The sequence below is a fragment of the Leisingera sp. ANG-M7 genome (genome assembly GCF_000813965.1).
Classification (GTDB): domain Bacteria; phylum Pseudomonadota; class Alphaproteobacteria; order Rhodobacterales; family Rhodobacteraceae; genus Leisingera.
Map to the genome: position 1 here is coordinate 112798 of NZ_JWLI01000012.1, position 55689 is coordinate 168486.

57 protein-coding genes and 2 riboswitches (2 of these 59 cut by a window edge) are annotated in these 55689 nt (G+C 64.2%); of the genes, 28 read left to right on the forward strand and 29 right to left on the reverse strand.

Translation table 11 applies throughout. The features are described 5' to 3' along the window. Positions 1-1074 carry the 3' portion of a tRNA (N(6)-L-threonylcarbamoyladenosine(37)-C(2))-methylthiotransferase MtaB gene (mtaB, locus tag RA26_RS15130; protein WP_039184882.1) on the forward strand. Its footprint begins 189 nt before the window's first position, so the window shows 1074 of its 1263 coding nt (coding positions 190-1263); its start codon lies off the left edge, out of view; its stop codon occupies positions 1072-1074. A gap of 193 nt (positions 1075-1267) precedes the next feature. After that, on the forward strand, positions 1268-1705 hold the full coding sequence (locus RA26_RS15135; protein ID WP_039184884.1) for a glyoxalase superfamily protein: 438 nt from the start codon (positions 1268-1270) through the stop codon (positions 1703-1705). 152 nt (positions 1706-1857) lie between these two features. Here RA26_RS15135 and RA26_RS15140 read toward each other — a convergent pair whose 3' ends face one another. From RA26_RS15140 to RA26_RS15155, 4 genes are all read right to left on the reverse strand, one after another. Further along, entirely contained in the window at positions 1858-2646 is a 789-nt protein-coding gene (locus tag RA26_RS15140) for a cytochrome c1 (protein ID WP_039184888.1), read from the reverse strand. Positions 2647-2665: 19 nt separating this feature from the next. Continuing rightward, positions 2666-4000, reverse strand: a complete 1335-nt coding sequence (gene petB / locus RA26_RS15145; protein WP_039184890.1) for a cytochrome b — start codon at positions 3998-4000, stop codon at positions 2666-2668. Between the two features lie 12 nt (positions 4001-4012). Then, the gene (gene petA / locus RA26_RS15150) at positions 4013-4573 is read right to left on the reverse strand and encodes a ubiquinol-cytochrome c reductase iron-sulfur subunit (RefSeq protein WP_039147478.1); all 561 of its coding nucleotides are present in this window, start codon (positions 4571-4573) and stop codon (positions 4013-4015) included. Between the two features lie 211 nt (positions 4574-4784). Next, entirely contained in the window at positions 4785-5387 is a 603-nt protein-coding gene (locus RA26_RS15155; RefSeq protein WP_039184893.1) for a glutathione S-transferase, read from the reverse strand. A gap of 112 nt (positions 5388-5499) precedes the next feature. Here RA26_RS15155 and RA26_RS15160 point away from each other — a divergent pair, with 112 nt between their 5' ends. After that, complete coding sequence (locus RA26_RS15160) at positions 5500-5796, forward strand: antibiotic biosynthesis monooxygenase family protein (RefSeq protein WP_039184895.1); 297 nt, start codon at positions 5500-5502, stop codon at positions 5794-5796. On the opposite strand, the gene RA26_RS15165 is transcribed toward RA26_RS15160, so the two are convergent. After that, positions 5775-6398, reverse strand: a complete 624-nt coding sequence (locus tag RA26_RS15165; RefSeq protein ID WP_039184897.1) for an FMN-binding negative transcriptional regulator — start codon at positions 6396-6398, stop codon at positions 5775-5777. The genes RA26_RS15160 and RA26_RS15165 overlap by 22 nt on opposite strands. Before the next feature lie 158 nt (positions 6399-6556). After that, positions 6557-6706, forward strand: a riboswitch (FMN riboswitch). 78 nt (positions 6707-6784) lie between these two features. Here RA26_RS15165 and RA26_RS15170 point away from each other — a divergent pair. Next, positions 6785-7222 (forward strand): 6,7-dimethyl-8-ribityllumazine synthase, encoded by a 438-nt coding sequence (locus RA26_RS15170; RefSeq protein ID WP_019297562.1) that lies wholly within the window; start codon positions 6785-6787, stop codon positions 7220-7222. Positions 7223-7385: 163 nt separating this feature from the next. On the opposite strand, the gene RA26_RS15175 is transcribed toward RA26_RS15170, so the two are convergent. From RA26_RS15175 to thiB, 3 genes are read right to left on the reverse strand one after another with little or no spacing between them, the layout of a single operon-like run. After that, positions 7386-8084 (reverse strand): thiamine ABC transporter ATP-binding protein, encoded by a 699-nt coding sequence (locus RA26_RS15175; protein ID WP_039184900.1) that lies wholly within the window; start codon positions 8082-8084, stop codon positions 7386-7388. Then, positions 8071-9627 carry a thiamine/thiamine pyrophosphate ABC transporter permease ThiP gene (locus RA26_RS15180; protein WP_039184903.1) on the reverse strand — a complete coding sequence of 519 codons (1557 nt, stop codon included), beginning with the start codon at positions 9625-9627 and terminating at the stop codon, positions 8071-8073. Before RA26_RS15180 ends, RA26_RS15175 begins: the two co-directional genes overlap by 14 nt. Continuing rightward, a complete protein-coding gene (gene thiB / locus RA26_RS15185) occupies positions 9603-10580 on the reverse strand; it encodes a thiamine ABC transporter substrate binding subunit (RefSeq protein WP_039184906.1) in 978 nt (325 codons plus the stop codon). The genes RA26_RS15180 and thiB overlap by 25 nt, the downstream gene beginning before the upstream one ends. Positions 10581-10612: 32 nt before the next feature. Next, a riboswitch (TPP riboswitch) is annotated at positions 10613-10704 on the reverse strand. A gap of 232 nt (positions 10705-10936) precedes the next feature. On the opposite strand from thiB, the gene aroC reads away from it, so the two are divergent. Together aroC and RA26_RS15195 are read left to right on the forward strand one after the other, a co-directional pair. Further along, on the forward strand, positions 10937-12037 hold the full coding sequence (aroC, locus tag RA26_RS15190) for a chorismate synthase (RefSeq protein ID WP_039184908.1): 1101 nt from the start codon (positions 10937-10939) through the stop codon (positions 12035-12037). A gap of 86 nt (positions 12038-12123) precedes the next feature. Continuing rightward, a complete protein-coding gene (locus RA26_RS15195) occupies positions 12124-13278 on the forward strand; it encodes an AAA family ATPase (protein ID WP_039185046.1) in 1155 nt (384 codons plus the stop codon). A gap of 3 nt (positions 13279-13281) precedes the next feature. Here RA26_RS15195 and RA26_RS15200 read toward each other — a convergent pair whose 3' ends face one another. Next, positions 13282-13698 (reverse strand): MerR family transcriptional regulator, encoded by a 417-nt coding sequence (locus RA26_RS15200; RefSeq protein ID WP_039184910.1) that lies wholly within the window; start codon positions 13696-13698, stop codon positions 13282-13284. Between the two features lie 73 nt (positions 13699-13771). Between RA26_RS15200 and RA26_RS15205 the strand changes: the two genes are divergently transcribed. Then, a complete protein-coding gene (locus RA26_RS15205) occupies positions 13772-14410 on the forward strand; it encodes a cation transporter (protein WP_039184913.1) in 639 nt (212 codons plus the stop codon). Between the two features lie 63 nt (positions 14411-14473). Here RA26_RS15205 and RA26_RS15210 read toward each other — a convergent pair whose 3' ends face one another. After that, positions 14474-15976 carry a malonate--CoA ligase gene (locus RA26_RS15210; protein ID WP_082015842.1) on the reverse strand — a complete coding sequence of 501 codons (1503 nt, stop codon included), beginning with the start codon at positions 15974-15976 and terminating at the stop codon, positions 14474-14476. 94 nt (positions 15977-16070) lie between these two features. Between RA26_RS15210 and RA26_RS15215 the strand changes: the two genes are divergently transcribed. Continuing rightward, positions 16071-17006: a DMT family transporter gene (locus tag RA26_RS15215; protein ID WP_039184919.1), complete on the forward strand. Its 936-nt coding sequence runs from the start codon at positions 16071-16073 to the stop codon at positions 17004-17006. 105 nt (positions 17007-17111) lie between these two features. Here the strand turns inward: RA26_RS15215 and RA26_RS15220 are convergent, their stop codons facing one another. After that, positions 17112-17816 carry an SDR family oxidoreductase gene (locus RA26_RS15220; protein ID WP_039184921.1) on the reverse strand — a complete coding sequence of 235 codons (705 nt, stop codon included), beginning with the start codon at positions 17814-17816 and terminating at the stop codon, positions 17112-17114. A gap of 96 nt (positions 17817-17912) precedes the next feature. On the opposite strand from RA26_RS15220, the gene RA26_RS15225 reads away from it, so the two are divergent. Beyond that, positions 17913-18749, forward strand: coding sequence for a LysR substrate-binding domain-containing protein (locus RA26_RS15225; protein ID WP_039184924.1), 837 nt, complete (start codon positions 17913-17915; stop codon positions 18747-18749). A gap of 3 nt (positions 18750-18752) precedes the next feature. Here RA26_RS15225 and RA26_RS15230 read toward each other — a convergent pair whose 3' ends face one another. Together RA26_RS15230 and RA26_RS15235 are read right to left on the reverse strand one after the other, a co-directional pair. Further along, positions 18753-19124 (reverse strand): SPW repeat domain-containing protein, encoded by a 372-nt coding sequence (locus RA26_RS15230; protein ID WP_039184927.1) that lies wholly within the window; start codon positions 19122-19124, stop codon positions 18753-18755. A 113-nt stretch (positions 19125-19237) separates the two neighbouring features. Further along, complete coding sequence (locus RA26_RS15235) at positions 19238-20218, reverse strand: AraC family transcriptional regulator (protein ID WP_039184930.1); 981 nt, start codon at positions 20216-20218, stop codon at positions 19238-19240. A gap of 137 nt (positions 20219-20355) precedes the next feature. Here RA26_RS15235 and RA26_RS15240 point away from each other — a divergent pair, with 137 nt between their 5' ends. Together RA26_RS15240 and RA26_RS15245 are read left to right on the forward strand one after the other, a co-directional pair. Next, positions 20356-20880, forward strand: a complete 525-nt coding sequence (locus tag RA26_RS15240; protein WP_039184933.1) for a DUF4142 domain-containing protein — start codon at positions 20356-20358, stop codon at positions 20878-20880. Continuing rightward, positions 20871-21200, forward strand: a complete 330-nt coding sequence (locus RA26_RS15245; RefSeq protein ID WP_039184936.1) for a cupredoxin domain-containing protein — start codon at positions 20871-20873, stop codon at positions 21198-21200. Before RA26_RS15240 ends, RA26_RS15245 begins: the two co-directional genes overlap by 10 nt. 70 nt (positions 21201-21270) lie before the next feature. Here RA26_RS15245 and RA26_RS15250 read toward each other — a convergent pair whose 3' ends face one another. Beyond that, positions 21271-22137: a branched-chain amino acid aminotransferase gene (locus RA26_RS15250; protein WP_039184938.1), complete on the reverse strand. Its 867-nt coding sequence runs from the start codon at positions 22135-22137 to the stop codon at positions 21271-21273. Between the two features lie 162 nt (positions 22138-22299). Here RA26_RS15250 and RA26_RS15255 point away from each other — a divergent pair, with 162 nt between their 5' ends. The 7 genes from RA26_RS15255 to RA26_RS15285 all read left to right on the forward strand — a co-directional run bounded on the left by RA26_RS15255 (position 22300) and on the right by RA26_RS15285 (position 28135). Continuing rightward, complete coding sequence (locus RA26_RS15255) at positions 22300-22803, forward strand: MarR family winged helix-turn-helix transcriptional regulator (RefSeq protein ID WP_039184941.1); 504 nt, start codon at positions 22300-22302, stop codon at positions 22801-22803. Between the two features lie 6 nt (positions 22804-22809). Continuing rightward, the gene (locus RA26_RS15260) at positions 22810-23511 is read left to right on the forward strand and encodes a response regulator (protein ID WP_039184943.1); all 702 of its coding nucleotides are present in this window, start codon (positions 22810-22812) and stop codon (positions 23509-23511) included. Positions 23512-23782: 271 nt separating this feature from the next. Beyond that, positions 23783-24709, forward strand: a complete 927-nt coding sequence (locus RA26_RS15265) for a histone deacetylase family protein (RefSeq protein ID WP_039184946.1) — start codon at positions 23783-23785, stop codon at positions 24707-24709. After that, positions 24706-24948 carry an exodeoxyribonuclease VII small subunit gene (locus RA26_RS15270; protein ID WP_019297546.1) on the forward strand — a complete coding sequence of 81 codons (243 nt, stop codon included), beginning with the start codon at positions 24706-24708 and terminating at the stop codon, positions 24946-24948. The genes RA26_RS15265 and RA26_RS15270 overlap by 4 nt, the downstream gene beginning before the upstream one ends. A 3-nt stretch (positions 24949-24951) precedes the next feature. Next, complete coding sequence (locus tag RA26_RS15275) at positions 24952-25836, forward strand: polyprenyl synthetase family protein (RefSeq protein WP_039184947.1); 885 nt, start codon at positions 24952-24954, stop codon at positions 25834-25836. A 42-nt stretch (positions 25837-25878) separates the two neighbouring features. After that, positions 25879-27807, forward strand: coding sequence for a 1-deoxy-D-xylulose-5-phosphate synthase (gene dxs, locus RA26_RS15280; RefSeq protein ID WP_039184950.1), 1929 nt, complete (start codon positions 25879-25881; stop codon positions 27805-27807). Then, positions 27800-28135, forward strand: coding sequence for a 1-deoxy-D-xylulose-5-phosphate synthase (locus tag RA26_RS15285; protein ID WP_241482655.1), 336 nt, complete (start codon positions 27800-27802; stop codon positions 28133-28135). Before dxs ends, RA26_RS15285 begins: the two co-directional genes overlap by 8 nt. A 69-nt stretch (positions 28136-28204) precedes the next feature. Here RA26_RS15285 and RA26_RS15290 read toward each other — a convergent pair whose 3' ends face one another. Continuing rightward, positions 28205-29074 (reverse strand): SDR family oxidoreductase, encoded by an 870-nt coding sequence (locus RA26_RS15290; RefSeq protein WP_039184961.1) that lies wholly within the window; start codon positions 29072-29074, stop codon positions 28205-28207. A 73-nt stretch (positions 29075-29147) separates the two neighbouring features. On the opposite strand from RA26_RS15290, the gene RA26_RS15295 reads away from it, so the two are divergent. Further along, on the forward strand, positions 29148-29783 hold the full coding sequence (locus tag RA26_RS15295; RefSeq protein WP_039184962.1) for a class I SAM-dependent DNA methyltransferase: 636 nt from the start codon (positions 29148-29150) through the stop codon (positions 29781-29783). 226 nt (positions 29784-30009) lie between these two features. Here RA26_RS15295 and RA26_RS15300 read toward each other — a convergent pair whose 3' ends face one another. From RA26_RS15300 to RA26_RS15315, 4 genes are read right to left on the reverse strand one after another with little or no spacing between them, the layout of a single operon-like run. Further along, positions 30010-30795, reverse strand: coding sequence for a carnitinyl-CoA dehydratase (locus tag RA26_RS15300; protein WP_039184964.1), 786 nt, complete (start codon positions 30793-30795; stop codon positions 30010-30012). A 50-nt stretch (positions 30796-30845) separates the two neighbouring features. Further along, entirely contained in the window at positions 30846-32873 is a 2028-nt protein-coding gene (locus RA26_RS15305; RefSeq protein ID WP_039184967.1) for an acetate--CoA ligase family protein, read from the reverse strand. Positions 32874-32879: 6 nt separating this feature from the next. Next, a complete protein-coding gene (locus RA26_RS15310; protein WP_039184968.1) occupies positions 32880-33182 on the reverse strand; it encodes a SelT/SelW/SelH family protein in 303 nt (100 codons plus the stop codon). 3 nt (positions 33183-33185) lie between these two features. After that, a complete protein-coding gene (locus tag RA26_RS15315) occupies positions 33186-34349 on the reverse strand; it encodes an acyl-CoA dehydrogenase family protein (RefSeq protein ID WP_039184970.1) in 1164 nt (387 codons plus the stop codon). A gap of 80 nt (positions 34350-34429) precedes the next feature. Between RA26_RS15315 and RA26_RS15320 the strand changes: the two genes are divergently transcribed. Then, positions 34430-35371 carry a GlxA family transcriptional regulator gene (locus RA26_RS15320; protein WP_039184972.1) on the forward strand — a complete coding sequence of 314 codons (942 nt, stop codon included), beginning with the start codon at positions 34430-34432 and terminating at the stop codon, positions 35369-35371. Here the strand turns inward: RA26_RS15320 and RA26_RS15325 are convergent. Together RA26_RS15325 and RA26_RS15330 are read right to left on the reverse strand one after the other, a co-directional pair. Next, a complete protein-coding gene (locus tag RA26_RS15325) occupies positions 35368-36558 on the reverse strand; it encodes a hypothetical protein (RefSeq protein WP_039184974.1) in 1191 nt (396 codons plus the stop codon). The genes RA26_RS15320 and RA26_RS15325 overlap by 4 nt on opposite strands. 84 nt (positions 36559-36642) lie before the next feature. Beyond that, a complete protein-coding gene (locus RA26_RS15330) occupies positions 36643-37065 on the reverse strand; it encodes a glyoxalase (RefSeq protein WP_039184976.1) in 423 nt (140 codons plus the stop codon). A gap of 165 nt (positions 37066-37230) precedes the next feature. On the opposite strand from RA26_RS15330, the gene ade reads away from it, so the two are divergent. From ade to msrA, 8 genes are all read left to right on the forward strand, one after another. After that, a complete protein-coding gene (gene ade / locus RA26_RS15335; RefSeq protein ID WP_039184978.1) occupies positions 37231-39033 on the forward strand; it encodes an adenine deaminase in 1803 nt (600 codons plus the stop codon). Then, positions 39030-40496 carry an AMP nucleosidase gene (locus RA26_RS15340; protein ID WP_039184980.1) on the forward strand — a complete coding sequence of 489 codons (1467 nt, stop codon included), beginning with the start codon at positions 39030-39032 and terminating at the stop codon, positions 40494-40496. Before ade ends, RA26_RS15340 begins: the two co-directional genes overlap by 4 nt. A 139-nt stretch (positions 40497-40635) precedes the next feature. Then, the gene (locus RA26_RS15345; protein WP_019297532.1) at positions 40636-40923 is read left to right on the forward strand and encodes an HU family DNA-binding protein; all 288 of its coding nucleotides are present in this window, start codon (positions 40636-40638) and stop codon (positions 40921-40923) included. Between the two features lie 164 nt (positions 40924-41087). Further along, positions 41088-41711, forward strand: coding sequence for a LysE family translocator (locus RA26_RS15350; protein WP_039184982.1), 624 nt, complete (start codon positions 41088-41090; stop codon positions 41709-41711). A gap of 61 nt (positions 41712-41772) precedes the next feature. Beyond that, positions 41773-42678: a DMT family transporter gene (locus tag RA26_RS15355; protein WP_039184984.1), complete on the forward strand. Its 906-nt coding sequence runs from the start codon at positions 41773-41775 to the stop codon at positions 42676-42678. Positions 42679-42790: 112 nt separating this feature from the next. Beyond that, positions 42791-43354: a DUF4202 domain-containing protein gene (locus RA26_RS15360; RefSeq protein WP_039184986.1), complete on the forward strand. Its 564-nt coding sequence runs from the start codon at positions 42791-42793 to the stop codon at positions 43352-43354. Positions 43355-43457: 103 nt separating this feature from the next. Continuing rightward, complete coding sequence (gene msrB / locus RA26_RS15365; protein ID WP_039185047.1) at positions 43458-43907, forward strand: peptide-methionine (R)-S-oxide reductase MsrB; 450 nt, start codon at positions 43458-43460, stop codon at positions 43905-43907. Beyond that, entirely contained in the window at positions 43904-44419 is a 516-nt protein-coding gene (msrA, locus tag RA26_RS15370) for a peptide-methionine (S)-S-oxide reductase MsrA (protein WP_039184988.1), read from the forward strand. Before msrB ends, msrA begins: the two co-directional genes overlap by 4 nt. Before the next feature lie 149 nt (positions 44420-44568). Here msrA and RA26_RS15375 read toward each other — a convergent pair whose 3' ends face one another. The 8 genes from RA26_RS15375 to RA26_RS15410 form a co-directional block, all read right to left on the reverse strand. After that, entirely contained in the window at positions 44569-46575 is a 2007-nt protein-coding gene (locus RA26_RS15375; protein ID WP_039184990.1) for a hydantoinase/oxoprolinase N-terminal domain-containing protein, read from the reverse strand. 72 nt (positions 46576-46647) lie between these two features. Further along, positions 46648-47691, reverse strand: coding sequence for a tRNA epoxyqueuosine(34) reductase QueG (gene queG / locus RA26_RS15380; RefSeq protein ID WP_039184993.1), 1044 nt, complete (start codon positions 47689-47691; stop codon positions 46648-46650). Positions 47692-47760: 69 nt separating this feature from the next. Next, positions 47761-48426, reverse strand: a complete 666-nt coding sequence (gene fzlA / locus RA26_RS15385; RefSeq protein ID WP_039184994.1) for an FtsZ-binding protein FzlA — start codon at positions 48424-48426, stop codon at positions 47761-47763. A gap of 66 nt (positions 48427-48492) precedes the next feature. Continuing rightward, on the reverse strand, positions 48493-49230 hold the full coding sequence (gene mtgA / locus RA26_RS15390) for a monofunctional biosynthetic peptidoglycan transglycosylase (RefSeq protein WP_039184996.1): 738 nt from the start codon (positions 49228-49230) through the stop codon (positions 48493-48495). Positions 49231-49329: 99 nt separating this feature from the next. After that, positions 49330-53862, reverse strand: a complete 4533-nt coding sequence (gltB, locus tag RA26_RS15395; RefSeq protein ID WP_039184998.1) for a glutamate synthase large subunit — start codon at positions 53860-53862, stop codon at positions 49330-49332. A gap of 12 nt (positions 53863-53874) precedes the next feature. Beyond that, positions 53875-54678: a hypothetical protein gene (locus RA26_RS15400; protein WP_241482656.1), complete on the reverse strand. Its 804-nt coding sequence runs from the start codon at positions 54676-54678 to the stop codon at positions 53875-53877. A gap of 36 nt (positions 54679-54714) precedes the next feature. Then, the gene (locus RA26_RS15405; protein ID WP_052272444.1) at positions 54715-55149 is read right to left on the reverse strand and encodes a GFA family protein; all 435 of its coding nucleotides are present in this window, start codon (positions 55147-55149) and stop codon (positions 54715-54717) included. Between the two features lie 109 nt (positions 55150-55258). Next, a protein-coding gene (locus RA26_RS15410) for an NAD(P)-dependent oxidoreductase (RefSeq protein WP_039185003.1) crosses the window boundary here: on the reverse strand, positions 55259-55689 show its final stretch. The gene runs 1009 nt beyond the window's last position; only the last 431 of its 1440 coding nucleotides appear in the window; the start codon falls outside the window, past its right edge; its stop codon occupies positions 55259-55261.

Consider the following 55689-nt stretch of genomic DNA (forward strand, 5'->3'; position numbering starts at 1 on the left):
CCGATTATCGTGACCGGCTGCGCGGCTCAGACAGAACCGGAAACCTTTGCCGCTATGGAAGAGGTCACCCGCGTCATCGGCAATACAGAGAAGATGCAGCCCGAGACCTGGCAGCAGATCGCCAGGGGCCCGGATTTTATCGGCACCACCGAGAAGGTCCAAGTCGACGACATCATGTCGGTGACAGAAACCGCAGGCCACCTGATCGACGGCTTCGGCACCCGCAGCCGCGCCTATGTGCAGGTCCAGAACGGCTGCGACCACCGCTGCACCTTCTGCATCATCCCTTACGGTCGCGGCAACTCCCGCTCGGTCCCCGCGGGCGTGGTGATCGACCAGATCAAGCGGCTGGTGGACAGGGGCTATAACGAGGTGGTTCTGACCGGTGTGGACCTGACCTCCTGGGGCGCCGATCTGCCCGCACAGCCCCGCCTGGGTGATCTGGTGATGCGGATCCTGAAGCTGGTCCCGGACCTGCCGCGGCTGCGCATCTCCTCGATCGATTCGATCGAGGCGGACGAGAACCTGATGCAGGCGATTGCCACCGAACCGCGCCTGATGCCGCATCTGCACCTGTCGCTGCAGCATGGCGACGACCTGATCCTGAAACGTATGGCCCGCCGCCACCTGCGCGACGACGCCATCGCGTTTTGCGAGGAGGCCCGCCGCCTGCGCCCGGAAATGACCTTTGGCGCTGACATCATTGCAGGCTTCCCGACCGAGTCTGATGCGCATTTCGAGAACTCGCTGAAACTGGTCACTGACTGCGACCTGACCTGGCTGCACGTCTTCCCCTACTCCAAGCGTGAGGGCACCCCGGCGGCGAAGATCCCGAACCAGGTAAACGGCAATGTGATCAGGGAGCGCGCGGCCCGCCTGCGCGCGGCCGGCGATGCGCAGGTCGAACGCCACCTGGCGGCGCAGGTTGGCAAGACCCACCGCATCCTGATGGAAAACCCGCATATGGGCCGCACCGAGCAGTTCACGGAAGTGGCGTTCGCAGCCCCCCAGGAAGAAGGCCGGATCGTCACCGCCGCCATTACAGGTGTGGCAGGCAGCCAGCTGGTGGCCTGACCCAGAGGGGAATTGCTTTCCCCGCTCCTACCCGCTAAATCTCACAACACAGGTCCCGGATACCTGCCGCTCGCGGCCGCTGGCCATGGTGAAATCCGGACAAGGTTTATCCTGACGCCTGGGTGCACGCCCGGACAGCAATGCGAGCCCTGTCTGCAATGGCACATGCACCCTTTTTGCGAAAGGTACATCCATGCAGACCAACTCTGCCCTTCCTTCTGTTGCGCAGCTCAAGGCCGAGGCCCGGCTCTTGCGCAAGCATTCCCAGGCCCAGGGCCAGCCCATCCCCCACAGCACTGCCCTGGAGCGGATTGCGCAGTACTACGGTTTCCGCGACTGGAACACGCTCCACGCCCGTGCTTCCAACGCGCCGGAACTGCAGGTGGGCATGCGGGTCGAGGGGCGCTATCTGGGCCAGCCCTTCACCGGGTATGTCCATGGGCTGGCCGCCTGCGGTGGCAATGGCCACCGGCGGATCACCCTGCAATTCGACGCGCCCGTGGACGTGGTCCAGTTCGACAGCTTCTCTTCCTGGCGCCAGCGGGTGTCCGCGGTGATCAATGCCGACGACCGCTCGCCGCAGAAGACCTCCAACGGCCTTCCGCATCTGACCGTAAGCCCGCTGGCCTAGGCGTCCGGCTTCTTTCTGGTCAGAAATACCCCGGGGTGAATGCGCGCCTGCGCGCAGAGGGGCAGCGCCCCGCCCAATCAGCAAGGAAAAACCCCCGCAAGCATCACTTGCGGGGGTTTGATGTTTTCAGCGCTTTAGTCAGCCGCCAAGGATCAGTGCTTGCCCTTGTGCGGCGCCCACAGGCGCTTGTTGGTCAGATACAGCATCACCGACAGCAGGGTCAGGAACAGCACGCCGACAAAACCGGCCTGCTTGCGCGCCATCATCTTGGGCTCTGCGGTCCACATCAGGAAGGCCGCGACATCCTGCGACATGGCGTCCACGTCGTTGGCGTGGCCGTCGGCAAATTCCACCTGCTCATCGGACAGCGGCGGCGCCATCGAGATCCAGCCGCCCGGGAAGGCGGTGTTCTCATAGAAGGTGGTACCTGCCTCTTCCTTGGACTCACCGGTGTAGCCGGCCAGCAGCGAGGCGATGTACTCGGCACCGCCCATGCCCTTGAACAGCTGGTTGATGCCCAGGCCATAGGGGCCGTGGAAGCCCGCGCGCGCCTTGGCCATCATGCTGAGGTCCGGGGCGCCGGCGTTGTTGTTTTCCGGGAAGTGGTCGACCGGCTTGGCCGGGCGGTCCTCATCCAGTTCCGGATCGTAGACGCTGAAGTTGTCAGCTGCGTAGGCACGCACCTGATCCTCCGGCAGCTGCGGGCCGCCCTCGTCTGCCAGGGTGCGCAGCGGCACCAGCTTCAGCCCGTGGCAGGCTGCGCAGACTTCGGTGTAGATCTGCAGGCCGCGCTGCAGCTGGTTGCGGTCGTAGGTGCCGAACGGGCCTTCAAACGAGAAGGCGTAGTCGGTGATGTGCTGCTCGCCGCCGCCTGCTGCGTAAGACGCAGCAGGGATCATGGCCAGAGCGAAGGCGGCACCGGTTGCCAGTTTCTTGAACATTGTCAGGTGTTCCTTCTTCTTACTCGGCAGGAGTGGCATCAGCGGAAGACTTCTTGCCGTAGTGGGCGTCGAAATCCTCTTCGATGGTTGCAGGCTGAGCCAGCGGCTTCTCGATCACGCCCAGCAGCGGCAGGATCACGAAGAAGTAGCCGAACCAGTAGGCCGATGCGATCAGCGAGAACGATGCATAGGGCTCTTCCGCCGGCATCGCACCCAGCCACATCAGGGCAAAGAAGTCGACGACCAGCAGCGCGAACCACCATTTGAACATCGGGCGGTAACGGCCCGAACGCACGTTGGAGGTGTCCAGCCAGGGCGCCAGCGCCATGGCCAGGATCGCGCCGAACATGGCGATCACGCCGAAGAACTTCGCATCCACGATGCCGCCGGTCACGAAGGAGGCGAACTGCACCACCCAGACCTCGGAGGTGAAGGCACGCAGGATCGCGTAGAACGGCAGGAAGTACCATTCCGGAACGATGTGCGCCGGGGTCACCAGCGGGTTGGCTTCGATGTAGTTGTCCGGGTGGCCCAGGTAGTTCGGCATGAAGCCGACGATGGCCCAGAAGATCACCAGCACAACGGCCAGGCCCAGGAAGTCTTTGATCACGAAGTACGGCCAGAACGGCAGGGTGTCTTTCTCGGCTTCCGCTTTCGAGCCCTTACGGACATCAACACCGGTCGGGTTGTTGTTGCCGGTGGTGTGGAAGGCCCAGATGTGCACGATAACCAGCGCTGCGATCACGAAGGGCAGCAGGTAGTGCAGCGAGAAGAAGCGGTTCAGGGTGGCGTTGTCCACCGCCGGTCCGCCCAGCAGCCAGGTCTGGATCGCTTCGCCGATGAACGGGATCGCGCCGAACAGGCCGGTGATAACGGTTGCACCCCAGAAGGACATCTGGCCCCAGGGCAGCACGTAGCCCATGAAGGCGGTGCCCATCATCATCAGGTAGATCAGCATGCCGACGATCCAGGTGACTTCGCGGGGCGCCTTGTAGGAGCCATAGTACAGGCCGCGGAAGATGTGGATGTAGACGGCAACAAAGAACAGCGAGGCGCCGTTCATGTGCAGGTAACGCAGCATATGGCCGCCGTTCACGTCGCGCATGATATGCTCGACAGATGCGAACGCCAGGTCAACGTGCGGGGTGTAGTGCATCACCAGGACGATGCCGGTGACGATTTGCAGCGCCAGGCAGAACGCCAGGACGATGCCCCAGATCCACCACCAGTTCAGGTTCTTGGGGGTGGGGATCATGATGGTGTCATAGATCAGGCCGACGATGGGCAGGCGGCTGTGCAGCCACTTTTCTGCGCCTGTCTTCGGCTCGTAATGGTCGTGCGGAATACCGGACATGAGCGCGTTTCCTTATCCCAGCTTGATGGTGTTGGCGTCGGTGAACTCAGCCACCGGCACGTGCAGGTTCTCAGGCGCCGGGCCTTTGCGGATGCGGCCTGCGGTGTCGTAGTGCGACCCGTGGCAGGGGCAGAACCAGCCGTTGAATTCGCCGGCACCGTCGCCCAGCGGCACACAGCCGAGGTGGGTGCAAACACCCATCATCACCAGCCATTCGCCGGCGTCGTCCATGGTGCGGTTCACGTCAGCCGCGTCAGTGCCCGGCTTGTTGGCGTTTTCCGACCGCGGGTCGATCAGTTCGGACAGCTCCACGGCACGGGCTGCCTCGATCTCTTCCTGGGTACGGCGGCGGATGAACACCGGCTTGCCAAGGAACATGACCGAGATCTGCGTGCCAACTTCCACGCCGCTGACATCGACCAGGATCGAGGACAGCGCTTTCACGTCGGCGGAGGGGTTCATCTGGTTGACCAGGGGCCATACGGCGGCACCCGCGGTCACTGCCCCGGCGCCGGCAGTGGCGTAGTAGAGGAAATCTCTCCGGGTTCCTTCGTGGTCTTCTGCGTGGGACACGAGGTTTTCTCCAATTCCAGCGCCCGTTTAGGGCAAACATGCGCATGCACCGCGATTGCTCGCAGTGACTCAGGCGCGTGTCTAGCGGGGAGAAGCCGCTTCGTCCAGCGGTCATAGGCGCGCAGAAAGCCGCAGACGGCAATTCTGTCACGCCTGTGTGACAGTGCCGCACCCATATCGGCGCGGCACCTGTCCGTTTCAAGGGGCCTGCTCAGGCCGCGGGCGGTTTTGTCGCCTGCATCGCGGGGCGCGATTCGAAATCCGCGAACCAGCCTGCCAGCGCCTCATTGCCCTGGCGCCAATTGGTTTCCGGGTGGCGGAAATCCACATAGGCCAGCGCGCAACCCACCGCGATCTGGCCGATATCCAGCGGCCCCTGCAGGTGGCTCATCCAGCGCGCATTCAGCGCCGCGCAGCCGCCCAGCACCTTGCCCCGCTGCGCGTCCAGCCAATTGTCCCACTGTTTGTCTTCGGGACGCAGCCGCTTTTCGTAGGACATCAGCACTGCCGCATCCATGATTCCATCGGCAGTGGCCTCCAGCACCTTGCTGTCCCAGCCGCGGCCATACAGCCTGCCGCCCGCGCGCTCGTCCAGATAGGCGCAAATCACCCGGCTGTCATAGAGCGCCGGCCCGTCATTGCGCTCCAGCGCCGGGATCTTGGCCAGCGGGTTGCTGGCCTTCACATCCGGGCTGGGCTTCAGGGGCGTGGTGGTGACGTCCAGAATCTCGACGTCGTCCAGCTGCCCGGTTTCATGCAGCAGCACCACAACCTTGCGAGCAAAGGGGGATGATTGGGAATATGTAAGCTTCATGGGAAATCCTCTGCTGTTTGGCCGCAGCCTACTGCAAGCGGCTCTGAGGGAAAGAGGCAATCACCGCACTGTGTTAAACTGGGCCTGTGTACCAAGTGACAGGAGGCTTCCAATGATCATGCGGATATTCCAGGTTACCATCCGTCCCGGCAAAGAAGCCGAGTTCAGAAAATTCTTTCACGAAACCGCAATCCCGCTGATGAAGGGCACCGACGGCATCGTCTCAGTCCTGCCTGGCGCGCCGCGTGCCGAGACCCCGCGGGAGTTCAGTTTTGTCATGGTCTGGAGGGACCTGGCCGCGCTCAAGGCCTTTGTGGGCGAGGATTACACCAGTCCGCACATCAACCCGGCCGAGGCCGAGCTGGTCGAGTCGCGCACCATCAAACACTATGACCTGGTAGAAGCCTGACGCATCAGCACAGCCAGCGCCTCCAGCTCCGCACCGGTACCGCCAGCGATCCTCTCCGCCGCGGCGGCGCGCGCGGCGTCCGGCTTATTCTGGCTCAGTTTCCAGGTGCCATCGACAGCCGTGATCCGCATCCGGGCTGGCACGATCATCCGCATCATCCGCGCCAGCGCCTCTGCGCCCATCTTGCCAGTGGTCCAGGGCGGTTTCGGCGCCAGCCGCGCCTCGTAAAAGGCCGACTGCCGGTCCAGCAGGCCGCGCAATTCCTCATTCGGACGCAACTCCAGCTCGCCGGTCAGATGCACCGCGACATAGTTCCAGGTCGGCACCTGATCCGCTACCCCGTACCAGTCCGGTGAGACATAGCCATCCGGCCCGCTGACAGCGATCCTGGCCGGGCGCGCTTCCTTCAGCATCCGCACAATCGGATTGGAGCGCACCAGATGCAATTCCGCCCATTCCCCGTCTTCGGAAATCAGGAACGGCACATGACTGATGAACGGCGCCTCCTCCGCGGACACGGCCAGCACGCCAAAGGCCCTCGCACGAGCATACGCCAGATTCTGCGCCGTCTCCGCGTCATGGAAAACCGGATTGGGATGCATGCTGTTTCTCCTGCGCCTGCTCGTCCCGCGCACCATGGAACGGGGTCCTACAATTTGAAAAGCTCCACTTCCCTGCTCAGGAACAATACCAATTTCACGTCCCGGCCGGGCGTCTAGCGTTCCGATCTTGAAATCAGCCGCGCCGCTTGGCAATGTCCGCGTGTTCTCAGGGCGGGGCGGAATTCCCCACCGGCGGTAAGCGGGCAGGTCCCGTAAGCCCGCGAGCGGCTTCCAGGCTTTTGGAAGTGTCAGCAGATCTGGTGCGATTCCAGAGCCGACGGTCACAGTCCGGATGGAAGAGAACGTGCAGACGAGCCACGGATGACGTGCGCCCGTCTGTTCGTGATCGCCTTGGGTGACGTGTCAAACCTATAGGAGATTACGAAATGACACACACCCGCTATGCCTTCATCAAGGCGCAATGGCATGCCGATATTGTCGACCAAGCGCTGGAGGGCTTCCTGCAGCTGATCCCGGCGGAGCAGGTCGACGTGTTCGATGTTCCCGGCGCCTTTGAAATGCCCCTTCTGGCGCAGGAGCTGGCAAAGACCGGCAAATACGCCGCCGTGGCCTGCGCCGCCCTCGTGGTGGATGGCGGCATCTACCGGCATGATTTCGTGGCCCAGGCCGTGGTCGACGGTCTGATGCGCGCCGGTATGGACACCGGCGTTCCGGTGCTGTCGGTCTCCTTGACCCCGCATCATTTCCAGGAAACGGAGCATCACATGGCCATCTACCGCGCGCACTTCGTGCAAAAAGGCAACGAAGCCGCCAGCGCGGCCCTGATGATCACCAAGACCCGGGAAGCCGCACTGGCCGCATAAACGCTGTACTTACAGTGCATTACCGCCTGCACCAGCCCGCCGCACCGGCGGCGGGCATCCGGCCCAAAGGCCGCAATATTGATTTAACCAATTGTTTACAAAAGAGGTTTCGCAGCAAAACCCCTTTTCACCTGCACCCGCCACAACCGCTCCCGGCAGCGGATCAGGCAGATCCCAAATACGCCTTCAACGCCGGCGGCGGGTTATCCAGCAGCTCCGCCGCCGGCTCCGGCGGATGCGCCTTGCCGTCCGCCACCAGCACCACCTGGTCCGCGATCCGGCGGGCGTCGTTCGGGTCATGGCTGACCATCAGCACCGTGGCACCGCTTTCGCGGGCAAGTTCGGCAACCAGATCCAGCATCTCTGCCTTCAGCGCCGGGCCCAGCGCGGCAAAGGGCTCATCCAGCAGCAGGATATCGCGCCCCTGCACCAGCACCCGCGCCAGCGCCACCCGGCTTTGCTGACCGCCGGACAGCGCCGCAGGCTTGCGTGTGCCCATGCCGCCCAGGCCAACCCGCTCCAGCGCGGCATCAACCCGGCTCCACTCCGCCGAGCTCAGCCGCAGGTTCGCATGCAGCCCCAGGCCCACATTCTGTGCCACGGTCAGATGAGGGAACAGGTTGCCGTCCTGAAACAGCATCGCCACAGGCCGCTTGCCCGGCGCCTGGCGGGTCAGCTCCGCGCCGTTCCACAAAATACTCCCGCGGGTGACGGGCAGGAAACCGGCCACTGCCTCCACCAGCGTGGATTTCCCGGCGCCAGAAGGGCCGATCACCGCCACGCAGGCGCCGGGCGCGATCTCCAGATCAGCCTCCACCGCGTAATCGCCGTTCATGATCCGGCAGGTCTCAAGCCTCAGCATGCCAGCGTCCTCCGCGGTCCAAGATCCAGAATGCCCCCATCGACAGCATCAGCAAGAGCAGCGCCGCACCCGCTGCAGCCTCCATCCGGTAGGCCCCCATCAGCCGGTAGATCTGCAAAGGCAGCGTTGCAAAATCCGGATCGGCAAACAGTGCCACCACCCCCAGATCGCCCATCGACAGCGCCGCCGCCAGCCCGGCCGCGAACCCGGTTTGCGCCCGCATCCGCGGCAGGTAGACCCGGCGGATGAAACTCCAGCCCTGCATGTCCAGCGACAGCGACAGGCGGCCATAGCGCCCCAGCACCTCCCGCGCCCGCGGAACCAGGATCCGCATGGCAAAGGGCAGCGCCATCACCGCATTGACCAGCGCCGTCACCGGCAGCGCCAGCGCAAAAGGGTCCGCGACAGGGTAGATCAGAATGAACAGCCCGGTGCCGATCACCAGGGGGGAGGCCGCAAGGCCAAGGATGCCTGACAGCTCAGCCATGCCAGCACGCCCAGCGGCAGCCGCAGCGGCCATCGGCAAGGCCAGCATCAGCAGAATCACCGTGCTGAGCGCGGCAACCAGAACGGAGTTTCCAGCCGCCTGCCAAACGGATCCTTTCAAGGCAGCCAGCCCCGGCAGACCCGCCAGCACAATCGCCGCCAGCGGCAGCAGCAGAAACGCCGCGGACAGAATAATCCAGAACCCGTCCAGTCCGCGCGCCAGTGCCTCCTGCCCGTCCCAGCGCTTCACAGCACGGTCAAGCCCGGCCCCAAATCCTTCGCCCGCCGACACCCGCAACGCCCCCAGCGCGGCTGCGCCGGTCAGCAATAGTTGCAGGCCCGACAGCAGCGCCGCGCGGCCCAGGTCGAAATCAAAACGGAACGCTTGATAGATGGCGAGTTCGATGGTGGTGGCCCGTGGCCCTCCGCCCAAAGTCAGCGCCACAGCAAAGCTCGACAGGCAAATGGCAAAGACAACCGCCAGCGCGCCGGGCGCCACCCGCCGCAGCATCGGCCCTTCCAGCAGCCGCCACATCGCCAGCGGCCCGGCATCCAGCTGCGCCGCCAGACGGAAGCGTTCGGCGGGGATCTCCTGCCAGCCCTGCAGAATCAGCCGGGTCGCCAGCGGCAGGTTGAAAAACACATGCGCCAGCACCACCCCGTGCAGGCCATAGATTTGAACAGGCTCTAACCCGAGGGAAATCAGCCCCAGGCTCAGCCAGCCCGCGCGGCCAAAGACCGCCAGCAGGCCTAGAATGGCAACAATCACCGGCAGGATGAACGGCGCACCCAACAGGGCAATCAAAAGGCTCCGGCCCCAAAACCGCCGCCGCGCCAGCGCGCGGGCGACAGGGATGGCAAGACCAACACTTAGCAAGGCCGACAGGCTCGCCTGGGTCAGCGTAAACCGCAGTGCGGCCCAGTCGCTGGCGCCAAACCCGGTGCCGGCCTCAGCCCTGAAGGCAACAGCCCCAAGCGTTCCCAGAATCAGCGCCGCCACCAGAAGGGCCGCGCTGATACCGGGGTAAGCGCTTACTGGCTGAGCGCGTCCAGCCATTCGCCCAGCGCCGCATCGCGCACTTCTGCCGCTTCCGTTTCGCTCAGCAGCAGCGATTTTTCAGGCGCAATCAGGGTGCCGAACCCTTCCGGCAGGCCCGCCGCCGGGGTCACCGCCGGATACATCCAGTTGGTGGTCGGGATGATCGACTGGAACGCATCCGACACCATGAAGGCCAGGAACTGGTCGGCCAGCTCCGGCTGGTCGGAGTTCGCCAGCTTGGCCGCAACTTCCACCTGCATGTAGTGCCCCTCATCAAAAGCGGCGGCAGCCTTGGAGCCGTCTTCCTCGGCAATCAGGTGATAAGCGGGCGAAGTGGTGTAGGACAAAACCATGTCGGCCTCGCCTTCCAGGAACATGCCATAGGCCTCGGACCAGCCCTTGGTCACGGTGACCACGTTGTCAGACAGGCCCTTCCAGATCTCCGGCGCCTCGTCGCCATAGGCGGCCTTGACCCACAAGAGCAGGCCCAGACCGGGGGTGGAGGACCGCGGGTCCTGAATGACGATCTTCTTGTCGCTGGCCGCCAGTGCCTTGAAATCCGCAGGTGCCGCGGCATCGGCGTTGTGGACAAAGGCAAAGTAGCCCCAGTCATAGGGCACAAAGGTTGCGTCGTTCCATTCCACCGGCAGCGCAAACTCGGCGCTCACCGAATGCTCTGCAAACAACCCGGTTTCCTTGGCCGCCGCGGTCAGGTTGGTATCCAGCCCCAGAACCACGTCCGCGTCCGAACGCGCGCCCTCCAGCTTGACCCGCGCCAGCAGCGCCGCGCCATCGCCTGCGCCAACCAGTTTCAGGTCGCAGCCGCACACCTCTTCAAACGCCTTTTCCACTGCCGGGCCCGGGCCCCAGTCGGAAACAAAGCTGTCATAGGTATAAACGGTGAGTTCGGGCGTTTCGGCAAAGGCTGCCGAGGCGCCAAGCAGTCCCGCTGCAAATGCAAGATGTTTCATGCCATCCTCCTTTGCGGCTTTGGGCAAGGGTGGAGGCTGTCCAGTACCTTCCCTCCGCCGGTGTGATCCGGTTCAGGTTCAACGGGTGTCATCTCAGCGCTTGCGCGCACCCCGAGGTGGCGCGGACATTAGGCCCCAGCCGCAGCAATGACAAGCCAAAGCCCCGCCAGGACCTACGCTTCAGGCAAACTGGACCGCTGCCAGTGCCGAGCCCGCGTTCTTCTGGCTCAAAATATCCCAGGGGAGCCGCCCCAGGCGGCGGGGGCAGCGCCCCCTCTCGCTTTTGCCGCAGAGGAATCCGCTTGAGGCACAGCCCCCTGCCCGCTAAGCACGTCCCGCAAAGGAGACCGCGCCTCATGTCGATGAACAGCTTTGGACACCTCTTCCGCGTCACCACCTGGGGCGAGAGCCACGGGCCCGCGCTTGGCGCCACCGTCGACGGCTGCCCGCCGAATGTGCCGCTGGAGCCGGAAATGCTGCAGCAGTGGCTCGACAAGCGCCGCCCCGGCCAGAACAAGAACACCACCCAGCGCAATGAGCCGGACGCGGTGAAGATCCTCTCCGGTGTGTTCGACGGCATGTCCACCGGCACCCCGATCCAGCTGATGATCGAGAACACCGATCAGCGCTCCAAGGATTACGGCGAGATTTCCCAGACTTTCCGTCCGGGACACGCCGACATCACCTATTTCCAGAAATACGGCAACCGCGACTACCGCGGCGGCGGCCGCTCCTCGGCGCGCGAAACCGCGGCGCGGGTGGCGGCCGGCGGTGTTGCACGTGAAGCAATCAAGGCGCTGGCGCCGGGACTGGAGATCAAGGGCTACATGACCCGAATGGGTGAGCTGGGGATCGACCGCAGCCGCTTTGACTGGGATGCGATCGAAACCAACGACTTCTGGATCCCCGACGCAGGCGCGGTGCAGGAATGGGAAGATTACCTGCAAGCCCTGCGCAAGGCGCACGATTCGGTCGGCGCGGTGGTTGAGGTTGTCGCCCGTGGCGTCCCCGCCGGTATCGGCGCGCCGGTTTACGGCAAGCTGGACACCGACATGGCCGCCGCGATGATGTCGATCAACGCCGTGAAAGGCGTCGAGATCGGCGAGGGCATGAACGCCGCGCGGCTCAAAGGCTCGGAAAATGCCGATGAGATCTTCATGGGCGCAAACGGGCCGGAATATTCCTCCAACCACGCCGGCGGCATCCTCGGCGGCATCTCCACCGGGCAGGATGTGGTGGTACGCTTTGCGGTCAAACCGACCTCCTCGATCCTTACCCCGCGCCAGTCGATCCGCAAGGACGGCTCTGCCACCGAAGTTATCACCAAGGGCCGTCACGACCCCTGCGTCGGCATCCGCGCGGTGCCGGTGGCCGAGGCAATGATGGCCTGTGTTATCCTGGACCACCTGCTGCTGCACCGCGGCCAGATCGGCGAAAACCAGGGCCGCATCGGCTGAACCGCTGACGGCTGACGGGACCTGTTGCGAAGCACTGCAAAACCAAGCAGGTTTTGCACAGCCCGTTTCACATCCGGTCCTTTGATATGCTGATTACCCTGGCCGTTTCCGGCTACCGCTCAATCCGTGATGCGGCCCTGCCGCTGGAGCAGCTCACCGTGGTGAGCGGCGCCAACGGCGCGGGCAAATCCTCACTCTACCGCTCGCTGCGGCTGCTGGCAGAGATGGCACAGGGGCGCGCCATTGCTTCGCTGGCCTCTGAGGGCGGTCTGGACTCGACGCTTTGGGCCGGCCCAGAACACATCAGCGCCCGGATGCGGCGCGGTGAAATTCCGGTTGAGGGCACCCGCCGCAAGAACTCGGTCGCGCTGAAGCTGGGGTTTGCCGCCGAAGACTACGGCTATGCTGTGGATCTGGGCCTGCCCGCACCGGTGCCGCGCACGATGTTCGGCAAGGATCCTGAGATCAAGTCTGAGGCGCTTTGGGTTGGCGAGAGCCTGGGCCGCGCCAACAGCATTGCCGAACGCCGCGGTGCGGTTGTCACGGGCCGGGACGGCAGCGGCCGCAAGATCGAACTGTCGCGTGATCTGCGCCCTTTCGACAGCATGATGACCCATGCCGCCGACCCTGTGCAGGCGCCCGAAATGCTGTCCCTGCGGGAGCGGATGCGCGGCTGGCGGTTTTATGACAGCTTGCGCACCGACCGGGATTCGCCTGCCCGGCGCCCCGCTGTAGGCACCCGCACGCCGGCGCTGGCGGGCGACGGTGCGGATCTGGCTGCAGCCATTGCCACCCTTCGGGAAATTGGCGACGGGCCGGCTTTTGACGAAGCCATCGAGGATGCCTTCCCGGGCGCCAGCGCCGATGTCTCGCTGCAGGGTGGGCTGTTTTCTGTGGAGATGCAGCAGCATGGTCTGCTGCGGCCGCTCTCGGCAGCGGAGCTGTCAGACGGCACCCTGCGCTATGTGCTGCTGGCCACCGCGCTGCTGACGCCGCGCCCGCCCGAGCTGATGGTGCTGAACGAACCCGAAACCAGCCTGCACCCCGACCTCATTGCGCCCTTGGCACGGCTGATCAAACGCGCGAGCCGCAACAGCCAGATCATCGTGGTCTCCCACAACAGCCGTCTGGCCCGGGAACTGGAGGACGCCGGGGCATTGTCCGTAATCCTGCAAAAGGAATTCGGAGAAACCCGCATTGACGAGCTGGAGCCGCCGCGCTGGAGCTGGCCAAAGCGCTGAAACTCAGCTGTGATCGCCTGCGCATTGGCTATGGTCGCCTAGCGCCGTCAGCACCTTGCAGCAGCCGCCATTGCCGCCGTCGCACAGGTGGCTGATCCTCTCCAGCTCAGACGCCAGTTGCTGCAGCTTGCGGATGCGGTCGCGGACATTGGCCAGCTGGCTGCGGGCAATCCTGTCAGCTTCGGCGCAGTCATCGCCCAGATGCCCGTCCAGCCCCATCAGCGCCTTGATGTCCTCCAGCGAGAAGCCGAGATCGCGCGCATGTTTGATGAAACCCAGCGCATCCATGCCGTCCTGCCCGTAGCGGCGCTGGTTGCCGGCATTGCGGCCCGGCTGCGGCAGCAGGCCGATCTCCTCGTAGTAGCGGATGGTAGGAACCTTCACGCCCGTGGCCTTGGACAGCTGACCGATGGAAAACATCGCAATGACCTCTTGATGCTCTAGTGACTAGAGGCCCTACATTGATCTCGAATCAGGAATGAGGACAAGAGCAATGGCAGGCTGCTGCAATCACAACGCCCGGTTTGACGGGGTATCGGCGGACTACAAACGCAGGCTTTGGCTGGTGATCGCCATCAACGCCGGCATGTTCGCGGTGGAAATGGGTGCAGGGCAGCTGTCCGGCAGCCAGGCGTTGAAGGCGGACGCGCTGGATTTTCTGGGCGACGCGCTGACCTATGGCATCTCGCTGGCGGTGATCGGCGCTACGCTGCGCACCCGGGCGCTGGCGGCCCTGGGCAAGGGGATCAGCCTCTTGCTGATGGGCATGTGGGTGTTCGGCTCCACCATCTACCAAGTATTTTACGTCGGCGTGCCGCAGGCACAGATCATGGGCGTGATCGGCTTCATGGCGCTGGCAGCGAACCTGATCTCGGTGCTGCTGCTGGCCCGGTACAAGGACGGTGATGCCAATGTGCGTTCAGTCTGGCTGTGTTCGCGAAATGATGCCATCGGCAATGTGGCGGTGATGATTGCCGCGTTGGGGGTCTGGGGCACCGCCACCGGCTGGCCCGACCTCATTGTGGCCGGCATCATGGGCGGCCTGTTCCTGAGCTCCGCCTTCCAGATCCTGGTGCAGGCCGTGCGGGAATGGCGCGAGGAAGAGGCGCACGCGGCAGTGCACTCATCTTAAAACTTGAGGACTGCGCCTGCCTGCCAGGCGCAGTCCGGCCTTTCGGCCGGGTGGAACAGATTTCTACACAAACAGCCCTGCGTATTCCTCGCGCAGGGCTTTCTTCTGCACCTTGCCCATTGTGTTGCGCGGCAAGGCCTCCAGCAGAATGATCTCCTTGGGCTGCTTGAACTTGGCCAGTTGACCCATCAGCGCCGCCTTGATCGCCTCCGCACTGGTGCCCTCGCCCTCCGGTACAACCACCGCCACCACAGCCTCGCCGAAGTCGGGATGCGGCACGCCGATCACCGCGCTTTCCAGCACGCCGGGCAGGTCGTCGATCAGGCTCTCCACCTCCTTGGGATAGACATTGAAGCCGCCGGTGATGATCAGATCCTTCTCGCGCCCGACAATGGTGACATAGCCATCCGCGTCGATCTTCGCCATGTCGCCGGTGATGAACCAGCCGTCCGGCTGCAGGTCCTCCGCCGTCTTCTCCGGCATCTGCCAGTACCCCTGGAACACATTGGCCCCGCGCACTTCCAGCACCCCGATCTCTCCGGGCGCAACTTCAGCACCATCCTGCATCACCCGCGCCTCAACTCCCGGCAGCGGGAACCCGACGGTGCCTGCGCGACGGTCGCCCTCATAGGGGTTCGACGTGCTCATATTGGTTTCGGTCATCCCGTAGCGTTCCAGGATGCGGTGGCCTGTGCGGGCCTCCCACTGCTCATGGGTATCGACCAGCAAGGGCGCGGAGCCGGAGATGAACAGGCGCATATTGGCGGCGCGTTCACGGGTCAGCCGCTCATCTGCCAGCAGCCGGGTATAGAATGTCGGCACCCCCATCAGCGCGGTCGCCGCCGGCATCGCCCCCAAAATGGCATCCCCATCGAACCCCGGCAGGAACACCACCTGCGCACCGGCAAACAGCGCCACATTGGTTGCCACAAACAGCCCGTGGGTGTGGAAAATCGGCAGCGCATGGATCAGCACGTCGTCCTTGGTGAACCGCCAATAGTCGCGCAATGTCAGCGAGTTGGATGCCAGGTTGTCATGGCTCAGCATCGCGCCCTTGGAACGGCCGGTGGTGCCGGAGGTATAAAGGATTGCCGCCAGATCATCCGCCTGCCGGGCAACCGCTTCAAAGCCGGACTGGCCATCCGCCAGATCACGCAAACTCCCCTGCCCCGCCGCATCCAATGTCAGCACTTTGGCCGCGCCGGAGATCGCGCTGATTTCCTCCAGCCGCGCCGGATCGCAGACCACCACCCGGGGCGTCGCATCACCGGCAAAGTACGCCACCTCCGGCCCGGTGTAGGCGGTGTTCAAGGGCAGGAAAATACCGCCTGACATGACAGTGCCAAGGTACAGCTCAATCGCCTGAATGGTTTTCTGGACCTGCACCGCCACCCGGTCACCTGGCTGCACGCCTTGGGCGGCCAACGCCGCCGCCATCCGCTCCGCACCGGCAAACAGCGCACCGAAGGTGACCGTGCCGCCATCCGGCAGCCGGGCAAACACATCGCCCTCGCGCCCCACGGAGGACTCACGCAGCTGGCGGATCAGGTGATTGGCATCATACATCGGCGGCTCCTTCATCTGGCGGCGCCATTTGCGCGGCTTGGCCAGCCAAAATCAAGCCATTGATCTTTGCGGCGCTTGGGCGCAGGGTCGCGCCATGGCAAAATCCTTAACATCGCATCGGCCTGTGCTGGCGGTCCTGCTGAAAGTGACCGCCATTGCGCTCTTCACTGCGCTGTCCGGGATCATCAAGGCCACCTCGGAGACCATTCCGGCAGGCGAGGCGGTGTTCTTCCGCTCCTTCTTTGCCATTCCAGTGATCGTGATCTGGCTGGCAACGCGCGGAGAGCTGCGGCACGGGCTGATCACCAAGAAGCCTATGTTTCACGTGTGGCGCGGGCTGGTCGGCACTTCGGCGATGGGGATGACCTTCATGGGGCTGGCGCTGCTGCCGCTGCCGGAAGTCACGGCCATCGGCTATGCCACGCCGATCTTTACCCTGGTTCTTGCGGCGCTGTTCCTGGGTGAGACCATCCGGCTGGTGCGCATCAGCGCGGTGGCGATCGGGCTGTTGGGCGTTCTCATCATGATCTGGCCGCGCCTGGGCGGCGATCTGGAGGACGGCGCCATGCTGGGGGTGCTGCTGGTGGTTGGGGCCACAGTGGCGCGCGGCTTTGTCCAGATCCACATCCGCCGCATGGTGCAGTCGGAGCATACAGCGGCGATTGTGTTCTATTTCTCGCTGACCGCTTCTGGCTTGGCGCTGCTCACCGCGCCTTTTGGCTGGGTGATGCCGGACGCGCAAACCGCCGCGCTGCTGGTCAGCGCCGGTCTGGTTGGCGGTGTGGCGCAGATTCTGGTCACCTCCTCCTACCGCTTTGCGCCTGCCTCGATGCTGGCGCCCTATGACTATGCCTCAATGATCTTTGCCATCGTCATCGGCTATGTCTGGTTCGAGGAATGGCCAACACTGGTGATGCTGGCAGGCGCCGCGCTGGTCATTGCCGGCAATGTGCTGGTGATCTGGCGCGAGCACCGGCTGGGCCTGCAGCGCGGCAAGGCGCGGGCGGCGAGCAACCCCAAGGGCGTCTGATTAGGCTCTAACCCATGGGTTTCACGGCTGGAGCCCGCAAGGGCGACGCACCCGCCCTCATCCGAAGGGGCGGGTGCCCGCTGTTTGCACCTCGGTGGGACCGGCTCAGACCGCGCGGGTCAGCCCCCCGTCGACACGGATGTTCTGCCCGGTGGTATAGGCGGCATCATCCGAGGCCAGATAGGCCACCAGCGCAGACACCTCGCGCGCGGTGCCATAGCGGCCCATCGGAATGCGCGCCTTGCGGTCTTCGGTCTCCGGCAGGCTGTCGATGAAGCCCGGCAGCACGTTGTTCATCCGCACGCCTTGGCCCGCGAACTTGTCGGCAAACAGCTTGGTAAAGCTCGCAAGCCCCGCCCGGAAGACGCCAGAGGTCGGGAACAGCGGATCCGGCTCAAACACCGCAAAGGTGGAGATGTTGATGATCGCCCCCTTGCCCTGGGCCGCCATGATGGGCGCCACCAGGCGGGCCGGGCGGATCACATTCATCAGATAGTATTCCATCCCCAGATGCCAGTCCTCGTCGCTGATCTCCAGGATATCGCCCTTGGGGCCATGGCCTGCCGAGTTGACCAGCACATCAATCCGCCCCCAGCGGTCCATTGCCTTGTCCACCAGCGTCTGCAGATCGCTTTGCTCTAAATTAGAGCCTGTATGGCCCACTCCGCCTAGCTCCTGCGCCAGCGCCTCCCCCTTGCCGGAGGAGGAGAGGATCGCAACCTCATACCCCTGTGCGTGAAGGTGGCGGGCCGCATCTGCGCCCATGCCGCTGCCAGCGGCTGTGAAAAGGGCAACTTTGGTCATATCCATACTCCTTTGCTTGGTCTCAGGATGGCGGTTCAAGCCGCGCTTGACCAATCATGTCTCATCGCGCCAGACTGTAGGAAAACTACTGGCTGAGATGCGATGCGCCTGCCCAACCTCAACGCCCTGCGGATGTTCGATGCCGCCGCCCGCCACCTGAATTTCGGGCGCGCGGCGGAGGAACTGCACCTGACCCAAGGCGCGGTGGCGCAGCAGGTGCGGCGGCTGGAGGCAGACCTGGGGCACAAGCTGTTCCACCGCCACGCCCGCGGGCTGACCCTGACCGACACCGGGCGCAGCTATCACGCACCGGTCCGGCAGGCGCTGGCGCTGATCCGCGAGGCCACGGACACGCTGGCCCCTGCTGTGCAGAGGGTGGCACTGTCGGTACCGCCGTCCTTTGCCTCAAAATGGCTGGTGCCGCGGCTGCCGGAGTTCGAGGTCCGCCACCCCGATATCGACCTGCGGGTTGTGGCAGATGAAAATCTGACGGATTTCAAGCAGGGTGGCATCGACATCGCCATCCGCCAGGGCAGCAAGCCGCAAGAAAGCAGTTTGAACGTTGCGCTCCTGTCGCTGGTGGATCTGGTGGCCGTCGCACGTCAGGATTCGGCTCTAACTAAGGCAGAATTTCCCGAATTGGCAGATCTGGCGCAGCACACGCTGATCCAGGACGGGCACCGGCACTGGGACCATTTGTTGCGGCAGGAAGGGATTACGGGCACCGGCCGGGTCTTGCAATTCAACCAGACGGCTCTGGCGATGGACGCGGCAATGAACGGCCAGGGCATCGCCCTTGTGCCGCGGATTTTCCTGGGCAGCCAGCCGCTGACAGAGCTGTGGCAAGCGCCACGGCTGGGGGATCAGGGGTTTTATGTGCTTTGGCCAAGCACACAGGGCCGGGCCAAGACGGTGGTGGACTGGCTGCTGCGCCAATAGCACTCAGGCTGAGGCTGCCTCAGCCCCTTCCGGCGCGCTGAGCGAGATCACCGCAACCACCGCAGCGCCATTCAGCCAGTAGAACGCTGCATCCAGCCCGGCAAAGCCGAAGACAAAAGGCGCCGCCAGAAAGGTGAGGCCGACAATCAGGTCGACCGTCAGATGCAGCTTGTAAGGCAGCACCCGGATCAGGCCGAGGTGGTGGTCGGTCAGCACCGTCAGCACAAAGGCTGCGATGCCGGTTGCCACCGACAGCCACAGCGCCAGTGGGTTGCTTTCACCGAGGCCCAACAGGAACGGCAGCCCCATCAGGGCGATGGCCACCGGGTAATCAAGGTATGCATGGATGGTGCGGGTCACGAAACGCAGGGGCATGGGTCAGGTCCTTTTGCAGAAAATTACGGGCCGCATCTGCGGCTCTGACCCCAGGTTCGCAGGAAAACCAAGAACAATGAATTTCAGACAGCTCAACAAACCATGCAGATCGTTCAGATGTTCGAACTATCTGCAGAAGCGATCTCTCTGTGCTGCTGCCGGTAGGCCGCCGGAGACACCCCAATCTGCTTCCGGAAAACTCTGGAAAATGCGGCTTCGGACGCATAACCCGCCAGTTCCGCTGCATCCGCAACATTCAGCCCCTGCTCTGTCAGCCCCTGGCAGGCGATCTGCATCCGCCAGCTGGTCAGGTACTGCATCGGTGTCACCTGCATCTTGGCGGTAAAGCTCTGGGCGAAACTTGTGCGCGACATGCCGGCAATGCGCGCCAGCTCCTCAACCGACCAGGTCCTGGCGGGCTCCCGGTGAAAGGCGCTCAGAGCGCGAGACAGCTGCGGATCAGCAAACCCAGCCAGAGCATCGCTGTCGGGGCTCAGGCTTTCCAGATGCACCCGGATCGCCTGCGCAAAAATTGCCTCGGACATTTTCAGCGCAATCAAATCACCGCCCATACGGGCATGCCCCGCCTCAGCGGCAATGACCCGCAATGTCGCCTCCAGCCAGGCACCGCGCGCTTCGCCATAGTCCTGAATATGCATATAGGGCGGCAAACGGTCCAAAAGCATATGTCCGGCACCGGTATGTCCTTGCGCGCCATAAGAAATATGCCCGCAAATCAGCTGCGTATCCCGGTCGTCCTCATCGCCGCCGTAGACCAGCACGCCTTGGCCCTGGTACCCGGACAGCTCCAGCACCCGGTCCAGTGTCAAGACCGCCTCTTTACCGGTGGTGGAGCAAAAAAGCATATGTTCCGCGCCGTGCGGGATCACCACCAGATCCCCCTGCGCCAGCCGGATCGTGTCATCCGTTTGCGGCAGATGCACCAGGCATTCTCCCCGGTGGGCAAAATGGAACCGCGCCACATTCTGGAAGGACGGCACATGCACCCCCCACGGCGGCGTGAACGAGGTGCGGAAATAGAGCGTCCCCTTCAGGGATAGCCGCGTGAGAATGTCGCTTAACAGATCCAGCATGGAAGAAGGATACCCCTTCGGTGCCGCCCGTCCAGAGTGCTGGACGATCTGCAATATCTTTCACCCTATCGCGCATTCAACGCCACAGCGATTTCACGGATCAAGGTGAGACTGACAAAGACTAAAGGAGTCGCAAGATGACATTCCGTTTGCTTTCCGCCGCTGTTCTCGCTGGCGCCATGGTCCTGCCGGCCCATGCCGCTGAACCGATGAATGACCTCGAAATCGCCCATACCGCCTACACTGCAGGCCAGCTGGACATACGCTATGCCCATCTCGCACTGGCGGTATCTGAGAATGCCGACGTGCGCAGCTTTGCTGAAACCATGATCCGCGACCACTCCGCGGTCAACTCAGCTGCGGTTGATCTGATCACCGAATTGAACGTCACGCCTCAGGACAACGATCTCAGCCGCGCCCTGGTGCAGGGGGCCGCGGACAAGCGGGCAGAGCTGATGGGCCTCTCCGGCAGCGCCTTCGACTGCGCCTATGCCCAAAATGAGCTGGGCTATCATCAGGTTGTAAACAAAACCGTCGAGGACAGCTTTATCCCGGCGGTCACGGTAGCGCCGCTCAAAGAGCTGCTGACGGATGCGCTGGCGACATTCAAGGTGCATGAAGGCCATGCGGAACAGATGGTCAGCAATCTGCAATGCAGCTGACACGGAGGCGGCTTATCTCAGCGGGCGGGCTGGCAGCGGCCGCAGCCGCATTGCCCGCTGCGGCCGCACCGGCAGTTCGGGTCCGGATCCGGAAATTCGCCTTTGACCCCGATACAGTCTCTATAAAGGCTGGTGAGCGTATCGAGTGGGTCAATGAGGACTTTGCTCCGCATACGGCGACCGAAGCCGATCACAGCTGGGATACCGGAGAGATGGGCAAAGGCGGCACTGCATCCGTCCTGTTTGAGACACCCGGGACACATTCATATTACTGCGTGTATCATCCCCACATGAAGGCACGCATCGTAGTGACCGCGTAGGCACACCTGCAAAGCAAACGGGCGCCCTGTTTCCTGAGCGCCCGTTCACCTCAACTGCTGCCGGCGGGAGTTAGCTCCGCACCAGCTTCTCATAGTCCTCGGCGATCTCGCGGGTCAGATCACCAACTTCAAAGGTATAGTCGCCGATCTGCCCGACCGGGGTGACCTCGGCAGCGGTGCCGGTCAGCCAGCACTGCTCAAAGCCTTCCATCTCTTCCGGCTTGATGCGGCGCTCGTGCACGGTGATGCCCTTGTCCTTGAGCATCTGGATCACGGTCTGGCGGGTGATGCCATTGAGGAAGCAATCGGCCAGCGGAGTGTGGACCTCACCGTCCTTCACAAAGAACACATTGGCGCCGGTCGCCTCGGCCACATAGCCGCGCCAGTCCATGAACAGCGCGTCAGAGCAGCCCTTGGCCTCTGCCTTGTGCTTGGAGATGGTGCAGATCATGTAGAGGCCAGCCGCCTTGGCGTGAACCGGGATGGTTTCCGGGCTCGGGCGTTTCCATTCCGCAATGTCGAGCTTGGCGCCCTTCATCTTGGCGTCGCCGTAATAGGCGCCCCAGCCCCAGACCGCGACCGCCATACGCACCGGGTTCTTGGCAGAGGCCACGCCCATGTCCTCACCCGAGCCGCGCCAGACCAGCGCCCGCACATAGGCGTCCTGCAGGCCGGAGGCTTTCAGCGCCTCTTCCTTGGCCGCCTCGATCTGATCAACGGTATAGGGCATAGGCATGTCCAGCGCTTCTGCGCTCGCGATCAGGCGCTCGGAATGCTCGCGGCTTTTGAAGATCTTGCCGTTATAGGCGCGCTCGCCCTCAAACACAGAGGAGGCGTAGTGCATCGCATGGGTCAGGATATGCACCTTGGCATCCCGCCAGTCGACCAGCTCCCCATCCATCCAGATCACACCGTCGCGGTCGTCGTAACCAGCCATGCCGCACCCTCCTGATTTTTGCGGTGATTTTCATTTATTGCGCAAGTTAAGGCCGAACCGGACACAATCTTGCGCCAAAGCTGCGATTCGATACATCTTCACCCTTGGAATGTCAACAACACTGACATAAACTGACCGGTAATACAGACGAGGGGGCACCACATGCCTGAGGGCCGGACAGGGCAGGGATACAGCGGCGAAAGCCTGCTGTTTCTGACAGATGAGCAGCTGCGCCAGGGGATCGAGGCAATGTTTTTTGCCTACCGCGGCTTTACCGCCGATCCGGACCGGATTTTGGCCGAAATGTCCTATGGCCGGGCGCATCACCGCGCCATCCACTTCATCAACCGCTCGCCGGGCACCACGGTGAACAACCTCCTCAGCATCCTGGGCGTGACCAAACAGTCGCTGAACCGGGTGCTGCGCACGCTGATTGGCGACGGGCTGGTGATCTCCAAAGTGGGGGAGCTGGATAAGCGCGAACGCCACCTCTATCTGACCGATCAGGGCGCGGCGCTGGAGGCGACGCTGTCGGACGCCCAGCGTGCCCGGATGCGCGCCGCTTATAAGGACGCTGGCCCCGAAGCGGTGCAGGGCTTCAAGAAAGTGCTTGAGGCTATGATGGACGCGGACATGCGCCGCGCCTACGCCAAGCTGCGGGACTGATCAGGCATGAGCACCCATGACGCCCACCTGCTGATCGTCGATGACGACGAACGCATCCGCGGCCTTTTGAAGAAATTCCTGATGCGCTCCGGCTTTCTGGTGACGGCCGCGCGCGACGCCGCCCATGCCCGCCGGGTGCTGGCGGGCCTCGACTTCGACCTGATCGTGATGGATGTGATGATGCCGGGAGAGGACGGCGTGTCGCTGACCCGGTCCCTGCGCGAAACCATGACCACCCCGATCCTGCTGCTGACCGCCAAGGGCGAGACCGAGGACCGGATCGCCGGGTTCGAGGCCGGGGCGGATGACTACCTCCCGAAACCCTTCGAGCCCAAAGAACTGCTGCTGCGCGTCAACGCGATCCTGCGGCGGATGCCGGACACGGTTGCACAGGAGGCCGCGCCCAAGGTGCTGCATCTGGGCGCCATCCGCTATGACATCGAACGCGGCGAGATGTGGCAGGGCGATGAGCTGATCCGCCTGACCGGCACCGAAAGCCAGCTGATGAAGATCTTCTCCGCCCAGCCGGGGGAGCCGGTCTCCCGCACCAAGCTGGTCGAGGATCTGGGCCGAGACCGCGGCCAGGCGCAGGAACGCGCGGTGGACGTGCAGATCACCCGCCTGCGCCGCAAGATCGAGCCGAACCCGAAACAGCCCCAGTACCTGCAAACCGTGCGCGGCGCGGGATACATGCTGGCGCCGGACTAGAACCGTCCCGCCTCTTCTTCCGGCCGGAAATATCCCGGGGGTGAGGCCCGTCTTGGAAACCGTGCGGGGGACGGTTTCAGGGCAGAACGGGGCAGAGCCCCACTCCGCAGGGCCGGGGGCAGCGCCCCCATTTCGTCCGGCCAATTGGCATCCGGGGGTGCACAGGGGGTGTACGTCCGGTGCACGCATGCCACCCCCCGGTTTTCCCTTGCAGCCAGACACCGCCCCCACCTAGTGTCGCGCCAGGACCCGCAGCCGGAGGAACGCGCCTATGACCACCGCCCTGATCACCCACGCGGACTGCCTCAATCACGTCACACCTGAGGGCCACCCCGAACGGGTCGCACGGCTGGAACACATCCTGCACGCGCTGGAGCCGCTGGACCTGAAGCGGGTGACAGCCCCGATGGCCGCCGAAGATGACATCCTCCGCATCCACCCCGCCTCCTACCTCTCGGACCTGCGCAAATCCTCCCCGGCAGAAGGCTGGGCGCAGATCGACGGCGACACCTTCCTGTCTCCCGGTTCGCTGGACGCAGCCTTCCGCTCGGCAGGCGCCGTGGTGCGCGGTGTCGACATGGTGCTGGGCGGCGAGGTGCAGAACGCCTTTGCCGCGGTGCGCCCGCCGGGGCATCACGCCGAAACAGACACTGCAATGGGCTTTTGCCTGTTCGGCAATGCGGCGCTGGCGGTCAAGCACGCGCTCGATCACCACGGGCTCAGCCGTGTCGCGGTGGTGGATTTCGACGTGCATCACGGCAACGGCACCCAGGACCTGTTGTGGGATGAGCCGCGCGCACTGGTCATCACCAGCCAGCAGATGCCGCTCTGGCCCGGCTCCGGCCGCCCGGATGAAGACGGCGCTCACGGCCAGATCCTCAACATGCCGCTGCCGCCGGGTTCGGGCCGGGCAGAGATGCAGGCGGCCTATGAAACCCAGGCCTTCCCGCGCCTGCGCGCCTTCAAACCGGAGCTGATCATCATCTCGGCCGGTTTCGATGCTCATCAGGACGACCCGCTCGCCAGCCTCAACTGGGCCACCGCGGATTTCGCCTGGGTCACCGCCGAGCTGTGCAAACTTGCCAGTGAACTTTGCGGCGGCCGTATCGTCTCGACTTTGGAAGGCGGATATGATCTGAACGCGCTGTCCGCGGCTACCCGCGCGCATGTGGAAGAATTGATGAAGGCACCGGCATGACTGAGACCCCCGTAGACCAGATGAGCTTTGAACAGGCGATGCGCGAGCTGGAAGGCGTGGTGGACCAGCTGGAGCGCGGCGACGTGGCGCTGGATGCCTCGATTGCGCTCTATGAACGCGGCGCCGCGCTGAAGAAACGCTGCGAGGACGAGCTGAAGCGCGCCGAAGAAAAAGTGGCCGCGATCACCCTGGACGCCAACGGCACCCCCAAGGGCACCCAGCCGCTGGACGCCGGCTGAACCATGACCGCCGCCGCAGACACCCAAACGCGCCCCTTTGCAGAGGCACGGAAAGACGCGCAAGACCTTGTTACCGCGCATATGGAGCTGCGGCTGGCGGGCAATGACGCGCTGCACGCCGCGATGCGTTACGCCATCACCGGCGGCAAGATGCTGCGCGGCTTCCTGGTGCTGGAAAGCGCCCGCCTGCACGGCGTGCCGCAAGACGCAGCGATTGAGGCGGCGCTGGCAATCGAATGCATCCACGCCTACTCCCTGGTGCATGACGACCTGCCCTGCATGGACGACGACGACCTGCGCCGCGGCCAGCCTACGGTCCATAAGAAATGGGATGAGGCGATGGCGGTTTTGGCAGGCGATAGCCTGCAAACCTTTGCCTTTGAACTGCTGGCAAGCCCGAAGGTTGGCGCCCACGCGCTGACCCTGATCCGCGGCCTGGCACAGTCCTCTGGAAAGGACGGCATGGTCTCTGGCCAGATGCTGGACATCGCAGCGGAAAGTGCTGCTGAGCCGCTCAATCTCGAACAAATCACCAAACTGCAGAGCCGCAAGACCGGCTGCCTGATCGAATGGTCCGCCACCGCCGGCGCGGTGCTGGCCGGGGACGACCCGGCACCGCTGCGGCAATACGCACGCGCCCTGGGCCTTGCTTTCCAGATTGCTGACGACATCTTGGATGTGGAAGGCGATGCCGCCAAGGTTGGCAAGGCGGTGCGCAAGGACGCAGATGCCGGAAAGGCGACCTTTGTCTCATTGCTGGGTCTGGCAGAGGCAAAAGCCCGCGCACAGTCGCTTTGCGAGGATGCCTGCGCCGCGCTGTCACCCTATGGTGATGACGCCGCAACCTTGAAGGAAGCCGCGCGTTTCGTTATTGCGCGCGACAGCTAACCCCGCGCCACGCCTCTGAAAGGCGCAGCCCAAGGAGACACCATGCTCGACCGGCCTAAGACCCCGCTTCTGGACCAGATCACGCGCCCCGCGGATCTGAAGGGGCTGACGGATTCCCAGCTGGTGCAGGTGGCCCACGAGCTGCGGCAGGAAACCATTTCCGCGGTTTCCGTCACCGGCGGCCACTTGGGTGCAGGCCTCGGCGTGGTGGAGCTGACCACCGCCCTGCACGCGGTATTCGACACCCCGCGCGACAAGGTGATCTGGGACGTCTCCCACCAGTGCTACCCGCACAAGATCCTGACCGGGCGCCGCGACCGCATCCGCACCCTGCGGATGAAGGACGGGCTCAGCGGTTTCACCAAACGCTCCGAGTCGCCTTATGACCCTTTCGGCGCCGCCCACAGCTCCACCTCGATCAGCGCAGCGCTTGGCTTTGCCGTGGCGCGCGACCTTGGCGGTGTGATCCCCGAAGGCAGCGGCGACGCCATCGCGGTGATCGGCGACGGGTCGATGTCAGCCGGCATGGCGTTTGAGGCGATGAACAACGCAGGCCATCTGGGCAAGCGGCTGTTCGTGATCCTGAACGACAATGAAATGTCGATCGCGCCGCCGGTCGGCGCGCTGTCCTCCTACCTGTCGCGCCTTTACGCGGGTGAGCCGTTCCAGGAGCTGAAGGCTGCCGCCAAGGGCGCCGTCTCTCTGCTGCCCGAACCCTTCCGCGAAGGTGCCAAACGCGCCAAGGACATGCTGAAAGGCATGGCCGTCGGCGGCACGATGTTCGAGGCGCTCGGATTCTCCTACCTCGGCCCCATTGACGGCCACGACATGGACCAGCTGCTGCCGGTCCTGCGCACGGTCAAAGCCCGCGCCACCGGCCCGATCCTGATCCATGTCCTGACCAAGAAGGGCAAGGGCTACGCCCCGGCTGAGGCCGCCCGCGACAAGGGCCACGCCACTGCCAAGTTCGACATGGTGACCGGCGAGCAGAAGAAGGCGCCCTCCAACGCGCCCTCCTACACGTCTGTCTTCGGCAATGAACTGGTGAAACTGGCCGCCAAGGACGACAAGATCTGCGCCATCACTGCAGCAATGCCCGATGGCACCGGTCTCAGCCTGATGGCCGAACGCTACCCCTCGCGCTGCTTCGACGTCGGCATTGCCGAGCAGCACGGCGTCACCTTTGCAGCGGCGCTAGCGGCCGGCGGCATGAAGCCGTTTTGCGCGATGTATTCCACCTTCCTGCAGCGCGGCTATGACCAGGTGGTGCACGACGTGGCGATCCAGCGCCTGCCGGTGCGCTTTGCCATCGACCGCGCCGGACTGGTAGGGGCCGACGGGGCCACTCACGCTGGCTCTTTCGACATTGGCTTCATGGCCAACCTGCCCGGCATGGTGGTGATGGCCGCCGCTGACGAGGCAGAGCTGGTCCATATGGTCGCCACCGCCGCTGCCCATGACGACGGCCCCATCGCCTTCCGCTACCCGCGCGGCGAGGGCGAAGGCGTCGAGATGCCCGATACCCCGGAGGTACTGGAGATCGGCAAGGGCCGGATGATCCAAGCGGGCAAGCGCGTCGCTCTACTATCTTTCGGCACCCGCCTGGGCGAGGTCCGCAAAGCCGCCGAGGCGCTCTCTGCCAAGGGCATCACCCCGACCATTGCCGACGCCCGCTTTGCCAAGCCGCTGGACCGTGATTTGATCCTGCAGCTGGCCGCGGACCACGAGGCGCTGATCACCATCGAGGAAGGCGCAGTGGGCGGCTTCGGCTCCCATGTGGCGCAGCTCCTGGCCGAGGAGGGCGTGTTCGACAGCGGCCTCAAGTACCGCTCGATGGTGCTGCCCGACACCTTCATCGACCAGGCCAGCCCGGCGGATATGTATGAGGTAGCCGCAATGAACGCGCCGCAGATCGAGTCCAAGGTGCTGGACGTTCTGGGCGTGGCGACGATAGGCGAGAAGCGTGCGTAAGATTGGCCGCGAAGAGAATCGCGATCATGCAGTCACTCTTCCCGCCTCATTTAAACCGGAACGCTCCCGGATCATGTATATCGAAGACAAATCCGAAGGGCTGGATGGGCCCGCCAGGATCGGCCGCGTCTATTTTTCGAAATCAGGCAAATCGCTTTATTACCAGGGCAGGGTTTTCAAGAGCCTCAAGGGTTCAGGCTTCAAGGCAAACTACTTTGATGTGGATAGCGGGAAGCACTTCTGGATTTCCGGCCCGCGCAAAGACCAGAATGACAGGCTGTACGGCGGCTTCCGGGACGCGGTCATCGACGAAGATGTCCAGGACTAATACGCCAAGCTGATGCAATCAGGCTGACAGAACCGAAATGTAGGTTTGCGCTGAAAGCACTCAAGGAATTCACACCCCCGGCGGCTCAGCCGGCGGCACAAAGCTCTCCATATCCTCCGCCTCCAGCACCGCCCGCAGACCCTCGCGGTAAGTGGGATAGAGCAGCTCCACTCCCAGTTCCTCCTGGATCAGGCGGTTCCTGACCCGCTTGTTCTCGCCATAAAAGCTGCGTGCCATCGGGGTCATGCCGGCCTCTTCAAACGGCACCTCAGCAGGCATTGGCAAGCCCAAGAGTTCCGCGGCATGGCCCAGTACATCCTGCGGTGGGGCCGGGTCGTTGTCGCAGACGTTATAGATGGCGCCCGGACGCGGCTGTGCGATGGAGGCCGCCAGCACCTGGGCGATGTCGTCCACATGGATACGCGAAAACACCTGCCCTGGCTTGATGATCCGCCGCGCCTTGCCCGCCATCAGCTTGGCAAAGGGGCCGCGGCCGGGGCCGTAGATGCCGGCCAGCCGGAAAATGTGAAGCGGCAGGCCGGGGATGGCCTGCCATTGCGCCTCCGCCAGGGCGCGCCAGTCGCCACGCTGGCTGGAGGGTGTCACCGGTGTATTCTCATCCACCCAGGCGCCATCGTGGTGGCCGTAGACGGCTGTGGTCGACAGATAGCCGACCCACTCCAGATCAGGCGCGGCGGCAATCCGGTCACCCAAGGCCGCCAGAACCGGATCCCCATCCGCATTAGGCCCGATCGAGTTCAGGATATGTGTCACCCCGTCCAGCGGAACGTCCTGCCCGGGCCAAGTGATCATCTCAACACCATCGGCCGCCGCCAACTCACGCGAGGTGCCGATGACCCGCCAGCCCTGCGCCAGCAGACGCGGGGCAAGCGCCCTGGCGGTATAGCCAAATCCAAGACAAAGCAGCGTTTTTCTCATGCCTCCTAGATGCGTTGGCCGCAGCCGGGGTGCAAGGGTTGATTCGAATCCTTCGCGCGGCTTTGATGGCCCGATGAAAAAGCAGACACCCGGATTGGCCGATGCCTATGAACTGAGCACGCCTGAGGATTCGCGGCGGCTTTATGCGGACTGGGCCAGCACCTACGATCAGGATTTCGCCGCCGGGCAGGACTACCTGCTGCCCGGACTGACGGCCAAGGCTTTTGCCGCCGCCGGGGGATCGAGTCCGGTGCTGGACGCGGGCGCAGGCACCGGCCTCTGCGGCGCTGCGCTGCGGGCGCTTGGGGTTGAACCTGTCGACGCCACCGACATCAGCGCTGCCATGCTGGCCGAGGCGCTGCGCAAGGACGCCTACCGAGACGTGATCGAGGCCGACCTGATGGAAGGCATTCCGGTTCCGCGCGGTTCTTACCGCGGGGTGGTGTCTTCGGGCACTTTTACCCACGGCCACCTGGGCCCCGAAGTGCTGCCCGCCCTGCTGCGCGTGGCCGCTCCCGGTGCCTGGTTTGCACTGTCAGTGAATGCCAGGTTCTACGAAAAGGCAGGGTTTGCCGAAGCCTTTGACCGGCTGCTCAGCGGTCAATGGATCAAGAGCCTCACCCTGCCGGAGCTGCGCATCTATGGCCCGCGCGCCACCGGGCCGCATAAGGATGACACCGCCCTCATTGCTCTGTTCCAGAAGGCGTAGCACTGTTCCGCTTTCGCCGTGTCAAGGGAGGCGCAGCCTCCGCGCGGCACGCGCGGCTTGTCCTTGAGGCGGCGATGGCCGGTCATACAATGGGCCTGGCTTCTTGAGGAGCAGACCTGCTCCTCAAGAGCGTCCCCGCAAAAAAGTAACGCCGCGCGAAGCGCGGCGCCGGGCCCAACTGTGCAGGGGCGTCTTCAGATTCCCCGCAGCAGGCGGGAGAATTACGTTACCGCCCCTTCCAGACCGGATCGCGTTTTTCGGCAAAGGCGCGGGCGCCTTCCAGGTTGTCCTCGGAGCCGTAAAGCACATCCACCGTCTTGAGCTGGCGCTGCGTGATGCGGTTCATCGCATCCTGGAATTTGCTGTCCTCGGCGTCGCGCACGATCTCCTTGATCGCCGCGTAGACAAGCGGCGGGCCGGAGGCGAGCAGCCTTGCCAGCTCCCAGGCACGGTCCATCAGCTGATCCGCTGCCACGATCTCATTCACCAGACCCCAGCGGTTGGCCTCTTCAGCGTCAAACCAGCGCCCGGTGAGCAAAAGCTCCATGGCGATGTGATAGGGGATGCGTTTGGGCAGCTTTACGCTGGCGGCATCCGCCACCGTGCCGGAGCGGATCTCCGGCAGCGCAAAACTGGCGTGATCGGCAGCGATGATCATATCCGCCGACAGCGCCAGCTCCAGCCCGCCGCCGCAGGCGATGCCGTTCACCGCAGCGATCACCGGCTTGTTCAGATCGCGCAGCTCCTGAAGTCCGCCAAAACCGCCGACACCATAATCGCCATCCACCGCATCGCCGTCCGCCGCCGCCTTCAGGTCCCAGCCGGGGCAGAAAAATTTCTCCCCGCCGCCGGTCAGGATTGCCACCCGCAGCTCCGGGTCGTCGCGAAAATCACGGAAGACCTCGCCCATGACCCGGCTGGTGGCCAGATCTATGGCGTTGGCCTTGGGCCGGTCCAGTGTCACTTCCAAAATGGCGCCGTCGCGGCGGGTTTTTACGGGGCTTTCACTCATGTTGTCTCCTCCTGGCATTGGGCATGCCGTTCTGTTTCATGGCCGCAGCGCTAGTATTTCCGGCGCATCAGCGCATCCGCTGCCACCGCATCAGACGGGGTGCACAAGAGCGGGTTGATCTCGATCTCTTCCAGCCCCAGCGCGTTCTCCACCACATAGGCCTCAACCGCGCGGATTGCGCGCAGGATCGCCTCGCGGTCCGCCGCCGGGGCGCCGCGGTAGCCGTCCAGCAGCTTCGCGATGCGCAGCGACTGAAGCGCGGCCTCAATCTCCGCATCCGAGGCCGGCAGCAGGAAAGACGCGCTATCCTCCATCAGCTCGGTCAGGGTGCCGCCCGCCGCAAGCGTCATCACAAAGCCATGCGCCGGGTCCTTGACCACACCGATCAGCAGTTCTGCCACCGCGCCGGTGACCATCTCCTCCACCAGGAAACGCTCCGCAGGCATGTTGAAAGCCGCGTCGCTCACCTCCTGGCCCGAATTCAGGTTCAGAACCACCGCCCCCGCCTCGGTCTTGTGCACGACACCCTCGCCCTTCAGCACCACCGGGAAGCCGACATCCACCGCCACCGCGCGGGCATTGGTGGCCGAAGCGGCCCGTTTGGAGCGCGGCGTGCGCAGCCCATAGCTGGCAAGCTGCCACTTGGCTTCGGCTTCCGGCACCAGATCAGGCTCTACAGCGGGGGTTGGCAGCAACAGCGGCGCAGGCGCCTCCGGCAGCGGCAGGCTGGCCGCCTCGCAAGCGGCAATCGCTTCACTGAGACCGCAGAAGGGCACCACGCCTGCGTCCATCAGCCGGGCCGCCACATCCTCTGGCAATAGCTCCGGCAGGGTCGCCACCAGCCCAACATTGGCGCCGGTCCGTTCGTGCGAACCGATGGCGGCCTGAATGGTGCATTCCCAGTCCGAGGCATCGCAGCGGTCATCACGCGGGAAATCCACAATCAGCATGGTCATTGCCAGCTGAGGATCCATCATCGCCGCGAACGCTTTGGTCATCGCCTCGGTGTCGCGCCAGATATAGGTGTGATAGTCGAGCGGATTTGCCAGCGCCACCATCGGGCCCAGCGCCTCGCGCAGGTCCGTTTTCTGGCGGCCATTCAGCGGTGGGAACTCCACCTTCCGCGTATGGCCGGTGTCTGCGGCCAGGCTTGCTTCCCCGCCGGAGCAGCTGATGGTTGCGATGCGGTTCGAAGGCAGCCGCCCCGCCACATGCAGCAGCTTCAGCGTCTCCAGGAAGGACGGCAGGTCATCCAGACGCGGAATGCCAAGGCGTGAGAGCAAAGCCCCGGCCCCCGCGTCACCGCCCGCAAGCGAGGCGGTATGAGAAACAGTTGCGGCCCGGGCCTCGGCCGATTTGCCGACTTTCAGAGCAATAACCGGCTTGCCCAACTCGCGCGCCCGTGCGGCCAGGCCCTCAAAGGCGCGCAGATCACCAAAGCCCTCGATATGTAGGCCCAGCGCGGTGACGCGGTCGTCTTCCAGCAGCGCCTCGCCGATTGCAGCAATACCCGACTGCGCCTGATTGCCCGCGGTCACCACATAGGCCACTGGCAGCCCGCGTTTCTGCATGGTCAAATTGATCGCAATGTTGGAGCTCTGGGTGATCAGCGCCACGCCCTTCTCTACACGCTGGCCGCCATGCTGGTCCGGCCACAGCAGCGCGCCGTCCAGATAGTTGATGAAGCCATAACAGTTGGGCCCAAGGAAAGGCATATCGCCCGCCGCTTCCAGCAGCTGCGCCTGAAGGTCCGCGCCTTCAGCGTCCTCGGCTGCCGCTTCCAGAAAACCCGAGGCAAAGCACACGGCCCCGCCAGCACCGCGCGCAGACAGCGCCCGCACCACTTCGATAGTGGAAAAGCGGTTCACTCCGATAAAGGCCGCATCGGGCGCTTCCGGCAGGCTGTCCGCATCCTTGAAGGCCGGCAGCCCCGCGACCTCTTCTGCCTTGGGATGGACGGGCCAGATGGTGCCCTCGAATCCCATCTTCTGACATTGCTCGATGACAAGGCGGCACCACGCGCCGCCGCCAATTACAGCAATGGTTTTCGGGCGGAAAAGTCTGTTTAGAGACTGCATTTGATCTTATTCACCGGTCTTGCCGCGGTCCAGGTGGCCGAGGTCTTGTTCAGGGTTGATCCGGTCGCGCACGCGGGATTTCAGCTCTTTCACATCAGGAAAGCCGCCGTCCCGTTTGCGTTCCCAGACCAGTTCCTTATCAACATGGATCTCAAAGATCCCACCCAAATCGCCGGGAACCAATGTCACCCCGCCCAATTGGTCCTGGAAGGTCTGCAGCAGTTCCTGCGCCATCCAGCCCGCCCGCAGCAGCCAGTTGCAGCCGATGCAGTAGGTAATGGTAACAATTGGTTTCCCGGCTTGGGACATGGATCAGCCTCCGACGGCGCGCAGCATCTCGCGGCTGATGATGTGCCGCTGGATTTCACTGGTGCCTTCCCAGATACGCTCGACCCGCGCGTCGCGCCAGATGCGTTCCAGCGGCAGTTCATCCATCAGGCCCATGCCGCCGTGAATCTGGATCGCCTCATCGGCCACCATCGCCAGCATCTCAGTCGCCTTCAGCTTGGCCATCGACATGTCGCTCTCGGTGACGGTGCCCTGGTCGAATTTCCAGCCGGCTTCCCAGGTCAAAAGGTTCGCTGCCTTCAGCTCCAGCGCCATGTCGGCGAGTTTAAAGGAGATGCCCTGGAACTTTCCGATCTGCTGGCCGAACTGCTTGCGCTCAGCGGCGTATTCGATCGAGTGCTGCAACGCCCGTTCGGCGCGGCCCAGACAGGTGGCCGCAACCTGCAGGCGGGTGGCGCCCAGCCAGGTGTTTGCCACCTCGAACCCCTTGTCGACCTCACCCAGAATGGCCGAGGACGGCAGACGGCAGTCGTCGAATTCCAGCACCGCGTTGGTATAGCCGCGGTGGCTGACGTTGCCGTAGCCGTCGCGCACCTCAAAACCCGGGGTGCCCTTGTCGACAAAGAAGGCGGTGATCTTCTTCTTCGGCCCGCGCGGGGTATCCTCAACGCCGGTGGCCATGAAGCAGATCGCAAAATCGGCGATATCCGCGTGGCTGATGAAATGTTTGGTACCGTTCAGGATCCAGTCGTCACCATCCTGACGGGCAGTTGCCTTCATACCGCGCAGGTCGGAGCCCGCATCCGGCTCAGTCATCGCAAGGCAGTCCCATTTCTCGCCCTTCATGCAGGGGAACAGGTACTTTTCTTTCTGCTCCTCGGTGCCCGCCAGCAGAATGTTCGACGGCCGCGCAACGCCTGTCCAGTGCAGCGCATAGTTGGCGCGGCCCAGTTCCTTTTCGTACATCAGCCAGGTCAGTGTATCGAGGCCGGCGCCACCGACTTCCTCGGGCATGTTGGCAGCATAAAGCCCTGCTTCCACCGCCTTTTTCTGCACATCGCGGATCACGTCCATGTCCAGGTGGCCGGTGCGCTCAATCTCCGCTTCATGCGGATAGAGCTCCTTCTCCACAAAGGCGCGGGTGGTCTCAACGATCATGGACTGTTCTTCGGTCATCCCGAACTGCATGGCGGTCTTCCTTCGGCAAATCTGTTGCGGACCAGATTACGCCGCTTGCCTGCGCCCATCATGCATGAATAGAAATAATCATGCAAAGTTGGACAAAAGATACCGCTGCAGTGCAGCAATTGGATGTGCTGCTGTTTGATGCCTTTTCGGCCCATTGCCTGGCCAACACAGTGGAGCCGCTGCGTGCCGCCAATACGTTTGCCGGGCGGCAGGTCTATGCCTGGCGGTTCCTGACGCTGGACGGCGGACCGGCGGTGTCGTCGTCAGGCATGGAGGTGCGGGCGCATGGGAAGCTGGGCGATTGCAGCGGTGATCTGCTGATTGCGATGCCGTCTTATGACTTCCTGCGCCATGCCAATGTGGCGACCGCCCGGGCGCTGAAATCCGCTGCCCGCCGTTACAAGGGACTGGCGGGGTTCGACACCGGCGCCTGGTTGCTGGCGCAGGCCGGGCTGCTGGACGGGCGCCGGGCCACCATCCACTGGGAGGAACTGGGCCGTTTCACTGAGGCTTTCCCCGAGGTTCAGGCCGAGCGTGCACGGCAGGTCCGGGACGGCGACCGCATCACCTGCACCGGCGCGCTGGCGGCCTTTGACACGATGATGGAGCTCATCGGCGATCAGCATGGCGCCGCCCTGCGGCTTGAGGTTGCGGCACTGTTCATGGCGCCCGAGGCAACCGAAACCCAGGACCCGATCCTGGTGCGCGGCAAATCGGTTGCCCGCGCGGTTGCGGCGATGCAGGCCAATCTGGAAACGCCCTTGCCGATCGCTGCCGTAGCCAGAAAAGCGGGGCGCAGCCAGAAGGATTTGGAGGCGCGGATGAAGGGTGAACTGGGGGCAACGCCGCAGGCGGTCTACCGGCGGCTGCGGCTGATACAGGCTAGAAAGCTTGTGTTAGAGACTGTTCTAAGCGTTTCCGAAATTGCTCTGCGCTGCGGCTACGACGACCCGAGCGCGCTGACCCGGGCCTTCAAGGCAGAGTTCGGAACCACTCCGCGCAGCTTGCGCAGCAGCGGCTAGGCCTGCTTCGCCGCCATCCACTGGTTCAGCCGCCACAGCCCCCAGGCCAGCGGGATCGCGGCCAGCCCGCCGATCACATAGGCCAGCGGCTCATCCGCGAAGGATTCGAACATCTGCGTATAGGCGTGGATCGCGGCAAAGGTCAGCGCCGCGTTGAACAGCCCGCGCTGGTGCCGCTGCGCCGCCCAGAAGATCACCGCCGCCAGCACCGCCGCCCAGAGCACGGAATAGACGTTCTCGGAAATGAACAGCGCACTGTCACGGAAGGCATCGCGGGCGGCGGAGTAGCTTTCCCAATCCTCATAACCATCGCTGTAGCGGCCCGGCCCCCAGACGGTTTCACCCACCACGTCCCCCCACAAGGAGCCGACCAGCGCGCAAAGGTTTGCGACCACAAAACCCAATATCGCCAGAATGCGCAGGTGCCGCGCATCACGTTCAGCCAGCCGGGACGCGCCCCAGACGCACAGCACGATCAGCAGCACCATCTGCAGGATCGTCAGTGTCGATTCCGGCGAATAGAAAACATAAGCCGCGTGGAAATAGCTGGTGCCCGTCTCAAGCATCTGCGCAAAGGGCGCAATCGCCAGCGCGGTGACAAAGCGCACATCCACCTGCCAGCCGGCCAGCGCCAGCGCCGCCGCATAGTAAAGCAGCGCCAAGTTCCGCAGCGGTGATCCGATGCCGTATTGCTGCAGTAGCAGCTCGATCCCAGCCAAATGCATCGCCAGTCCCATCAGCAGGATCGCACCCAGCACAAAGCCCGCGGACCAAGCCCCGTGCCGCCAGCGCCAGGTGCAGATCAGCGCCACCAGCGCTCCGGTGGGCAGCATCACCCAGCCGGCAATGTCCTCATACTTATCGACCAGCTCAATCCCGGCGCCGCCCATCAGCATGCCCGCGCCGATCAGGGTTGCGGAATTTCCGAACATCCGCAGCGTCTCTCTGCCGCGGGCCAGAACCGCCAGCCCGCCGCCCAGCATCAGGATGCCGGTCACGGCCACCGCCAGCGGATCCGCCAGCCAGAAAATGAACCCGGCAGTAGCGGCGATAATCCCGAAACACAGGATTGCGTTCACCGCCAGCGACACCATCACCTCTCGCGAGCGCGCCTCGATGGTGCGGGCCTGATCCGGGGTCAGCACACCTTCCTCGACCAGGGCATTAGTATCGGCAATGGCGTGCATTAGCGGTCCCTCACGGCATCAAGAATGATACTGCCCAGCATGGACCGGCCGTGGCCAGCGGGAAAGGGGAGGAATTCCCGCCGCTTACCCCTTGGGGCGGCTTGGCACCCAGGCATAGCCGTTTTCACACAGGATATAGGCCTCGCGCAGGCCATGCGGCTTGTCCGTCGGCGCCTGCAGAACGGTAAAGCCCGCCGCCTCTGCCCGCACCGTGACCTCATCCGGATCGGTATCATACAGGCGGATCTCAACCCCCGCCCCGCGTGGCGGGTTTTCCGGCAGCAGCCCCAGCAGCGGATTTTCCGCATAAGTGCCGTCACTGTGCAACTGAAACACATGATCGCCGCAGGTGACGATGGCAAAATCCTTGCTCACCTGATGGCCCTTCATGGCAAAAACAGTCTCTAAAAATGAAACTTCTGCTGGCACATCCCGCACCAGCAAGTTGATTCCGATCCCGCGCAGGGAGCGGCCAAAGCTGTCTGCGTCCACAGTCTGGTAGTCCATGCCAATTCCTCCGCATAAGAAACACTTGCACCCTGCCGTTGAAACCCGCGCTGCGGCAATGCCAAACACGTCAGCTTTCGGCGCCTTTCCACCGCCTGCATGAAGCTTTGATGGCAAAGCCGGCAATCCGCTTGCCTTCCCGCCCGCAATCGGAACAATTGGATTATGTCAGATAATATTTTCCCAAGCTGGCCCGACTCCGCCCCGCAATTGATCGAAGTAGCCGCCGGCCGCGCGCCCGCCGACACGGTGATCCGCCAGGGCATCTGGGTCAATGTCCACACCCGCGAACAGCTGCCGGATCATGATATTGCGATCAAGGCGGGCCGCATCGCCTATGTCGGCCCGGATGCCTCCTACTGCACCGGTCCCGAGACGCAGATCATCGAGGCTAACGGCCGCTACATGATCCCCGGCCTGTGCGACGCGCATATGCACATCGAAAGCGGTATGCTCACCCCCGCCGAATTTGCGCGCGCAGTGATCCCGCACGGCACCACATCCATGTTTACCGACCCGCATGAGATCGCCAATGTGCTGGGTCTGGACGGCGTGCGCTACATGCATGACGAGGCGCTGATGCAGCCGGTCAACATCTTCACCCAGATGCCCAGCTGCGCGCCCTCGGCGCCGGGGCTGGAAACCACCGGTTATGAAATCTCTGCCGAAGACGTGGCAGAGGCGATGAACTGGCCCGGCATCATCGGGCTGGGGGAAATGATGAACTTCCCCGGCGTCGCCAATGCCGACCCCAAGATGCTGGCCGAAATCGCCGCCACCCAGCGCGCAGGCAAAACCGTGGGCGGCCATTACGCCTCCCCCGACCTCGGCCCAGACTTCGCCGCCTATGTGGCCGGCGGCCCAGCCGATGACCACGAGGGCACCTGCGAGGCGGATGCCATCGCCCGGGTGCGCCAGGGGATGCGGTCGATGATGCGTCTCGGCTCTGCCTGGTATGACGTTGAGAGCCAGATAACAGCAGTGACGGAGAAGGGCCTGGACCCGCGCAACTTCATCCTCTGCACCGATGACTGCCACTCCGGCACGCTGGTCAACGATGGTCACATGAACCGGGTGGTGCGCCACGCCATTGCCTGCGGCTGCGACCCCGTGATTGCCCTGCAGATGGCGACCATCAACACCGCCACCCATTTCGGGCTGGAGCGGGAGATCGGCTCCATCACCCCCGGCCGCCGCGCCGATGTGATCCTGACCTCGGACCTCTCCGAACTGCCGATCGAGGTGGTGATCGCCCGCGGGCAGATCGTGGCAGAATCAGGCTCTATCAAGGTCGATTGCCCGCATTACAACTGGCCCGCCAGCGCCCGCGGCACTGTGCATCTGGGTCATGAGCTGACGGCGAAGGACTTCGAACTCGCCGCGCCGGAAGGTGCCAATGCGGTCACTGCAAATGTGATCGGCGTGGTCGAAAACCAGGCCCCGACCAAGGCGCTGCAGGCAGAGCTGCCTGTGGTGGATGGCCTGGTCGAGGGCAGCGGCGACGTCTGCCAGATCGCCCTGGTCGAACGCCACCGCGCCACCGGCGGCGTCACCAACGCCTTTGTTTCCGGCTTTGGCTACAGCGGCAAGATGGCGATGGCCTCCACCGTGGCGCATGACAGCCACCATATGATCGTGGTCGGCACCGACCGCGAGCAGATGGCGCTGGCGGCGAACCGGCTGGCACAAGTAGGCGGCGGCATCACCCTTTATAACGACGGTCAGGAGCTGGCGCTGGTCGAGCTGCCCATCGCCGGCCTGATGTCCGACAGCCCCGCCACCGAGGTTGCGGCCAAGGCGCAGGTGATGATGGAGGCAATGCAGGCCTGCGGCTGCGCCCTCAACAACGCTTACATGCAGCACTCGCTTCTGGCGCTGGTGGTGATCCCGGAACTGAGGATCTCCGACCTGGGCCTGGTTGACGTGCGCACATTCCAGAAAATCCCGGTAATCGAGCCTGCCCAATGATAACAACAAAACACCCCGGCCATCCGCCGGACGAAAGCTTCAACGACGCAACCGAGGCCGTGGACCGGCTGGAACTGCTGTACCGGCAGGCCACCGGGTTCCTGTGCGATGAGTTTATCCGTGCGATGGCGGACGGTGCGCCGGACAACCAGCGCATCCGCGCCTATTACCCGGAAATCCGGTTTTCGACCCTGACCTTTGCCCAGGTGGACAGCCGTCTCAGCTTCGGCCATGTCTCTGCTCCCGGCACCTATGCCACCACGGTGACGCGGCCGGACTTGTTCCGCAATTACCTGATCCAGCAAATCGGCCTGCTGATCCGGAACCACGGCCAGCCGGTGACCATCAGCGTCTCAAACACCCCTATCCCGGTGCATTTCGCAGTGGCCTCGCGCCCCGACCTGACCGTGCCGCAGGAGGGTGCGGCAGGGTTCACGCTGCGCGATGTGTTTGACGTCCCGGATCTGTCGACCACCAATGACGACATCGTCAACGGCACCTATCAACCACCCAACGGCACCGGCCCGCTGGCATTGTTCACCGCCCAGCGCATAGACTATTCGCTGGCGCGGCTCAGCCATTACACCGCCACCAGCCCGGAGCATTTCCAGAACCACGTTCTGTTCACAAACTATCAGTTCTACGTGGCGGAGTTCGAAGCCTATGCCCGCGCCCAGCTGGCGGATCCGGACAGCGGCTACGCCAGCTTTGTCAGCACCGGCGATCACGAGATCACCGATTCTGACGCGGTGATCCCCGAAGCCGGCAAGCTGCCGCAAATGCCCACTTACCACCTGAAGCGTGAGGACGGGAACGGCATCACCCTGGTCAACATCGGCGTCGGCCCCTCCAATGCCAAAACCGCAACCGACCACATCGCGGTGCTGCGCCCGCATGCCTGGCTGATGGTCGGCCATTGCGCGGGCCTTCGGAACACCCAGGCGCTGGGGGACTTCGTGCTAGCGCATGGCTACCTGCGCGAAGATCATGTGCTGGACGACGACCTGCCGGTCTGGACCCCGATCCCCGCTCTGGCCGAGATCCAGGTCGCGCTGGAGGAGGCGGTGGCCGAGATCACCGAATACGAAGGCTTCGACCTCAAGCGGATCATGCGCACCGGCACCGTCGCCACCATCGACAACCGCAACTGGGAACTGCGCGACCAGTCCGGCCCGGTGCAGCGCCTCAGCCAGTCGCGCGCCGTGGCGCTGGACATGGAAAGCGCCACCATCGCCGCCAACGGCTACCGCTTCCGGGTTCCGTACGGAACGCTGCTCTGTGTGTCGGACAAGCCGCTGCATGGCGAACTGAAGCTGCCGGGCATGGCGTCGGACTTTTACCGGACCCAGGTTGCGCGCCATCTGCAAATCGGCATAAGAGCAATGGAACGCCTGCGCGGCATGCCTTTGGAGCGTCTGCACAGCCGGAAATTGCGCTCGTTCGACGAAACAGCCTTCCTGTAGGGCGGTTTTTTGCAGTTTTCCTAGAAAAAATGCCCATTTTGGCCTGTGCGGCGCACACAAGAAGTTGTGTTATCATACAACATAACGATAATGTCACGCGATGAGGCCCCACAGTTCGGGCAGTTTAAGGAGACGAAGAATGTCCAAACCGATGACCAAAACCCAGCTTGTTGCCGCTCTGGCAGAGGAAATGGGCAGCGACAAGAAAGTCGCAGGCTCCGCACTGGAAGCGGTCTGCTCGCTGATCACCCGCGAAGTGTCGGGCGGCGGTGCCGTGACCCTGCCGGGCGTCGGCAAGATCTACTGCCGCGAGCGTCCCGAGCGCGAAGTGCGCAACCCGGCCACCGGTGAGAAGTTCACCAAGGAAGCCGACAAGGTGGTGAAAATGACCATCGCCAAAGCGCTGAAGGACAGCGTGAACGGCTGATACCGGACCTGATCCGGACGATTTGAGGGCTGCCCGCTGCGGGCGGCCCTTTTCTTTTGCCACCGCACATACGGCCAACAGTTCGACCGCCAGCGCAGTGTTCCGGATTGCAAAGCTGGACCGAGCGGCGCAGGCTGATCCCAAAGCACAAGGGGGCCCGCGCCATGGAGAACGTCAATCTGCTGCTGATCCTGGGTGCCGCTTTGCTGGCCGGCGCCAGCCCCGGACCCGCGACCCTGACCATCGCCGGCACCGCCATGCAGCGCGGCCGCGCCGCCGGGCTGGCACTGGCGGCCGGCGTCAGCAGCGGCTCGCTGATCTGGTCGGTCTCTGCCGCATTTGGCTTGGGCGCGGTGATGCTGGCGAATGCCTGGATGTTTGAGGTTGTCCGCTATTTCGGCGCCGCCTACCTGATGTATCTGGCGGTCCGCTCCGCCCGTTCCGCGCTGCGCTCCGGCGCCCCGGAGCTGCGCCCCTCTGCCGCGCCCTCCCTGCGCGCAGCTTACGCCAAAGGGCTGGCGCTGCATCTGACAAATCCGAAGGCGATCCTGTTCTTCGGCTCGCTCTATGCCATCGGCATCCCGCCCGGCACCGCGCCCTCAGCGCTGCTGGTGGTGATTGCTGCAATCGCGGTGCAAAGCACGCTGATCTTCCACGGCTACGCGATCCTGTTCTCCAGCGCCGCCGCCAGCCGCATCTACATCCGCCTGCGCCGCTTGTTCGAGGCGCTGTTTGCCGCCGCCTTTGGCGCCGCCAGCTGGCAGATCTTCGCAGCCCGCCTCAGCTGACGGGGCTTGATCCCGCCGCCCGCTTCCCCGAAGGTCCGCCGCAGAAGAAAGGGTTGGGACAATGGACGCACGCGCAATTGCCATGGGGCTTGCCTTTGCCCTGATGTGGTCCTCGGCATTTACCTCGGCCCGGATCATCGTGCAGGACGCCTCGCCGCTGTTCTCGCTGGCGGTGCGGTTCCTGATTTCCGGCCTGATCGGCGTCGCCATTGCACGCGCCATGGGCCAGACTTGGCGGCTGACGCCCGGCCAGTGGCGCGCAACGGTGATCTTCGGCATCTGCCAGAATGCGCTCTACCTCGGCCTGAACTTTGTTGCCATGCAATGGATCGAGGCCTCACTCGCCGCCATCATCGCCTCCACCATGCCGCTGCTTGTGGCGCTGGCGGGTTGGATGCTGTTTGGCGAGCGGCTGCGGCCCCTTGGCTATGCCGGGTTGCTGGCGGGCATCCTGGGCGTCGCCCTGATCATGGGCACCCGTCTCAGCGCCGGCGTGGACCTGACGGGCGTCTTCCTCTGCGTGATTGGCGTGCTGGCGCTCACCACCGCAACCCTCGCCCTGCGCGGCGCCACGTCGGGCGGCAACTTCATGATGGTGGTGGGGCTTCAGATGCTGATCGGCTCTGCCATCCTGTTCGTGGCCGCACCGCTGAGCGAGGACATCTTTGTCAATCCAACGTGGCGGCTGGCGGCGGCCTTTACCTATACCACCATCGTGCCAGGGCTGATGGCGACCTTCATTTGGGTGCTGCTGCTGAACCGCATAGGTGCCGTGCGCGCCGCCACCTTCCACTTCCTGAACCCGGTGTTCGGTGTGGCGGTTGCCAGCGTGCTGCTGGGAGAGAAACTGGGGCCGCTCGATGTGCTGGGTGTTGCCATCGTCACCGGCGGCATTCTGGCGGTGCAACTCTCCCGCCAGCCTGCACAGCCGCAAACAGGGCCCTCCCGCGCGGCAAAGCCGGGCTGACACCCGCCCCTGCCCCTTGGGCCCGGCGCCGCTACCGCGGCGCGGCCCCGTTGCAAGTGCTTGCGTTTCCAACGTAACCTGATCCGCAAAGACACAAACAGGAGGACGCGGCATGAGCGCGCAACTATCCCAAGTGCTGAACGCCATCGACGCCGCCAATGCCAAGGACCCGACACTGGAAGACGGCCAGCCCGCTGCGCTGCTTTACGGCCAGCGGATGAGCGCAGAGCAGGCCCGCCTGTTCCCGGGTGCTTCTGAGCCGCTGCAGATAGCTGCCCGCGGCCAGCATGTGGAGCGCTGGAAACTGGAACGCAGCGCCTTCCCCGAAGGCCACGCCGGCTACCTCGCATGGCGCAAGGCAGAGGCGGAGCACCACGCCGAAGTCGTCACCGCCCTGATGCAGGACGCGGGCTATGGCGCTGAGGACGTGGACGCCGCCGCCAAGATGCTGCGCAAGGAAGGCATCAAGCGCGACGACCAGGTGCAGGCGCTGGAGGACATCATCTGCTTTGTCTTCCTGAAGTGGTACTTTGAACCCTTTGCCGCCAAGCATCCGGCAGACAAGGTGCAGCGCATCGTCGAGAAGACCGCCCGCAAGATGTCGGCAGAGGCCCGCGCCCGGGTGCTGGGCGAATTCACCCTGCCCGCAGAGCTGGTCGGCGCCTTCGCCGCCTGACCGGCACCCGCTACACGGCTTTGCGAGCCGCCTGTAACAGGGCTTTGCATTTCAGAACCCAGACCCCATGTTCTGCTGCAACGCGAACAGGCGGGAGGACACCATGACCAAATACTTCAAAAACCCGGACGTTATCGCCACCCTCTCCGAGGAAGAGTTCTATGTGACCCAGAACGCGGGCACCGAACGCCCCGGCACCGGCAAGCTGCTCCATAACAAGGAGCCGGGCATCTATGTCGACATCGTCTCTGGCGAGCCGCTGTTTGCCTCCTCCGACAAATATGAATCCGGCTGCGGCTGGCCCAGCTTCACCAAGCCAATCGAATCCGCCCATATCCAGGAGCTGGAGGACCGCACCCTCGGCATGATCCGCACAGAGGTTCGCTCCACCCATGGCGACAGCCACCTGGGCCACGTGTTCCCGGACGGTCCGATGGACCGGGGCGGCCTGCGCTACTGCATCAACTCCGCCTCGCTGCGGTTCGTGCATCTGGACGACATGGAGGCCGAGGGCTATGGCGCCTACATCAACCAAGTGGAGGTCGTGAAATGAGCACCACCGAACGCGCCGTCCTGGCAGGCGGCTGTTTCTGGGGCATGCAGGAGCTGATCCGCAAACGCCCCGGCGTCATCAGCACCCGCGTCGGCTACACCGGCGGCGACGTGCCCAACGCCACCTACAGGAACCACGGCACCCATGCCGAGGGGATCGAGATCATTTTCGACCCTGCCGTCACCTCCTTCCGGGAGATGCTGGAGTTCTTCTTCCAGATCCACGACCCGACCACGGTCAACCGCCAGGGCAACGACCTGGGGATGAGCTACCGCTCGGCGATCTACTACGCGGACGAAACCCAAAAGGCCGTGGCCGAGGACACCATCGCCGACGTCAACGCCTCCGGCCTCTGGCCCGGCAAGGTGGTGACAGAGGTTGAACCCGTGGGCGACTTCTGGGAAGCCGAGCCTGAGCATCAGGACTACCTGCAGCGGCTGCCAACCGGCTACACCTGCCATTTCGCGCGGCCCGATTGGGTGCTGCCGAAGCGAAACGAAGCCGCTGAATAGGCTCTAACAAGGCTCTTTTTGCCCCGCCGCACCCCGGCGGGGCTGTTCACATGTCAGACGCCCAACAGGCAAACCTGCTTCTTCAGGCTAAAAATATCCCCGCCGGAGGCAGCGGGTTTTCCCCGGAAATCCGCTCAGCAAATCCGAAACTAGGTGTGCGCCACCCGCGGCCGCCCGCTGGCTTCCACCGTCAGCGTGCCTTCGACGAAAACCTCCCGCGACTCCACCTGCGCGGTGCGGATATCCCGCTCCACATGCACATGGATGCCCTCGGCGCCCGCTTCCTCTGCCGCACCGCGGGCCTCACCGGCCAGTGCTGTCTCCAGCGCCGCCAGCGCCTCATCTGAGGCCTGGTAATCCACCGGCCCGCTCTCCAGATGCACCCGGTATTTGCCTTCGGAAGGCGACGTCACGGTGCCGCTGCGCCGCATGGTGACACGCCCCACCACAGCACCGATGGCATTCGCCACGCCCGCATGTTCCGGCAGGATCATGTTGCAGTGCAGCCGCTCCCCGACCGCCGGGTAGTAGCTGGGGGCAGAAGCACCCAACCCCACCACATCGACATTCAGCGCTGCATCCAGCGCCAGCAGCCCGCGGTGCTTTGTCAGCCCGCGTTGCATCAGCACGTGCCGTGCCAGCTGATCCTCGGGCAGGCCAAAATCCTCGGCTTCTTCGGAAAAAGCTGATTCTAACAAGGTCAAAGCGGTCTGTTCGGTCAGCTGATCAATGATCATCTGCGCCAACGTCTCCGCATCCTTTGCCACCATGTCGCCGCTGCCCACCCGGCGCCGCGCAAACAGCGTCAGCGCCTTCTCTGCCGCCTCCCGGTCCCACGCATCGACCCGGCCCAGCACATGGCTGGCATCCGAAGGTGTCACGCCGGAAACCTGCACCAGCCCGCGGTCCACCAGCCGGCCCAATGAGCCATGCTCCATCCGGGTGCGCAGGATCTGGCCCAAGGGATGCACCTGCATCCCGATCCGCGCCAGCAGCCCGGCCTCCCGCTCGCTCAGCCCCGCAACCGGCACCCCCGGCACCGCGCGGACAAAACGCCCGTCAAACTCACCCACGGTGGAGTTGCGCAGCTGCTCATCCAGCGCCGCATGCACCACCTCTGGCGCGTCGGCGGCAATCAGCGAGACCGGAACCACCCGGCGCGGCCCCAGGGTCAGCCCGCCGGACAGACCGCTGGTGACCAGATGCACCTGGCTGTCGCCCCCCAGGCCGGTGGTCCGCATCGCCACTGCCTCGACCATGGTGCGGAACGCCCCGACCCGTGCACCCGCCGGGTCGATTGCGGGCTTGCCGTCCTTGATCAGCGCTACATCCGTTGTAGTACCGCCGATGTCGCTGACCAGCGCATGATCCGCCCCGGTCATCCAGCGCGCGCCCACGATTGAGGCTGCGGGGCCGGACAGGATGGTCTCAATCGGCCGCTCCCGCGCCTGCTCGCCGCTCATCAGCGCGCCGTCGCCGCGCACCACCATCATCGGCGCCTCAATCCCCAGATCGCGCAGCGTGTCCTGCGCCCGCCCGATCAGCCGGTCGATCATCCCGATCAGCCGCGCGTTCAGCACCGCTGTCACCGCCCGCTTGGGCCCGTTCAGCTTGGCCGACAGCTGATGCGAGCAGGTGGCCGGCGCGCCGGTCAGCTCATGAATGATCCGCGCTGCCTCAACTTCATGCGCCGGGTTGCGGGTGGCAAAAACTCCGGCCACGGCAAAGCCGGTCACCCCCTGGCCCTCGGTGCGCAGGAACAACTCCAGCGCCTCCGTGTCCAGCGGCGCTGCTTCGCTGCCGGCATGGGTATGGCCGCCGGCAATCACCAGCGCCGGATCGCCCTTCAGCGCATCCCTCAGCCCGTGCCGGTCCAGGTCGGACTCGTTAAACCCGATATAGATCAGCGCCACCCGGCCGCCCTGACCCTCAACCAGCGCATTGGTGGCCAGCGTGGTGGACAGAGCCGCCAGCGACACCTCCTGCGGCTGTACCCCGGACTGCTCCAGCACCGCCCGGATCGCGCCGCCGACACCAATCGCCAGATCAGCCCGCGTGGTCAGCGACTTGGCGGAGGCGATCACCTCCTTCTCGTCGCGGATCAGCACCGCATCGGTATAGGTTCCGCCTGTGTCCACTCCCAGCAGCAACGCCATGCCCAGCCCCTTCACATTCTGTTCGCCGGACCGGGTGTAACGCCTGTATGCGGCCCGTCCATCCTGTTTGCGTCACGAAAGCCGTTGAACCGCCCACCGCGCCGCATCCACCACCGCCGGATCCGGGTCCTCCGCCAGCCCCTGCGCCACCGCGCGCAGCTCCGGCAGGCCGGAATTTCCTATCGCATAGAGCACGTTGCGCACAAAACGGTCGCGCCCGATGCGCTTGATCGGCGAGCCGGAGAATTTCTCCCGGAACGCCGCGTCATCCAGCACCGCCAGCTCCGCCAGCTTCGGCGCCTTCAGTTCCTCGCGCGCGGCATAGCGCATATCGCTGGCCGCCACCGCAAACTTGTTCCACGGGCAGGCCGCCAGACAGTCGTCGCAGCCGTAGATCCGGTTGCCCAGCTTGCCCCGCAGCTCTTCGTCCACCGGCCCCTTGTGTTCAATGGTGAGGTAGGAAATGCAGCGCCGCGCATCGACCTGATAGGGGGCCGGAAAGGCATCGGTCGGGCAACTGTCCAGACAGGCCCGGCAGGATCCGCAGCGGTCCGGTTCTGCCTTGTCCGCCGGCAGCTCCAGCGTGGTGAAAACAGACCCTAAAAAGGCCCAATTCCCCCAATCCCGGCTCACCAGATTGCTGTGCTTGCCCTGCCAGCCCAGCCCCGCCGCCATGCCCAGCGCCTTTTCCGGCACCGGCGCGGTATCGACAAAGACCTTCACCTCGCAGTCCTCTCCCGCCTCCGCAATCAGCCAGCGCGCCAGCCGCTTCAGCCGCTTCTTGACCAGGTCGTGATAATCCTTATTGCGGGCATAGACCGACACCGCACCGCGGTCCGCCTGCCCCACCACTGCCATAGGGTCTTCTTCCGGTGTGTAGCTTTCCGCCAGCATGATCACCGACCGCGCCTCGGGCCACAGCTGCGCGGGGTCGCCGCGCCAATGGCTGCGCTCCGCCATCCAGCCCATCTGCCCGTGATAGCCGGCGTCCAGGAACGCCTGCAGCCGCCCCGGCACCTGCGGCACATCCCAGGGCCGGCAGATCCGGCAGGACACGAACCCCTCGGCCAGCGCTTGCGCCACCAGTCTGTCCTTGATGCCGGCTCTGTCTTTCATCTTTGCCCAAATACTCCGGGGGAGCGGCCCATCGGGTCGCGGGGGCAGCACCCTTCACCCCGCTTGATATCAGAAATCCAGGTCAGTGTAATGCGGCGGCGGCCGGAAGCCCGGCACCTGATCAGCCAGGATCGACCGGAACGCGGGCCGCGACTTGATCTTGGCATACCAGTCCTTGACCACCGCCGACCGGTTCCAGTCCACATCCGAAATGTAATCCAGCGACGACAGATGCGCGGCGGCGGCAAAATCCGCCAGCGTCATCATGTCCCCGGCCAGCCAGCGCCGGTGATCCAGCAGCCAGGCCATGTAATCCAGATGGTACTTGATCGCCTTGGCGCCGGCCTTGACGTTGCGGCTGTCCGGATAGCCCTCACCGGTGATCTTCTTGTTCACCCGCTCATACAGCAGTTTCGACGTCACCTCGTGGTGGAACTTGTCGTCAAACCAGCTGACCAGGCGGCGCACCTCAAACCGGCCCGCGGCATCCTTGGGCATCAGCGGCGGCTCGGGGCGGGTTTCCTCCAGGTATTCGCAGATTGCGGCGCTCTCGGCCATCATCTGGCCGTCCAGCCGGATCACCGGCACCTTGGCAGCCGGGTTGCGGCGCAGGAAATCCGGATCCTGCTCCCAGTAGCGCTCCTCGACCAGTTCAACCTCGATCTTCTTCTCTGCCAGCGACAGCCGCACCTTGCGGCAATAAGGGGACAGGGGAACGTGGTACAGGCGCGCCATGGCTACAGGGGATCTCCAGAAAACTTATAACGGTTTCCCCAGCAATGCCTTGCAGGGGAGAAAGATTCAATCCTCGAAACAATCCGCCCGCCCGTCTGCGCGAATGGTGGCCGCCCCGTCCTGGATTTGCCGCGCCCGGCGCTGCACAAAGCCGGAGGGCTTGCGGGCCGAGCGTTCCTTTGGATTGGGCAGCACCGCGGCAATCAGCGCCGCCTGACGGGCGCTCAAGCCTTCTGGACCCACACCGAAATACTTGCGTGCCGCCGCTTCGGCGCCAAACACGCCCTCATCCATTTCGGCCACGTTCAGGTAGACTTCCAGAATGCGGCGCTTGCTCCAGACGATTTCCACCACTGGCGTCAGCAGCGTCTCCAGCACCTTGCGCGGCCAGCTTCGGCCCTGCCACAGGAACACGTTCTTCACCACCTGCTGCGAAATGGTGGAGCCGCCGCGGCTGCCGCCTGCCTCGATCGCCGCCTGAATGGCGCGGGCATCAAATCCCCAATGGCGGCAGAACTGCGCATCCTCGGCCGCCACGACAGAGCGCGCCAGCACAGGCGCCATTTCCTCCAGCGGCACCCACATCCGGTCCACTTCACCCAAACGGCGCTGCTCGGCCCAAATGGTATGGGTGATCGGCGGATTCACAACCGAGTACAGCAGGATAAGGGCAAGAAACACCCCGGCCACTGCCAGAGCCGCCCGCAAAACCCAGCGCCGCAGCCAGCGCAACGGCTGGATCTTCAGCGCCGCCGTCTTTTTGCTGCTCTTGGCTTTCTTCTTTTTTGCAACTGCCTTCGCCATGCCCCTCTATAGGCCAGCATGCCCCCGCTAACCAACCGCCAAAAAGAAAACCCCGCAAGCATTTGCCTGCGGGGTTCCCGTTTTCGTCTCTAACAAGGCTTATTCCGCCGGAACAGCCGCCTGCTCCTGCATCACCGGATGCGGCAGCTTGTCGAGCATCTCCTTCGGGCAGACCTGCAGGAAGTTCGCCTTCTCGATGTCCCAATGCTGGAGGATCTCCGCGGCCTTGCGGCTGCCGGTTTCATCCAGGTGGCGGGCAATCAGGCCTTTCAGCTCCGCTTCCCAGTGGGCAACGGTGACCGGGCAGGTGACAAGGGATTCCTTGTTCATCAAGTCCTCCGCCTTGCCTTCAGGATCATAGAGATAGGCCATGCCACCGGTCATGCCGGCACCGAAGTTGGCGCCAATCGAGCCGAGGATCACCGCAACGCCGCCGGTCATGTATTCGCAACCGTTGGAGCCGCAGCCCTCAATCACCACCTTGGCGCCGGAGTTGCGGACCGCAAAGCGCTCGCCCGCGCGGCCGGCCGCAAACAGGTAGCCATCAGTGGCGCCATACAGTACGGTGTTGCCGATGATGGTGTTCTCGCTCGCCACCAGCGGGCTCACCTGCGGCGGACGCACCACAATGATGCCGCCCGACAGGCCCTTGCCGACATAGTCGTTGGCATCACCCGACACTTCCAGCTTCAGCCCCGGCGCGGCAAAGGCGCCCAGCGCCTGGCCGGCGGAACCCTGCAGCTTCACCGTCAGGTGATCCGGCTGGAACGAATTCCGCATGCCGAAGTTGCGCACGATATGGCTGGAGGTCCGGGTGCCCACGGTGCGGTGGGTGTTCTGGATCGCATAGGACAGCTGCATCTTCTCGCCGTCCTGCAGGAAGCGGGCCGCATCGCGCACGATTTCCGCGTCCAGCGTGTCCGGCACCGCGTTGCGCTCGCGCTCGCGGTTGTAGACGATGTTGGCGGAGCCATCGACGGTGATCAGCAGCGGGTTCAGGTCCAGGTCGTCCAGATGCGCAGAACCGCGCGACACCTGTGCCAGGAGGTCGGCCCGGCCGATCACCTCATCCAAGCTGCGGGCACCGATGGAGGCGAGGATTTCCCGCACTTCCTGCGCGTAGAAGGTGATCAGATTCACCACCTTGTCCGCATTGCCGGTGAACTTGGCGCGCAGGCTTTCGTCCTGGGTGCAGACGCCCACCGGGCAGGTGTTGGACTGGCACTGACGCACCATGATGCAGCCCATCGCGATCAGCGCTGCGGTGCCGATGCCGTATTCCTCGGCCCCCAGCATTGCCGCCATCACGATGTCGCGCCCGGTGCGCAGGCCGCCGTCGGTGCGCAGCGTCACCCGCTCGCGCAGGTTGTTCATCGCCAGCACCTGATGCGCCTCGGTCAGGCCCATCTCCCACGGCAGGCCCGCGTATTTGATCGAGGTCGCAGGCGACGCCCCGGTGCCGCCGTTGTGGCCCGAGATCAGGATGATATCGGCCTTCGCCTTGGCCACGCCCGCGGCGATGGTGCCAACGCCGGAGGACGCCACCAGCTTCACCGTCACCTTGCAGCGCGGGTTGATCTGCTTCAGGTCGTAGATCAGCTGCGCCAGATCCTCGATCGAGTAGATATCGTGGTGCGGCGGCGGCGAGATCAGGGTCACACCTTTGGTCGAATGGCGCAGACGGGCAATCAGGTCAGTGACCTTCATTCCCGGCAGCTGACCGCCCTCGCCGGGCTTGGCGCCTTGGGCCACCTTGATTTCCAGCTCTTCGCACTGGTTCAGGTATTCGGCGGTCACGCCAAAGCGGCCCGATGCCACCTGCTTGATCTTGGCAGAGGGGTTGTCACCGTTCGGCTCCGGCACAAAGTGTGCCGGATCTTCACCGCCCTCACCCGAGTCCGACTTGGCGCCGATCCGGTTCATCGCCACGTTCAGTGTCTTGTGCGCCTCGGGGCTCAGCGCACCCAGCGACATGCCCGGGGTCACGAAGCGTTTGCGGATCGAGGTGATCGATTCCACTTCCTCAATCGGAACCGCCTTGCCCAGCGGCTTGATCTGCAGCAGGTCGCGCAGGTGGATCGGCGGATTGCTCTGCATCTTCGCCGAATACTGCTTCCACAGCTCATATGAGGCTCTGTTACAGGCCATTTGCATCATATGCATGCTGGTGGCTTCCCAGGCGTGGGTCTCACCCGACTTGCGCGCCTTGTAGAAACCGCCAATCGGCAGGATGCCTTCCGGCGCCTTCCAGGCCTTGGCGTGGATTTCCTCCGCCTTGGTCTGGATGCCGGTCACACCGATCCCCGAAATACGCGAAGTCATGCCCGGGAAATACTCCGCGCACATGGCGCGGGACAGGCCTACGGCTTCAAAGTTCAACCCGCCGCGGTAGGAGGACACAACCGAGATTCCCATCTTGGCCATGATCTTCAACAGACCCTGGTCGATGGCTTCGCGGTAGCGCGCGACGTTTTCGGTCAGCGAACCGTCCAGCAGGCCGCGCTCAATCCGGTCGGCCAGCGAATCCTCGGCCAGATATGCATTCACCACAGTGGCGCCGCAGCCGATCAGCACCGCAAAGTAATGCGGGTCGATACATTCGGCAGAGCGGACGTTCAGCGAGCAGAAGGTGCGCAAGCCCTTGCGGGTCAGATGCGAATGCACGGCAGAGGTTGCCAGGATCATCGGCATCGCCACCTTGCCGTCATCCGAATACTGGTCGGTCAGCACGATATGGCCGGCACCCGAACGCACCGCCTCCTCGGCCTCGGCCCGGATCCGCGCCAGTGCGGCGTTCAGCGAGCCGCGGCCCGGTGCAAAGGTGCAGTCGATTTCCGCAAGCGGCGCATTGAACTGCTGCACCAGCTTGTCCCACTGGGCGTTGCCGACAAACGGGCTTTCCAGCACGATGATCTCGGTCTGGGAGCTGTCCTCGTCCAGCACGTTCTTCAGGTTACCGAACCGGGTCTTAAGCGACATCACCCGGAATTCGCGCAAACTGTCGATCGGCGGGTTGGTCACCTGGGAGAAGTTCTGGCGGAAGAAGTGGCTCAGCGGGCGGTACATCTTGGACAGCACCGCAGACGGGGTGTCATCCCCCATCGAGGCCAGCGATTCCTTGCCGTCCTCAGCCATCGGTGCCAGGATCTGCTCCAGCTCCTCAATCGTATAGCCCGCGGCCACCTGGCGGCGGCGCAGTTCCTCACCGCTGAACAGCGGCTGTTCAGTCACCTTCGCCAGGGTCGCGTCCAGATCGTTGATCCGTTTGACCCAGTCGCCGAAGGGCAGCGCGCGCGACAGCTTGTCCTTGATCTCGGTGTCGCGGAACAGCTTGCCCTTTTCCATATCGACGGCCAGCATCTGGCCCGGGCCCAGGGCGCCCTTCTCGACTACCGACGCCTCGTCAATCGGCACCATGCCTGCCTCGGAGCCTGCAATCACCAGCCCGTCGCCGGTCACCACATAGCGCATCGGGCGCAGGCCGTTGCGGTCCAGGCCCGCACAGACCCAGCGGCCGTCGGTCATCGCCAGCGCGGCGGGGCCGTCCCAGGGCTCCATCACGGAATTGCAGTAGGAATACATGTCCCGCCAGGCCTGCGGCAGTTCCACCGCCTGCTTGGACCAGCTTTCCGGCACCAGCATGGTCTTCGCCATCGGCGCCGACCGGCCCGCGCGCACCAGGACCTCGAACACGCCGTCCAGCGCGGCAGAGTCCGACGCCCCGCCCGGCACGATCGGCTTGATGTCCTCGGCATAGTCGCCAAAGGTCGCGCTGGCCATGCGGATCTCATGGCTCTTCATCCAGTTCAGGTTGCCCTTCAGCGTGTTGATCTCACCGTTATGCGCCAGCATGCGGAACGGCTGCGCCAGCCACCACTGCGGGAAGGTGTTGGTGGAATAGCGCTGGTGATAGATCGCAAAGGCACTCTCGAACCGCTCATCCATCAGGTCCGGGTAGAACACAGCCACCTGCTCTGCCAGCATCATCCCCTTGTAGATGATCGAGCGGCAGGACAGCGACGCAATGTACAGACCCGCAATTGCCGCGGCATTGGCGGCTTTCTCGATCCGGCGGCGGATCACATACAGCTCCCGCTCAAACGTCTCTTCATCCACGCCCTTGGCGTTGGAGATCAGGATCTGCTCGATCTCGGGGCGGGTCGCGTTGGCCTTCTCGCCCAGGCAGGTCACATCCACCGGCACATGGCGCCAGCCGTAGATGGAATAGCCCATGCGCAGAACTTCGGTCTCGACAATGGTCCGGCAGCGCTCCTGGGCGCCGAAATCGGTGCGCGGCAGGAACACCTGGCCCACCGCCATCAGCTCATCCTGGCGCGGCTCGTGGCCGGTGCGGCGGATCTGGTCATAGAAGAACGGAACCGGGATCTGCACATGAATGCCCGCGCCGTCGCCGGTCTTGCCGTCGGCATCCACCGCACCGCGGTGCCAGATCGCCTTCAGCGCGTCGATGCCGGCCTCAACCACCTTGCGGCTTTTCTTGCCGTCGACCGAAACCACCAGGCCCACGCCGCAGGAGGAATGCTCTTCCTCCTCGGAATAGAGACCGTTTTCGGCCATCCACTTACGCTTGTCTTCCTCGGCCTTGACCCATGCGGCATCAAATTTGGTCATGACGTTCTCCGATTAACTGATGGCGCAGCGTGCCGCTGCGGCCGGTTGACTGTGCAGATCCTGGGCGCGTTCGCCCCAGGCGCGGGGCACCGCGCGGATCCGTTGCATAAGGGTTTTCACGCGGTCCTGATCGTCCTGCCAGACGGCACCGATCACCGGGTAAAGGATGCCCGCGTCGCGCAGCGGGTCGATAACATCGTGGCTGTCGCGGTCCGCCAGGTAGTGATGGATGCCCGGCCCCTGCGGGAAGGACTGCCAGTGCAGCGCATCCTCGGCATTGTTGCGGCCATGCAGCAGGGTGTACTGCACCTGCCTGCCCATCGCCTGATCCAGCGCCGGACGGCTGAAGTCCGTGATCCGGCTGCGCGCTTCGATCCAGCGGCGGTCCGCCGGAAACGTTTCCGGGCGCGGGCAGTACTGCGGCGCCAGCGCCAGCGCGCGGCCAGCGCCCAGTTCCGCGGCATAGGACAGCGCGCCATAGCCGCCCATCGACACCCCGACCGTCATCAGCCGGCGCAAACCGTATTGCTGGACATAGCCGGACACGGCCCGAAGGATCGCCGCCGCAACGCCTGCCCCCTGGAACCAGCCCTGGCGGCGGTCGGTGACAAAGATGCAATGGCGCGCGCCGCCGTCCGAGGCGCTGGCCGCGAACTCCAGCAGCCCGCGCTTGGCGGCATTGGCATGATAGCTTGTGAACACGATCATGCCGCCATCCCCGCGCCCTTCCAGCGCACGGATCTCCAGCGCCGCGTCCGCGTGGAGGCGGCGGGATCTCAGGCGGAACATCGCCTGACGGAGGGATTTGCGGATCATCATCGGCATGGCAGTCAGCAGCGGGCCGGGCGGGCCTCAGGCTTCTCCTTCAGCGGTTTCGGCAAACATGGCGCGGCATTCCTCGCCAGTCATCCGCCGGTGGGCGCCGGCAAAACCATAGCCTGCGGGCTTTTCGTCGATGAAGAATTCCAGCTTCAGCGCAGCGCCGCCGGCGTTTTCAAACAGGCCCGCCGAAATCTGCGTGTGGCCATGCATCTTTCCCGGCGCTGTCATCCGGTACCACAGCACCGATCCGCATTCGCCGCAGAACGCCCGTTCCGCCCATTGCGAGGACTGGTAGGTCCGCACCGGGCCCAGCGCCGCATAGCCAGTGTCTGCCTGAAAGCTCAGGAACGGACCGCTGGCCCAGCGCTGGCACATGTCGCAATGGCAGGCGGTCAGGGACGCCTGAACCGGCGTTGCTGTGACGCTGACCGCGCCGCACATGCACTGTCCCTGCAATTCGCTCATATCCATTGTCCTTTTGCTGGCTGGGTCAGCAATACTGACCTTGCTGCGGTTCGGTCGCTGCCCCGCCGGTGCACAGGGGGTGCACAGACGGTGTACGGGGGGTGCCGGGTTATTCCGCCGCCACCGCGGCCTTGCTGTTGAGTTTATCGAGGATCGCCTCGGCGCAGTCGCGGCCGTCCTTGATCGCCCAGACCACCAGCGATGCGCCGCGCACGATGTCGCCCACCGCATAGACGCCGTCCAGTTCGGTGGCACCGGTCTTGAACGCCGCCTTAACGGTGCCCCAGCGGGTCACCGGCAGCTCCGGCTGGTTCCACAGGGTGGGCAGCTCTTCCGGCTCAAAGCCCAGGGCTTTGATGACCAGATCGGCCTCCTCGACGTAGTCCGCGCCTTCGATCACTTCCGGCGCCTGACGGCCCGAGGCATCCGGCTGGCCCAGGCGCATTTTCTGCACCATAACGCCGGAAACCTTGCCGCCCTCGTCCGTAAAGCCCTTGGGCGCCGACAGCCATTCAAAGATCACGCCTTCTTCCTCGGCAT

Bases quoted from the DNA above. Each gene is read 5' to 3' on its own strand.
- aroC (WP_039184908.1), top strand. From the start codon at position 10,937: ATGTCGATGAACAGCTTTGGACACCTCTTCCGCGTCACCACCTGGGGC.
- RA26_RS15275 (WP_039184947.1), top strand. From the start codon at position 24,952: ATGACCGCCGCCGCAGACACCCAAACGCGCCCCTTTGCAGAGGCACGG.
- RA26_RS15175 (WP_039184900.1), bottom strand. From the start codon at position 8,084: ATGCTGAGGCTTGAGACCTGCCGGATCATGAACGGCGATTACGCGGTG.
- RA26_RS15140 (WP_039184888.1), bottom strand. From the start codon at position 2,646: ATGTTCAAGAAACTGGCAACCGGTGCCGCCTTCGCTCTGGCCATGATC.
- RA26_RS15165 (WP_039184897.1), bottom strand. From the start codon at position 6,398: ATGCATCCCAATCCGGTTTTCCATGACGCGGAGACGGCGCAGAATCTG.
- RA26_RS15305 (WP_039184967.1), bottom strand. From the start codon at position 32,873: ATGCAGTCTCTAAACAGACTTTTCCGCCCGAAAACCATTGCTGTAATT.
- ade (WP_039184978.1), top strand. From the start codon at position 37,231: ATGTCAGATAATATTTTCCCAAGCTGGCCCGACTCCGCCCCGCAATTG.
- RA26_RS15360 (WP_039184986.1), top strand. From the start codon at position 42,791: ATGAGCGCGCAACTATCCCAAGTGCTGAACGCCATCGACGCCGCCAAT.
- RA26_RS15235 (WP_039184930.1), bottom strand. From the start codon at position 20,218: ATGCTGGATCTGTTAAGCGACATTCTCACGCGGCTATCCCTGAAGGGG.
- RA26_RS15230 (WP_039184927.1), bottom strand. From the start codon at position 19,124: ATGCCCCTGCGTTTCGTGACCCGCACCATCCATGCATACCTTGATTAC.
- RA26_RS15405 (WP_052272444.1), bottom strand. From the start codon at position 55,149: ATGAGCGAATTGCAGGGACAGTGCATGTGCGGCGCGGTCAGCGTCACA.
- RA26_RS15265 (WP_039184946.1), top strand. From the start codon at position 23,783: ATGACCACCGCCCTGATCACCCACGCGGACTGCCTCAATCACGTCACA.
- RA26_RS15155 (WP_039184893.1), bottom strand. From the start codon at position 5,387: ATGAAGCTTACATATTCCCAATCATCCCCCTTTGCTCGCAAGGTTGTG.
- RA26_RS15255 (WP_039184941.1), top strand. From the start codon at position 22,300: ATGCCTGAGGGCCGGACAGGGCAGGGATACAGCGGCGAAAGCCTGCTG.
- RA26_RS15355 (WP_039184984.1), top strand. From the start codon at position 41,773: ATGGACGCACGCGCAATTGCCATGGGGCTTGCCTTTGCCCTGATGTGG.
- RA26_RS15135 (WP_039184884.1), top strand. From the start codon at position 1,268: ATGCAGACCAACTCTGCCCTTCCTTCTGTTGCGCAGCTCAAGGCCGAG.
- RA26_RS15270 (WP_019297546.1), top strand. From the start codon at position 24,706: ATGACTGAGACCCCCGTAGACCAGATGAGCTTTGAACAGGCGATGCGC.
- RA26_RS15195 (WP_039185046.1), top strand. From the start codon at position 12,124: ATGCTGATTACCCTGGCCGTTTCCGGCTACCGCTCAATCCGTGATGCG.
- RA26_RS15225 (WP_039184924.1), top strand. From the start codon at position 17,913: ATGCGCCTGCCCAACCTCAACGCCCTGCGGATGTTCGATGCCGCCGCC.
- fzlA (WP_039184994.1), bottom strand. From the start codon at position 48,426: ATGGCGCGCCTGTACCACGTTCCCCTGTCCCCTTATTGCCGCAAGGTG.
- RA26_RS15320 (WP_039184972.1), top strand. From the start codon at position 34,430: ATGCAAAGTTGGACAAAAGATACCGCTGCAGTGCAGCAATTGGATGTG.
- RA26_RS15325 (WP_039184974.1), bottom strand. From the start codon at position 36,558: ATGCACGCCATTGCCGATACTAATGCCCTGGTCGAGGAAGGTGTGCTG.
- gltB (WP_039184998.1), bottom strand. From the start codon at position 53,862: ATGACCAAATTTGATGCCGCATGGGTCAAGGCCGAGGAAGACAAGCGT.
- RA26_RS15160 (WP_039184895.1), top strand. From the start codon at position 5,500: ATGATCATGCGGATATTCCAGGTTACCATCCGTCCCGGCAAAGAAGCC.
- RA26_RS15240 (WP_039184933.1), top strand. From the start codon at position 20,356: ATGACATTCCGTTTGCTTTCCGCCGCTGTTCTCGCTGGCGCCATGGTC.
- RA26_RS15350 (WP_039184982.1), top strand. From the start codon at position 41,088: ATGGAGAACGTCAATCTGCTGCTGATCCTGGGTGCCGCTTTGCTGGCC.
- RA26_RS15205 (WP_039184913.1), top strand. From the start codon at position 13,772: ATGGCAGGCTGCTGCAATCACAACGCCCGGTTTGACGGGGTATCGGCG.
- RA26_RS15200 (WP_039184910.1), bottom strand. From the start codon at position 13,698: ATGTTTTCCATCGGTCAGCTGTCCAAGGCCACGGGCGTGAAGGTTCCT.
- RA26_RS15310 (WP_039184968.1), bottom strand. From the start codon at position 33,182: ATGTCCCAAGCCGGGAAACCAATTGTTACCATTACCTACTGCATCGGC.
- RA26_RS15250 (WP_039184938.1), bottom strand. From the start codon at position 22,137: ATGGCTGGTTACGACGACCGCGACGGTGTGATCTGGATGGATGGGGAG.
- RA26_RS15375 (WP_039184990.1), bottom strand. From the start codon at position 46,575: ATGGCGTTGCTGCTGGGAGTGGACACAGGCGGAACCTATACCGATGCG.
- RA26_RS15260 (WP_039184943.1), top strand. From the start codon at position 22,810: ATGAGCACCCATGACGCCCACCTGCTGATCGTCGATGACGACGAACGC.
- dxs (WP_039184950.1), top strand. From the start codon at position 25,879: ATGCTCGACCGGCCTAAGACCCCGCTTCTGGACCAGATCACGCGCCCC.
- thiB (WP_039184906.1), bottom strand. From the start codon at position 10,580: ATGAAACATCTTGCATTTGCAGCGGGACTGCTTGGCGCCTCGGCAGCC.
- msrB (WP_039185047.1), top strand. From the start codon at position 43,458: ATGACCAAATACTTCAAAAACCCGGACGTTATCGCCACCCTCTCCGAG.
- RA26_RS15400 (WP_241482656.1), bottom strand. From the start codon at position 54,678: ATGATCCGCAAATCCCTCCGTCAGGCGATGTTCCGCCTGAGATCCCGC.
- RA26_RS15340 (WP_039184980.1), top strand. From the start codon at position 39,030: ATGATAACAACAAAACACCCCGGCCATCCGCCGGACGAAAGCTTCAAC.
- RA26_RS15170 (WP_019297562.1), top strand. From the start codon at position 6,785: ATGACACACACCCGCTATGCCTTCATCAAGGCGCAATGGCATGCCGAT.
- RA26_RS15300 (WP_039184964.1), bottom strand. From the start codon at position 30,795: ATGAGTGAAAGCCCCGTAAAAACCCGCCGCGACGGCGCCATTTTGGAA.
- RA26_RS15215 (WP_039184919.1), top strand. From the start codon at position 16,071: ATGGCAAAATCCTTAACATCGCATCGGCCTGTGCTGGCGGTCCTGCTG.
- RA26_RS15295 (WP_039184962.1), top strand. From the start codon at position 29,148: ATGAAAAAGCAGACACCCGGATTGGCCGATGCCTATGAACTGAGCACG.
- RA26_RS15345 (WP_019297532.1), top strand. From the start codon at position 40,636: ATGTCCAAACCGATGACCAAAACCCAGCTTGTTGCCGCTCTGGCAGAG.
- queG (WP_039184993.1), bottom strand. From the start codon at position 47,691: ATGAAAGACAGAGCCGGCATCAAGGACAGACTGGTGGCGCAAGCGCTG.
- RA26_RS15330 (WP_039184976.1), bottom strand. From the start codon at position 37,065: ATGGACTACCAGACTGTGGACGCAGACAGCTTTGGCCGCTCCCTGCGC.
- RA26_RS15210 (WP_082015842.1), bottom strand. From the start codon at position 15,976: ATGTATGATGCCAATCACCTGATCCGCCAGCTGCGTGAGTCCTCCGTG.
- petB (WP_039184890.1), bottom strand. From the start codon at position 4,000: ATGTCCGGTATTCCGCACGACCATTACGAGCCGAAGACAGGCGCAGAA.
- RA26_RS15290 (WP_039184961.1), bottom strand. From the start codon at position 29,074: ATGAGAAAAACGCTGCTTTGTCTTGGATTTGGCTATACCGCCAGGGCG.
- msrA (WP_039184988.1), top strand. From the start codon at position 43,904: ATGAGCACCACCGAACGCGCCGTCCTGGCAGGCGGCTGTTTCTGGGGC.
- RA26_RS15315 (WP_039184970.1), bottom strand. From the start codon at position 34,349: ATGCAGTTCGGGATGACCGAAGAACAGTCCATGATCGTTGAGACCACC.
- RA26_RS15220 (WP_039184921.1), bottom strand. From the start codon at position 17,816: ATGGATATGACCAAAGTTGCCCTTTTCACAGCCGCTGGCAGCGGCATG.
- RA26_RS15180 (WP_039184903.1), bottom strand. From the start codon at position 9,627: ATGGCTGGACGCGCTCAGCCAGTAAGCGCTTACCCCGGTATCAGCGCG.
- mtgA (WP_039184996.1), bottom strand. From the start codon at position 49,230: ATGGCGAAGGCAGTTGCAAAAAAGAAGAAAGCCAAGAGCAGCAAAAAG.
- RA26_RS15245 (WP_039184936.1), top strand. From the start codon at position 20,871: ATGCAGCTGACACGGAGGCGGCTTATCTCAGCGGGCGGGCTGGCAGCG.